Here is a 57,671-nt window from a genome sequence, read left to right as displayed (position 1 = left end):
AACCCCGGCAGCGAGCCCATGTGCCCGGCCAGCGTCCGCTCCTCCAGGTTCAGCAGCTGCACGCCGAGGCCGTAATCCAGGTAACGGTCCCCCGCCTCGGGCGGCGCGGCCGGCGTACGCATCTCCCGTACGGACTCCGCGCTCAGCACCCGCTCGTCGCCCTGCGCCAGGAACACCGCGAAGCGCGCCAAGTCATCGGTGGTCGACCAGAGTTGACCGGCGGGCGCCATCAGGCCGAGGTCCTCCACCGGCTCGGCAAGGAGCACATCGGCCCAGGGGTGCACGGCCAGCCCCTGCGCGTACGGCGCCTTCGGCTGCGCACTCGTGCGGTGCAGCCCGAGCGGCTCGAGCACCTCCGTACGCAGCACCTCCTCCCAGGGCGCACCGCGCAGCTCCTCCACGAGTGAGCCGAGCAGGGTGTAACCGGGGTTGGAGTAGTGGTGCCGCCGCCCAGTCGGGTGCCGGAGCGGCTCCTCGCCGAGCACGTCCGCGAGCTCGGGGCGCACGGTGCCGGGCGTCCTCTCCCACCAGGGCGAGGGTGCCTCGGCGGCCAACCCGCCGGTGTGGGCAAGCAGTTGGCCTACGGTCACCTCGTCGACGCCCGCGCAGAGTCCCGCGCTCGGCAGGTGCTTGGCCAGGGGGTCGTTGAGGTCGAGCAGGCCCTCGTCGCGCAGCCGCAGCACCAGGACGGCGGTGAAGGTCTTGGTGATCGACCCGATGCGGTACTGGGTGTCGGCGTCCGGCACCTGCCCCGCCACGGAACCCCGCCCCCCGCGCCAGACGATTTTCCCGTCCCGTACGACGGCGGCGACGAGCGAGGGCGCCCGGCCCTCCGACTGTGCCGTGGCGGTCCGGTGGAGCAGGGCGCGGCGCGTGGAGGGAAGCAGCTCCGCGAATGCGAGGTCGTCGAAAGTCATGCCCCCAGTTCACCGGCAGGTTCGGGGTTCAGTCGAGCGGATTACGCCTGCTGCCCCCTGTCGCCGTGCTCGGGCAGCTCGTCGCTATGCGCGGGCGCCACGTCGCCCTGTGCCGAAAGCACATCGCCCTGCGCGGGCAGCAAGGGGAACAACCGGCTGATGAGCGCGACCCGTCGCACTCCTTCCGGCCGGGCCAACGGGCGCTGCTCACGGTCCTGACAGGGCACGAGCGCCTGCCGGATCGCGTCGGCCACCCGGCTCATCTCGTCCAGCGTCAGATAGGCGACGACGCCGAAGGCCTCATCGCGGCGCCAGCCCTCCGGTGCCTCGCCACCTCGTCACGCCGCCAGCCCTCCAGCGCCTCGCCCCTCGGTCTGAGCCTCCGCTGCCAGCTCTCGCCCTCCAACCCCCGGGCCAGATCGCCGAATTGCTCCTGCGCCAAGCCCTCGTCGGCGGGGGCAGCACTCCGGCTCCGCAGCCGCCAGGGCCCAGCGCGGCCGCCGCCGTGGGGCGCTTCCGAAGCGGAGCGATGCTCGGTGCGCCGCATCACCGAGATCGGGCGCCGGGCCCGCCAGGAAGCGGAGTTGGAGCGGGTCCCGCCTTCCGGCAGGGAGCGCTGAACCGATCCATCAGGTCTGCGCCATGTCCACGAAGCGCGAGTAGTGGCCCTGGAAGGCGACCGTGATCGTGGCCGTCGGGCCGTTACGGTGCTTGCCCACGATGATGTCCGCCTCGCCCGCGCGCGGCGACTCCTTCTCGTACGCATCCTCGCGGTGCAGCAGGATGACCATGTCCGCGTCCTGCTCGATGGAGCCGGACTCACGCAGGTCGGAGACCATCGGCTTCTTGTCCGTGCGCTGCTCGGGGCCACGGTTCAGCTGCGAGAGCGCGATCACCGGGAGCTCCAGCTCCTTGGCGAGGAGCTTGAGGTTTCGCGACATGTCCGAGACCTCCTGCTGGCGGCTCTCGGCACGCTTGGAGCCGCCGGACTGCATCAGCTGGAGGTAGTCGATGACGACGAGCTTCAGGTCGCTGCGCTGCTTCAGGCGGCGGCACTTGGCGCGAATCTCCATCATCGACAGGTTCGGGGAGTCGTCGATGTAGAGCGGGGCGGCCGAGACGTCGGGCATCCGGCGGGCGAGGCGGGTCCAGTCCTCGTCGGTCATCGTGCCGGAGCGCATGTGGTGCAGCGCCACCCGCGCCTCGGCGGAGAGCAGACGCATCGCGATCTCGTTGCGCCCCATTTCGAGCGAGAAGATCACGCTCGGCATGTTGTGCTTGATGGAGCAGGCCCGCGCGAAGTCGAGCGCCAGCGTGGACTTACCCATGGCGGGACGGGCGGCGATGATGACCATCTGGCCCGGGTGCAGGCCGTTGGTGAGCTGGTCGAGATCGGTGAAGCCCGTCGGCACACCGGTCATCTCCCCGGAGCGGGAGCCGATCGCCTCGATCTCGTCGAGCGCGCCCTCCATGATGTCGCCGAGCGGCAGATAGTCCTCGGTGGTGCGCTGCTCGGTGACCGCGTAGATCTCGGCCTGGGCGCTGTTGACGATCTCGTCGACGTCGCCGTCGGCCGCGTATCCCATCTGCGTGATGCGTGTGCCGGCCTCGACCAGGCGGCGGAGCACGGCACGCTCGTGGACGATCTCCGCGTAGTACTCGGCGTTCGCCGCCGTCGGGACCGTCTGGACCAGGGTGTGCAGATAGGAGGCGCCGCCGACCTTGGTGATCTCGCCGCGCTTGGTGAGCTCGGCCGCCACGGTGATCGGGTCGGCGGGCTCGCCCTTCGCGTACAGATCGAGGATCGACTGGTAGATCGTCTCGTGCGCTGGCCGGTAGAAGTCGTGGCCCTTGAGGACCTCCACGACGTCGGCGATGGCGTCCTTGGAGAGGAGCATGCCGCCGAGCACCGACTGCTCGGCGTCCAGGTCCTGCGGGGGCACGCGCTCGAAGGCCGAGCCGCCGTCCCACGGGCCGTCCCCGCCTCGGTCGTGCTGGTCGTCGCGGCCGCGGCCGCCGTCCCTGCGCTGGCGGGTGACGGGCAGCCGGTCACCGGGACCGCTGTCGGCCCAGGGGCCTTCCAAGGGCTCGGAAACAGTCACCGGGCCACCTCCTCCCGTCCGCCGAGCGGACCTCGCCGTGCCACTCTTTCTACGGCACGGCACTGACAAACCAGAGAGCCAACTCCGCTTCTGTCGCGTTGGTTATGCGGGGGTTTCCTGGAGCGGAAAACGGGGCGGGCGCCGGACCACGGTAGGCCCGCGGGCACCGTCAGCCAATCTGGTTATCCACAGGCCCTGTGGATGAAGGACCCGATGCTGTGGAGAACTCGCCGAATCCTGTGCACGACCCGGTGGACAGCGCTGTGAACAAGCCCTCAGGCCTCCCGAAGAACAGGCACTGACCTGGGCTTTTGTTGTCCCCCGGCTGTGCATAGGAAAAAGTTCTGGAACCGGGCCAAGATCAGGGCGACCGACGCCGCGCGACGACCCCGGCCAGCACGGCCGTAAGGGTCAGAATCACATTGCGTCCATTACCTGTGGAAGATTACATTGGAGCCCATGACTCAGGCTCCTTCCACCCCCAAGGCCGTCCGCAGACGGCACGATCGCGAGATCGTCTCGCTCGCCGTGCCGGCCTTCGGAGCGCTGGTCGCCGAGCCCCTCTTCGTCATGGCCGACACCGCCATCGTCGGCCACCTCGGCACGGCCCAGCTGGCCGGCCTCGGCGTAGCCTCCGCCCTCCTGATGACGGGCGTCAGCATCTTCGTCTTCCTCGCCTACGCGACGACGGCCGCCGTCGCCCGCAGGGTCGGCGCCGGCGACATGCAGTCCGCGATCCGCCAGGGCATGGACGGCATCTGGCTCGCCCTGCTCATCGGCATCGCGGTCGTCGCCATCATCGTGCCGACCGCCCCAGCCGTCATCGACCTCTTCGGCGCCTCCGCCACCGCGGCCCCGCACGCGATCACGTATCTGCGGATCTCCGCCATCGGCATCCCCGCCATGCTCGTCGTCCTCGCCGCCACCGGTGTCCTCCGCGGACTCCAGGACACCAAGACCCCGCTCTACGTCGCCATCGCCGGCTTCGTCGCCAACGCCCTGCTGAACGTCGGCCTCGTCTACGGCGCCGGGCTCGGCATCGCAGGATCCGCCTGGGGCACGGCCATCGCGCAGGTCGGCATGGCGGTCGCGTACCTCGTCGTCGTGGTCCGCGGGGCCCGACGCCACCACGCCTCGCTGCGCCCGGACGCCGCCGGAATCCGCGCCTGCGCCCAGGCCGGGGCCCCGCTCCTCGTCCGTACGCTCTCGCTCCGGGCGATCATGATCATTGCCACCGCGGTCGCCGCGCGCCTCGGGGACGCCGACATCGCCGCCCACCAGATCATCCTGACCCTGTGGAGCCTGCTCGCCTTCGCCCTGGACGCGATCGCCATCGCCGGGCAGGCGATCATCGGCCGCTATCTCGGCGCGGGCGACACCGACGGCGCCCGCGACGCCTGCCGTCGCATGGTGCAGTGGGGTGTCGCTTCCGGTGTCGTGCTGGGGCTCCTTGTGGTCGCCGCGCGGCCGGTCTTCCTGCCGCTGTTCACCAGCGACACCTCGGTCCAGGACGCCGCGTTCATCGCCCTGCTCGTGGTGGCCGTGTCCCAGCCGGTCTCCGGTGTCGTCTTCGTGCTCGACGGTGTACTGATGGGCGCGGGCGACGGCCCGTATCTGGCCTGGGCGATGCTCGCCACGCTGGCCGTCTTCACTCCGGTCGCCCTGCTCGTACCGTCCTTCGGCGGTGGACTGACCGCGCTGTGGGGGGCGATGGCGCTGATGATGGCGGTGCGGATGATCACCCTGTGGCTGCGTGCCCGCTCGGGGCGCTGGATCGTCACGGGCGCCACACGCTGACGTTTCACGTGAAACAGCGACGCACCCGGCCGAACTCCCGCCGCTTCACGTGAAACAGCGCCGCACCCGGCCGAACTCCCGCCGCTTCACGTGAAACAGCGCCACACCGGCCGAACGTCCCGCCCCGCCTCCAACCCCTCGTACAAACAAAAGAGTTGGGCCCGCACCCCGAAAGGTGCGGGCCCAACTCTTCGACTCAGCAATGCCGAGCGCGACGCTTACGCGGCGACGACCTCGATGTTGACCTTGGCGGCCACCTCGGGGTGCAGGCGCACGGACGTCTCGTGGGCGCCCAGCGTCTTGATCGGCGAGCCCAGCTCGACGCGACGCTTGTCGATCTTCGGGCCGCCGGAGGCCTCGATCGCCGAAGCGACGTCAGCCGGGGTGACGGAACCGAAGAGGCGACCGGCCTCGCCGGAGCGGACGGCAAGGCGAACCTTGACGGCCTCGAGCTGGCCCTTGATCTGGTTGGCCTGCTCGATGGTCTGGATCTCGTGGATCTTGCGAGCGCGGCGGATCTGCGCCACGTCCTGCTCGCCGCCCTTGGTCCAGCGGATAGCGAACTTCCGCGGGATCAGGTAGTTGCGAGCGTAACCGTCCTTGACGTCGACGACGTCGCCCGCGGCACCGAGGCCGGAGACCTCGTGGGTGAGGATGATCTTCATGTTTCGGTCACCCTTCCCTTATCGCGCGGTGGACGTGTAGGGCAGCAGCGCCATCTCACGGCTGTTCTTCACAGCCGTAGCGACGTCACGCTGGTGCTGGGTGCAGTTGCCGGTCACGCGGCGGGCACGGATCTTGCCGCGGTCGGAAATGAACTTCCGCAGCATGTTCGTGTCCTTGTAGTCCACGTACGTGACCTTGTCCTTGCAGAAAGCGCAGACCTTCTTCTTCGGCTTGCGCACAGGCGGCTTAGCCATGGTGTTTCTCCTGTGTGATCAAGAAGTGTGGATGCGAGCCACGCCCCGTGAGGGAGCGATCCCTAGAAGGGGGGCTCGTCCGAGTAGCCGCCGCCGGAGCCGCCGGAGCCGCCGGAGCTTCCGCCCCAGCCGCCACCGCCGCCACCCTGCTGACCGCCGCCGGCTGGCGCACCGGTCGCCCAGGGGTCGTCGGCGGGAGCACCGCCGCCACCCTGCTGCTGACCGCCACCGGGGCCTCCGCCCCAGCCGCCACCGCCGCCGCCCTGCTGGGCACCGCCGCCGTAACCACCCTGGCCACCGCGACCGCTGGTCTTGGTGACCTTGGCCGTTGCGTTGCGCAGGCTGGCGCCGACCTCGTCGACGTCCAGCTCGTAGACCGTGCGCTTGATGCCCTCGCGGTCCTCGTACGACCGCTGCTTCAGACGGCCCTGCACGATGACGCGCATGCCGCGCTGGAGCGACTCCGCGACGTTCTCCGCCGCCTGACGCCAGACCGAGCAGGTCAGGAACAGGCTCTCGCCGTCCTTCCACTCATTGGTCTGCCGGTCGAAAGTGCGGGGAGTGGACGCGACACGGAACTTCGCGACCGCCGCACCGGAGGGGGTGAAGCGCAGCTCGGGGTCGTCGACAAGATTGCCGACGACCGTGATGACGGTCTCGCCTGCCATGGGGGTACCTCTCGGCGGGTTTGCTGCTGGCTGCTTGCTGCTACTCGAATCCCGGATACCGCTGAGCTAAGAAGCTCAGTGCATCTCGGGACGGAGGACCTTGGTCCGGAGGACCGACTCGTTCAGGTTCATCTGGCGGTCGAGCTCCTTGACGACCGCAGGCTCGGCCTGCAGGTCGATGACCGAGTAGATGCCCTCGGGCTTCTTCTTGATCTCGTACGAGAGACGACGACGGCCCCAGGTGTCGACCTTCTCGACCTTTCCGTTGCCCTCACGGACGACGGAGAGGAAGTTCTCGATCAGCGGGGAGACAGCGCGCTCCTCGAGATCGGGGTCGAGGATGACCATCACCTCGTAGTGACGCATGTAGAACCCACCTCCTTTGGACTCAGCGGCCACGGTCGTTCCGTGGCAGGAGGGTCGTGATGCGTACGCAACGGTATCGGCCACCACTGACAATCGGCTCCCGCGAACGGGGCGCGTGCTGTGGCCTGGGCAGACACCGGTGCAGACGGTACAGAGTACCCGCACGTCGCCTTCCGGTTGAAATCAAGAGGTCAGGGGCCGCAATCTGTACACATCGGGTGTCCATGGCGCTACGATGCGCCGCCCTCTTGCCAGGAGGTGCCTCATGGCACAGGCAATGCGCAGGAACACGGCAAGCTCCCTCCTCGCCACGGACGGGAAACCACACCCCGTCCAGGACACGCTCCTCGCCGTGACGCTGATCCTCGGGCTCGTCGCCTTCGTCACGGCGATGTTCCACCACCTGCATCTGCTCAGCTCCTGGGCCGGGCTCGTGGGGATCATCACGGGCGGGTACGGGCAGTACATCAGCGAGACCACGCGCGAACGCTTCCTGATGGTGATCGGGCTCGGCGCCGCGGCCATCGGCTTCTTCCTGGGCATGGCGCACGGCGGGCTGTTCGGGGGACTCTTCGGCTGACGCCCCGACAGAACGCAGGCTCGGGCTGCCCGGGAAACTCCCCGGGCAGCCCGAGCCTGCGTATACGGCCATACGGCCAGTCGGGGCGCTCCCCGGGCGCAGTAGGCTTCGGCGGGTGAGCCGGAAGCCCCTGCCCCATGGGGACACACCAGCCGAGGAGCGCCCCGCATGAGCCTGACCCTGAGGACCATCAGCCGAGAGCAGCATCTGGAGTACATCCAGAGCCTGCCGTCGGCTAGCCACTGCCAGGTCCCGGCGTGGGCTGATGTGAAGAACGAATGGCGCTCCGAGTGCCTGGGCTGGTTCGACAAGGCCGGTGAGCTGGTCGGCGTCGGCCTGGTGCTCTACCGCCAGCTGCCCAAGATCAAGCGCTACCTCGCGTACCTCCCCGAGGGCCCGGTCATCAACTGGCATGCGCCGAACCTCGAGGACTGGCTGAACCCGATGCTGGCGCATCTGAAGCAGCAGGGCGCGTTCTCAGTGAAGATGGGCCCGCCGGTCGTGATCCGCCGCTGGCAGGCGCCGTCCATCAAGAAGGGCATCCAGGACCCTGACGTAAAGCGTCTGCGGGACGTCGAGGCCGATGTGATCGAGCCGCGTGCGTTTGAAGTCTCCGACCGGCTGCGGAAGTTGGGCTGGCAGCAGGGCGAGGACGGCGGCGCCGGCTTCGGTGACGTACAGCCGCGCTATGTGTTCCAGGTGCCGCTCGCCAACCGCTCGCTCGACGAGGTGCAGAAGAGCTTCAACCAGCTCTGGCGGCGCAACATCAAGAAGGCCGACAAGGCCGGCGTCGAGGTCGTCCAGGGCGGCTACGACGACCTTCCGGTCTGGCAGGAGCTGTACGAGATCACGGCCGAGCGTGACCGGTTCCGGCCGCGTCCGCTCAGCTACTTCCAGCGGCAGTGGAAGGCCCTCAACGCCGAGGACCCCAACCGCATGCGGCTCTACATCGCCAAGCACGAGGGCGAGCCGCTGGCCGCGGCGACGATGCTGACCGTCGGCAGCCACGTCTGGTACTCGTACGGCGCCTCCGTGAACCACAAGCGTGAGGTGCGGCCGTCCAACGCGATGCAGTGGCGGATGCTGCGGGACGCGTACGCGCTCGGCGCGAGCGTCTACGACCTGCGTGGCATCTCCGACACCCTGGACGAGACCGACCACCTCTTCGGCCTGATCCAGTTCAAGGTCGGCACCGGCGGCGAGGCCGTCGAGTACATCGGCGAGTGGGACTTCCCGCTCAACAAGGTGCTGCACAAGGCGCTCGAGATCTACATGTCGAAGCGCTGACCGAGCACAATTACCCCCACACTCCAAAGACCGCAGACACATACGGCACACAAGAAAGGTTCCGGGACCGGCCATGGCGCTCACGCTCTACGTCGACACCACGCGCTGGCGGGCACACCACAAGCAGGTGCTCGAACAGTTCCCGGGACTCGTGCCCGTCTGCAAAGGCAACGGCTACGGCTTCGGGCACGAACGGCTCGCGGATGAGGCGACCCGCTTCGGCTCCGACATGCTCGCCGTCGGCACGACCTACGAAGCGGCCCGCATCAAGGACTGGTTCAGCGGGGACCTGCTCGTCCTCACACCGTTCCGCCGGGGCGAGGAGCCCGTTCCGCTGCCGGACCGTGTGATCCGCTCGGTCTCGTCCGTGGAGGGCGTGCACGGCCTGGTGGGCGCCCGGGTCGTCATCGAGGTCATGAGCTCGATGAAGCGGCACGGCGTCAGCGAGCAGGAGCTCGGGCAGCTGCACGCGGCCATCGAGGACGTACGCCTGGAGGGCTTCGGCATCCATCTGCCCCTCGACCGCACCGACGGCTCGGACGCCGTCGAGGAGGTCATCCTGTGGATGGACCGGCTGCGCGCGGCCCGGCTGCCGCTGCACACCATGTTCGTGAGCCACCTCTCGGCGCACGAACTGGCCCGGCTGCAGCAGCAGTTCCCGCAGACCCGCTTCCGCGCGCGCATCGGTACGCGGCTCTGGCTGGGCGACCACGATGCGACCGAGTACCGCGGCTCCGTCCTCGACGTGACCCGCGTCGCCAAGGGCGAGCGCTTCGGCTACCGCCAGCAGAAGACCGCATCGGACGGCTATCTGGTCGTCGTCGCGGGCGGTACGTCGCACGGCGTGGGCCTGGAGGCGCCGAAGGCGCTGCACGGTGTGATGCCCCGCGCCAAGGGTGTGGCCCGCGCCGGCCTCGCCACGGTCAACCGGAACCTGGCGCCCTTCGTCTGGGCGGGCAAGCAGCGGTGGTTCGCGGAGCCGCCGCACATGCAGGTGTCGATCCTGTTCGTGCCGTCGGACGCGCCGGAGCCGAAGGTCGGCGAGGAGCTGGTGGCCCATCTCCGGCACACCACGACGCAGTTCGACCGCCTGGTCGACCGCTGATCATCCGAGTACGACGAAGGGCCGGCCGCGGACTCCGCGACCGGCCCTTCGCTTGTGCCTTGCGCTGACAGCGCCGGTCCAAGTTCAGCTTCGCCTAGTTTCGCTCAGGGCGAACGTCCCCCGCGGCGCTCTGCTCGGCGCCCCAGGCGACGTACGGACCGCTGCTCACCGTCGCTGCGGCGTGCCGGGGCGGGTGGGCCGCTCTGCCCAGGACGAGCGCGTCGGGCGCCCGGTCGAGGACGCCGCCCGAGGGGTCGTCGGAGCCGTCGCGGCGGACCACGTCCCGCTCGGGCATCAGGATGTCGCGTACGACCACGGCGCAGAGGTACAGCGTGCCCAACAGGTGCGCCAGGATCGCGAGTTGGTAGCCCTCCTGCGGGAGGCCCTGATGCTGGTCGCCGCTGGTCGTGTAGGCGAGGTAGAACCAGATCCCCAGGAAGTAGACGACCTCTCCGGCCTGCCAGATCAGGAAGTCCCGCCAGCGCGGCCGGGCGAGCGCGGCGAGCGGGATCAGCCAGAGCACGTACTGCGGTGAGTAGACCTTGTTGGTCAGGATGAACGCGGCGACGACGAGCAGGGCGAGCTGGGCGAAGCGGGGCCTGCGCGGGGCAGTCAGGGTGAGCGCGGCGATACCGAGGCAGGCCAGGGCCATCAGAAGCGTCGCGAGGGTGTTGACGGTGTCGGTGTCGAGCGCGTTGTCGCTGCGCTGCTGCAGGATCAGCCAGAACGAGCCGAAGTCGACGCCGCGTTCCTGGCTGAACGTGTAGAACTTCTTCCACCCGTCGGGCGCGAGCAGCATCACCGGCAGGTTGACGACCAGCCAGGAGCCGGCCGTCCCGGCGGCCGCGGCCAGGAACTCCCGCCACTTCCCGGCCCGCAGGCACAGCACGAGCAGCGGCCCGAGCAGCAGTACGGGATAGAGCTTGGCGGCGGTCGCGAGGCCGAGGAGCACACCGAAAGCCACCGCCCGCCCCCGCGACCACATCAGCATGGCCGCCGCCGTGAGGGCGATGGCGAGCAGGTCCCAGTTGATGGTCGCGGTGAGCGCGAAGGCCGGGGCGAGCGCGACGAGGAGGCCGTCCCAGGGGCGGCGGCGGTGGGTACGGGTGACGCAGACCGCGATGACGACGGCGCACACCATCAGCATCCCGGCGTTCACCAGCCAGTAAATCTGCTCACGGTGCTGAATCGTGCCGCCGTCGGGCACGACCCAGGAGGCCACCTCCATGAAGACCCCGGTGAGGACCGGGTACTCGAGGTACTCCATGTCCCCGGAGAGCTTGTCGAAGTACGGCACGAGGCCTTCGGCGAAGCCGCGTCCGGCGAAGAGGTGCGGGATGTCGGAGTAGCAGGCGTGCGTGTACTGCGAGCCGGAGCCGTAGAACCACGCGCCGTTGTAGCAGGGCAGCTTCTGCACCATGCCGAGCGCGAACATCCCGATGGCGACGAGCGCGATGACCCGCACCGGGGTCCACCACCCCGCCCCGAACAGCACCCTGCGCCCCAGCGGCCCACCGATCAACTCGCTGCCCGCCCGGGCGACTTCGTCCTGTCTGGTGGGTGCGACCACCGGGGCGGGCCCCGTGGATTCGAGGGCGGACGCACCGTCCCCCTGGGGCTGCGAGTGCGGCGCGCTCGGGTTCGGGCTCGTGCTGCTCGTCATGGGCTCATCCTGCCGTACGGGCCTGGGGACATGCGGAGGGCCGCCGCACCCTGGGGTGCGACGGCCCTCGTTTCACGTGAAACACGCGTCCGCGTCGGGTCGGCTTTCAGCGTCCGTGTCGGGTCGGCCTTTCAGTGGCCGCGGAGGCCGGTCCTCCGGTCGTCAGCGGCCGCGGGGGGCTACTCCTCCGGTCGGCCGGCCGGGCCGCCGAAGAATCCGCCTCCGCCGTTGTCCCCACCGTCTCCGCCCCCAGTGGGCGGTTCCGGAGTGGTGGTTTCGCCGCCGGTGGCGCCGCCGTTGGCCCCGCCGGTGTCCGTACCGCCGTCGGTCGTGCCGCCGTTCTGGTTGCACTTCCAGTCGAACGGGTCGCAGGTCTCGCCGGGGCTCGGCTCGCCGCTGGGCGAACCGGAGGGGTCCGGTTCCGTCGGTGTGGCCGTGGCGCTGTCCTCCGGGTCCGCCGTCTCGGTCGGGGAGGGCGGTGCGGTCGGCTTGCCGACGATCTCGCCGATCTTCTCGGCCTCCGGGAAGGGCTCAGGCGTGGTGCCCTTCATGGCGGCCTTCATGTAGTCCTTCCAGATCTGCGCCGGAATGTCACCACCGTGAATGGACGGCACACCACCGGTGCCGTTCATGGACAGCAGCTCGCCTTCCTTGGGATCCGTACGGAAGAGCGTCACGGAGGTCGAGAGTTCCCGGGTGTAGCCGACGAACCAGGCCGACTTGTTCTTGTCGGTGGTACCGGTCTTGCCGGCCACGGGGAAGCCGATGTCGGCGATCTTCTTGCCGGTACCGGTCTTGATCACGTCCTGCAGGACGTCGGTGACGTTGTTGGCGACCTTGGCGTCCATCGCCGATTCCCGCTTGGGCTTCTCGAATTCGTCGAAGTGCGTTACTTCGCCGTTCTTGGTGAGCGTCACCTTGGACACGGAGTACGGCTCGTAGTGCGCACCCTCGGCCGCGAACGTGCCGTACGAGTCGGCCATCCGGATCGCGCTCGGCGTGGACGTACCGAGGGAGAACGAGGCGTTGCCCAGGTTCCCCTTGTCGAAGCTCTCCTCCAGGATGCCGGTGCGCTTGGCAAGGTCCCGCTGCTTGGAGAGGCCCACATCGATGCCGAGCTGCACGAACGGGGTGTTGATGGACTGCTCCATCGCCTTGCGGAGCGTGACCTTGCCCCACATCCGGTCGCTCTCGTTCTTCTGCCGGAACGGATTGCCCTCGGCGTCCTTGATCGGATCGCCGTTCTGATCGTTGATGATCAGCTGGTCGTCACCGTTGTAGAGGCTCTCCGGCGACAGGGGCGTCCCACCGCTCTCGACCGTGCCCTCCTCCATGGCGGACGCGAGCACATATGGCTTCCAGGTCGAACCGACCGGCACACCACGGGTGTTGGCGTTGTTGGTGTAGTGCCCCTTGTCCATGCCCTCGCCGCCGTACAGCGCGACGATGGCTCCGCTCTTCGGGTCCACGGAGGCCGCGCCGAACTGCACGAACTTGTCTCTGGACCGTTTGTCGGGATCGAGGAAGGCCTTCTTGGTCTTCTCGACGGACTTCTCCATCTGCTTGACCCTCGTCTTGTCGAAGGTCGTGTGGATCTTGTATCCGCCCTGCTCCAGCTCCTCCGGGGAGATTTTGAGCTTGGTGGTCACATAGTCCTTGGCCGTGTCGACGAGGTAGCCGGTCTGGCCGGACAGCGAGGACTTCTGCTTCGTGAGCTTGGGGAACTTGGTGACCTGGTCCCGCTTTGACTTGTCCAGGTTCCCGGTCTCGACCATCCGGTCGAGGATCCACTCCCAACGCGCGTGCGCCCGCTTGGTGTTGGCCTTGGCCGTCGCGTTGGCGCCGACGCCGCCGTCGGGGTTGTAGAGGTTCGGGCCCTTGAGGACGGAGGCGAGGAAGGCGCTCTCGCTCAGGGACAGCTTCTCGGCGTCCTTGTCGAAGTACGCCTGCGCCGCCGACTGGATGCCGTAGGCGTTGCGGCCGTAGTACGCGGCGTTCAGATAACCGGCGAGGACATCGTCCTTCTCCATCTCCGCGCCGACCTTTATGGAGATGAACAGCTCGCGCGCCTTACGCGTGAGGGTCTGGCTCTGGTCCAGGTAGGTGTTCTTCACGAACTGCTGCGTGATGGTCGAGCCACCCTGGGTCTCGCCGCCGGTCGCCATGTTGAACACGGCGCGGCCGATACCCATCGGGTCGATACCGCTGTCCTCGTAGAACGTGGCGTTCTCGGCCGAGATGACCGCATTGCGCATGTTCTCGGGAATCTGGGAGATCGGAACGATCTGCCGGTTTTCGGTACCACCGGTCGCCGCCATCTGTGTGTCGTCGTCCCAGTAGAAGACGTTGGTCTGCGCCTCCGCCTTCTTCACGTCCGGGATCTCCACCAGGGCGTACGCGATGCCTCCCGCGAGCATCATCGCCGCGCAGAACGCGACAAACGTGCCCGTGACCTGCTTCCAGGACGGCACGAACCTGCGCCAGCCGAGCTTGCCGGCCCGCGGGTAGTCGATGATCCGCCGCTTGCCCGGAGGCACGGCACCCCGGCCGCGGCCCGGACCACCGGCGCCGGGACCACCCGGCCCACCGGGACCGCCGCCACCGCGACGGCCGCCACCGCCCCCGACGGCTCCGCGCCCCGCTCCGGCGCCGGCTGCGGCGCCGACTGCGGCGCCCTCGGCCGCGCGTCGGCGACCTCCGCCGGAACGCTGCGCTGCACGCCGGGCCGCGGCCCGGCCCTCGTACGGCTGCTCCTGTCCGGCGGACGACGAGCCTTGCGACTCGTACGAACCGGAAGGAGACCCTGTGGCACTCCGCGGTGCTGCGCGCCGACCGGAGGATCCGGTGACGCCGCGCCTGACCGCGGCACGTCCGCCGCCCTGCGACTGCGGCGGTTTGCGACGGTGCTCGCTCATCGAACGACTACTCCTCGGGCAGGCGCGAAGTCGCGCGCCTGGAAGCGGCAGGTGATTTCCGGTCCCCCCGAAGCACGGACGCGTCCCGGAAGGATCTCGTCCGCACTACACCAGGGACGACGACGCCGTTTGGCGCCTCGTGGTTCCCGGTGCTCTGCATGGCGCACACACTACGCACCGCCAAAACCCTCCTAGCCCTGAAGTTCACCCCAAATCAGGCAACTTGCTTCCCACGAATCAGTGATGTGACGCCGTTCACCGTGACCCCACTTGCTGCCTTCGGAGGGCCGTTCTATCGTGCTGATGTATCGAGTCGATACATCAGCTCGGCATAAAGAGTCCCGGCACCACGAGTGCGGCACAGCGTGTGCGGCACGAAGAGTCGCGAGAGGAGGCGGACGATGAGCAGGCGCTCCGGCATCCTCGAGTTCGCCGTCCTGGGCCTGCTGCGTGAGTCCCCGATGCACGGATACGAGCTGCGCAAGCGGCTCAACACCTCACTCGGGGTGTTCCGGGCCTTCAGCTACGGGTCGCTCTACCCCTGCCTCAAGGCGCTGGTCGCGAGCGGCTGGCTGATCGAAGAACCGGGCAACCACCCGGAGGACCCCCTCGCCGCGCCCCTGGCCGGCCGCCGCGCCAAGATCGTCTACAGGCTCACGGCGGAGGGCAAGGAACACTTCGAGGAGCTCCTCTCCCAGACGGGCCCGGACGCGTACGAGGACGAGCACTTCGCCGCGCGCTTCGCCTTCTTCGGGCAGACATCGCGGGACGTACGCATGCGGGTGCTCGAAGGACGCAGGAGCCGGCTCGAAGAGCGGCTCGAGAAGATGCGCGCCTCCCTCGCCAGGACCCGTGAGCGCCTTGACGACTACACGCTCGAGCTGCAGCGCCACGGCATGGAGTCCGTGGAGCGCGAAGTGCGCTGGCTGAACGAGCTCATCGAGAGCGAGCGGGCGGGACGCGACCAGCAGCGGTCGGCCCCCGGCGGCTCGGCTCAGCAGGACACCTCAGGAAAAGCGGGCGGCCTGCCCCGGAACCGGGACAGCTCCCGGCCGGATCCGTCCGCCGACACCGACAAGTGAGGCAGCCCCGCGATCCGCGGGACCTCATCGAGAACGAACAGGGAGCAACCGGAATGGGTTCGGTTCGCGTAGCCATCGTCGGCGTGGGCAACTGCGCCGCCTCGCTGGTGCAGGGCGTCGAGTACTACAAGGACGCCGACCCGGCGTCGAAGGTCCCGGGCCTGATGCACGTCCAGTTCGGCGACTACCACGTCAAGGACGTCGAGTTCGTCGCCGCCTTCGACGTGGACGCGAAGAAGGTCGGCCTCGACCTCTCGGACGCGATCGGCGCCAGCGAGAACAACACCATCAAGATCTGCGACGTCCCGAACAGCGGCGTCCAGGTCCAGCGCGGCCACACCCACGACGGCCTGGGCAAGTACTACCGCCAGACCATCGAGGAGTCCGCCGAGGCCCCGGTCGACATCGTCCAGGTCCTCAAGGACCAGCAGGTCGACGTGCTCGTCTGCTACCTGCCGGTCGGATCCGAGGACGCGGCGAAGTTCTACGCCCAGTGCGCCCTCGACGCCAAGGTCGCCTTCGTCAACGCCCTTCCGGTCTTCATCGCCGGCACCAAGGAGTGGGCGGACAAGTTCACCGAGGCCGGCGTCCCGATCGTCGGTGACGACATCAAGTCGCAGGTCGGCGCCACCATCACGCACCGCGTCATGGCGAAGCTCTTCGAGGACCGGGGCGTCGTCCTGGACCGCACGATGCAGCTGAACGTCGGCGGCAACATGGACTTCAAGAACATGCTCGAGCGCGAGCGCCTGGAGTCCAAGAAGATCTCCAAGACGCAGGCGGTCACCTCGCAGATCCGCGACCGCGAGCTCGGCGAGGACAACGTCCACATCGGCCCGTCCGACTACGTCGCCTGGCTCGACGACCGCAAGTGGGCGTACGTCCGCCTCGAAGGCCGCGCCTTCGGCGACGTCCCGCTGAGCCTTGAGTACAAGCTCGAGGTCTGGGACTCCCCGAACTCGGCCGGCGTGATCATCGACGCCCTGCGCGCCGCGAAGATCGCCAAGGACCGCGGCATCGGCGGCCCGATCCTCTCCGCGTCGAGCTACTTCATGAAGTCCCCGCCGGTCCAGTACTTCGACGACGAGGCCCGCGAGAACGTCGAGAAGTTCATCAGCGGCGAGGTCGAGCGCTGACCTCTGAGGCCTTACGCATCCACGGCCCACGCCCCGGATGCTCAGGTTCCTTGATCGCAGGCCCCCGGGAAATCCCCCCGGGGGCCTGCGCGTTGTGTGAGGCTTGGCGCCATGGCCGTCGTACGTGATCTGCGCGTACTAGTGCGCTTCCGGGACTTCCGGCGCCTGCTCGCCGTACGCCTGCTGTCCCAGGCGGCCGACGGGGTCTACCAGGTGGCGCTCGCCACGTACGTCGTCTTCTCGCCGGAGAAGCAGGCCTCGCCCGCCGCCGTCGCCTCCGCCATGGCCGTGCTGCTCCTGCCGTACTCCGTCGTCGGCCCGTTCGCCGGCGTCCTCCTGGACCGCTGGCCACGGCAGCGGGTCTTCCTCTACGGCAATCTCCTGCGTGCGGTCCTCGCCTGCGCCACCGCCCTGCTGATCCTGGGCGGCGTCCCCGACTGGCTGTTCTACGCCTCGGCCCTCTGCGTCACGGCCGTCAACCGCTTCGTCCTCGCGGGGCTCTCCGCCGCGCTGCCCCGCGTGGTCGACGCCGAGCGGCTCGTCATCGCCAACTCCCTTTCCCCCACGGCCGGAACGCTCGCCGCGACCGTCGGCGGCGGCCTCGCCTTCGTCGTACGCCTGGCGGGCTCCGACTCCGACGCCCTCGTCGTCCTCCTCGGCGCCGCGCTCTACCTCTGCTCGGCCCTCGCCGCGCTGCGCATCCCGCGCACCCTCCTCGGCCCCGACCCGGACGAGGTCCAACCGCACCTCGGAGCGGCCCTCGCGTCCACGGCCAGGGGACTGATCGACGGCGTACGGCACCTCGCCGCCCCCGAACGGCGGCCTGCGGCAAGGGCACTGGGGGCGATGACCCTGATGCGGTTCTGCTACGGCGCGCTGCTCGTGATGGTCCTGATGCTGTGCCGGTACGCCTGGTCCTCGGACGAGGCCGGCGGGCTCGCGCTGCTCGGCCTGGCCGTCGGCTTCTCGGGCGCGGGCTTCTTCGCCGCGGCCGTCCTGACGCCGCTGGCCGCCGAGCGGTTCGGGCCGCGGGGCTGGATCGCGGTGTGCGCGGGCGCGGCCGCCGTCCTGGAGCCGGCCCTCGGCCTGCCCTTCGCCCCGGTCCCGATGCTGATCGCCGCGTTCGTCCTCGGCCTGGTCACCCAGGGCGCGAAGATCGCCACGGATACGGCAGTCCAGTCCGCGGTGGCCGACGCCTACCGTGGCCGGATCTTCTCCGTTTACGACGTGCTGTTCAACGTCGCCTTCGTGGGCGCGGCAGGAGTGGCCGCCCTGATGCTCCCGCCGGACGGGAGGTCGGTGGTGCTGGTGGTGGCGGTGGGTCTGATGTACGCGGGGATTGCTGGGCTTATGTCCCGAAATGGCCCTCAGTAAATGTCACATCAATGACACAGACATGACCCGGGGTTCTGGGGCGCAGACGCGGGCGGATAGCTTTTCGTTCGTCAACTACGCGCCAAGTCTTTCCAGTTCTAGGGGGAACCCAGTGACCACTCCGCCGCCTCAGGGTCAGAATCCGTACGGCCAGCCCCAGGGCGGGAACCCCTACGGCGGGCAGGCCCCGCAGGGCTACCCGCAGCAGCAGCCCTCGCCGTACATGCAGGGCGGCCCGGCCGCGCCGCCGCCGCCGGCCAGCAACAAGTCGAAGCTCGCCACCCCCAAGAACATCGCCATGGCCGTGATCGTCGTGGCGATGATGATTGTCGGCGGGATAACCAGCCTCAACGACGCTGAGGCGGCCGAGGTCGGCGACTGCATGAGCGTCGAGGACGAGGCCAGCACCACGGACCCGGGCCTTGAGGTGGTCGACTGCAGCGACTCCAAGGCGAAGTACAAGGTCGTGGACAAGAAGGACGGCACCACGGCCACCTGCACCGCGGGCAACTCGCAGTACACGCAGAGCGGCGGCAAGAGCGAGTCCTTCACCCTCTGCCTGGAGGACTACACGCCGTAAGCCACGCGGCCGACCGGCCCCAGGGGGCGCTGTTTCACGTGAAACAGCGCCCCCTCTGCGTACGTCCGGTCATGCCGAAGGGGTCGTGTTTCACGTGAAACACGACCCCTTCCCCGGCTTCCGGGCGGCTCAGTCCTGCTGGGCCCACCACTCCTTGAGCGCGGACACCGCCGCGTCCCGCTCCATCGGCCCGTGCTCCAGGCGCAGTTCGAGCAGGAACTTGTACGCGCTACCGATCACCGGGCCGGGGCCGACGCCCAGGATCTCCATGATCTCGTTGCCGTCGAGGGCGGGGCGGATGGCGTCCAGCTCCTCCTGCTCCTGCAGCCGCGCGATCCGCTCCTCCAGGCCGTCGTACGCCCGCGAGAGCGCACTCGCCCTGCGCTTGTTGCGCGTCGTGCAGTCCGAGCGGGTCAGCTTGTGCAGCCGGTCGAGGAGCGGGCCCCCGTCGCGTACGTAGCGCCGTACCGCGGAGTCCGTCCACTCGCCCGTGCCGTAACCGTGGAAGCGGAGGTGCAGCTCGACCAGGCGGGAGACGTCCTTCACGAGCTCGTTGGAGTACTTGAGCGCGGTCATGCGCTTCTTCGTCATCTTGGCGCCGACCACCTCGTGGTGGTGGAAGGAGACCCGCCCGTCCTTCTCGAAGCGCCGCGTCCTCGGCTTGCCGATGTCGTGCAGCAGCGCCGCGATCCGCAGCGTGAGGTCCGGCTCCCCGTCCTCCAGGGCGATGGCCTGCTCGAGCACGATCAGGGAGTGCTCGTAGACATCCTTGTGCCGGTGGTGCTCGTCGCTCTCCAGGCGCAGCGCGGGCAACTCCGGCAGGACGTGGTCGGCGAGGCCCGTGTCCACGAGGAGAGTGAGGCCCGTGCGCGGGTTCGCGGAGAGCAGCAGCTTGTTCAGCTCGTCCCGAACCCGCTCGGCCGAGACGATCTCCAGGCGCTCCGCCATGGCCGTCATCGCGGCGACCACCTCGGGCGCCACCACGAAGTCCAGCTGCGCGGCGAACCGGGCGGCCCGCATCATCCGCAGCGGGTCGTCCGAGAAGGACTCCTCCGGCGTGCTCGGCGTGCGCAGCACGCGCGCAGCGAGGTCGTCGAGGCCGCCGTGCGGGTCGATGAACTCCTTCTCGGGCAGCGCCACGGCCATCGCGTTGACGGTGAAGTCCCGGCGCACGAGGTCCTGCTCGATGGAGTCGCCGTAGGACACCTCGGGCTTGCGGGAGGTGCGGTCGTACGCCTCGGAGCGGTACGTCGTGACCTCGATTTGGAAGTCCTGCTCGGCGTCCCCGACCCTGGCCTGCTTCTGGCAGCCCACCGTGCCGAAGGCGATCCCGACCTCCCACACCGCGTCCGCCCAGGGCCGGACGATCTTCAGTACGTCCTCGGGGCGGGCGTCGGTCGTGAAGTCCAGGTCGTTGCCGAGCCGGCCGAGCAACGCGTCCCTGACCGAGCCGCCGACGAGGGCGAGCGAGAACCCGGCGGCGCGGAAGCGCTCGGCGAGCTCGTCGGCTACGGGGGACACGCGCAGCAGCTCGCTCACCGCGCGGCGCTGCACCTGGCTGAGGGCACTGGAGTTGTCTTCATTGGCGTTCGGCACAACAGAAAAGGGTACGGGGCCTGAGCTGCGCCAGCTTCCCCGTTTTCCGGTGGTCCGCCTCACCCGCCCCGGCTCCCCCGTCCCCCACGCACCCCGACACGCTGCCGTGCGCCCCCGGACGGGCCCCGGACCGGCCCCGCGTACCGCCTCACCGGTCCGGTTCGACGCCCGGCGAAGTGGCCCGTACCGTCGCTGACCTGCCGGAGGGCTGCGGGAGCGCACCCCGGCACTCAGGCACAGCGCGCCTCGTTACCATGCGGGGACGCAAATGCGGACGACCACTGACGACGACGAGGGACGGGCGAGCGCGTGGCCGAGGCGGCAGACTTCCAGGGGATGACTCCCTCACCTGCCCGCCGGCGGTTCCGGCGTACGGCAGCGCTCCTGGCCGGAGCGCCGCTGCTCGCCGCTCTGCTGCAGATCCCCGCCGCCCCCGCGGACGCGGCCCCTCAGGCCGCCAGGACACCCGAGGCCCCGTCGGCCCCCGCAGGCACCGGATCCGTCGACGTCTCCGTGGACAGCATGTCCCCGAGTGCGCCGACGGACGAGGACACCGTCACGGTCTCCGGCAAGGTCACCAACGAGGGCAGGCAGACGGTCACCGACGCGCACGTCGGCCTCCGCGTCGGCCCGACGCTGAACAACCGCTCCTCCGTCGACAGCGCGGCCAAGCGGTCCGACTCGCTGCAGGGAGCCCTCGGCCGCGAGGTCGGCGGCAAGGGCGGCAAGTACACCGCGGAGTTCAACAAGATCGCGCCCGGGGCGACGCAGAACTTCCAGCTGTCGGTCCCCGTCGAGGAGCTCGACCTCTCCGCGGACGGCGTGTACCAGCTGGGCGTCTCCCTCACCGGCCGCAGCGCCGCCCAGCCGTACGCGCAGGTGCTCGGCGTCGAGCGGACCTTCCTGCCCTGGCAGTCGGAGGCGCCCGGCGAGAAGACGAAGGTCAGCTTCCTCTGGCCGTTGATCTCCACCTCGCACCTCACCGCGGAGACCGCCTCCGACGAGCAGCAGACCCCGGTCTTCGCCGACGACAAGCTCGCCGAGGAGGTCGCCCCCGGCGGCCGGCTCGAGCAGATGCTGTCCCTCGGCAAGGACCTGCCGGTGACCTGGGTCATCGACCCGGACCTCCTCGCCTCCCTCGACGCGATGGCCACCAAGGGCTACAGCGTCGAGAACCCCGACGGCGGCAACCCGATCCCGGGATCCGCCAAGAACCGGGCCCTGGCCAAGCAGTGGCTCAACGAACTGCAGCAGGCCGTCAAGGGCAAGAAGATCGTCGCCCTGCCGTTCGCCGACCCGGACCTGGCCTCGCTCGCGCACCAGGGCAAGGCGGTCGGCGGTTCGCTGAGCCATCTGCAGCCCGCCACGGACGTCGCCGCCCAGACCGTGAAGTCCGTCCTGCACGTCGAGCCCAGCACGGACTTCGCCTGGCCCGCCGACGGCGCGGTCGACCCGTCCGTCGTCGACGTCGCCACCTCGGCCGGCGCGCACTCCGTGATCGCCCGCAGTGACAGCCTCCGCGAGTCGCGTGGCCTGCCGTACACCCCGACCGCGGCCCGCCCGATCGGCGGCGGCACGACGGCCGTGGTCGCCGACGCGCGCCTGTCGACCGCGTTCCAGGGCGATATGACGCGCGCCGAGAACTCCACGCTCGCGGTGCAGGAGTTCCTCGCCCAGAGCCAGATGATCACGCTGCAGAACCCGGACAAGCAGCGCAGCATCGTCGTCGCCCCGCAGCGGATGCCCACGGCCAGCCAGGCCCAGACGATGGCCCAGGCCCTCGGCGCCCTCGACTCCGAGAGCTGGACCGAGCCGGACGACCTGATCTCCGCCGCCAAGGCCACGCCCGACCCGAAGGCCGCGACGCAGGTCCCCGGCACCGGCGCGTACCCCGCGAAGCTGCGCAGGCAGGAGCTGCCGAAGGCGGCCTTCGAGTCGGTCCGCACCACGCAGGAGACCCTGGGCCGCTTCAAGGTGATCCTGAGCGCGCCGGACCGGGTGGTCACGCCGTTCGGCCGGGCCATGGACCGCGAGCTGTCCACGTCCTGGCGCGGCCACGCCCACGAGGCCGAGACGTACCGCAACAGCGTGCAGCGCTACCTCACGACGCTCACCGGCCAGGTCGGGCTGATCGAGAAGACCGAGGCGAAGCTCTCGGGGCGCAGCGCGACCATCCCGATCACCGTCCAGAACAACCTGGTCCAGGGCGTCGAGAACCTGACGCTGCGCCTCACCTCCACCAAGCCGACCCGACTCAAGATCGGCGAGCGGCCGGGTGCGTACGAGGAACAGCCGATCAAGGTCTCCGGCGGCCACAGCCAGACCGTGAAGTTCACCACCACGGCCAACGCCAACGGCCCGGTCCCGGTCGTCGGCCAGCTCTACACCGAGGACGGCACTCCGTACGGCAAGGAGATCCGCTTCGACGTCGACGTCACCGAGATCACCCTGACCGTGATGCTGGTCATCGCGGGCGGCATCCTGCTGCTCGTCCTCGCCGGCTTCCGCATGTACACGCAGCGCAAGGCCGCCGCCCGCCGAGCCGAGGAGGAAGAGGCCGAGGGCGAGAACGACGAGGACGGCGGCGAGAACGGCGACGGTCAGGAGGAGGGCGACGACAGCCCCGAGTCCGGCCCTTCCGCCCCCGAGCAGCCGAGTGACCCGACAGCGGACACCGCACCGGAAAGCACCGACCCGTCCGGCACGGGTGAGAGAGTGGACCGTTGAGCGATGACGTGGCCACTGGGGCCGCGGGACCGATGAGGTGGGGTAAGCATGAATGCGCCGTACGACGGTGACCGCGGCCAAGGCGCGGGCAGCGGCGAACCCTCGGGTGGGCACGTACCCCCGCAGCAGCCCACGCCGGACATGTACGTCGAGGACGCCTACGCCCAGGACCCGTACCGCGCTCAGGACCTCGCCGCCCAGGACCCGGTGACCGAGGCCCTCTACGACCGCTCCGCGCACCCGCCGCCGCCCCCGGGCACGTACGCGGACCCGCAGTCCCTGTACGCGCAGCCCGCCCCGCCGCAGAACGCACCGGACCCGCAGGTCTGGGCGCAGACCCCGGCCCCGGAGCCGGACGGCCCGTCCCGCCACCTCCCGTACGGCGACGATGTCCGTACGACGCAGTTCGTCGGCGTCGACGACCTGGTCAGCCGGGCCGCCGAGGAGCGCCACGAACCGGACGCGTTCGCACACCTCTTCCGCGACCAGCAGCCGGGCTACCGCGACCAGCAGCCGGGCTTCCGCGACCCGCAGACCGGCAACGGCTCCCGTCCGCAGGGCGAGCAGCCCGCGGTGCCCGCCCCGGCCGCGCCCCCCGGCACCCCGGAAGCCGTACCGGCCCCGGCCGCCCAGCCGAAGAAGCCCGGCAAGGCCACAAGCATCCTGAAGTCCAGCGCGGTGATGGCGGCGGGCACGATCGTGTCCCGCATCACCGGCTTCCTGCGCACGCTCGTGATGGCCGCGGCGATCGGCGTCGGCACCCTCAACGACACGTACCAGGTCGCCAACGTCCTGCCGACGATGATCTTCATCCTGGTCGCGGGCGGCGCGCTGAACGCGGTGTTCGTCCCGCAGCTGGTCCGCGCCATGAAGAACGACGAGGACGGCGGCGTCGCGTACGCCAACCGCTTGCTGACGCTGGTCATCATGCTGCTCGGCGCGGTCACCGTGATCTGTGTGCTCGCGGCCCCCGCCTTCGTCCAGGTGATGTCGCCGAAGCTGGCCTCCGAGCCGGAGACGTACGAGCTGACGGTGACGTTCGCCCGCTTCTGCATCCCGACCATGTTCTTCATGGGCGTGCACGTGGTGCTCGGGCAGATCCTGAACGCGCGCGGCCGCTTCGGCGCGATGATGTGGACGCCGGTCCTCAACAACATCGTCATCATCGCCACGTTCGGCGCGTTCATCTGGGCCTTCGGCTCGTCCGGCACGTCCGGGGTCACCGAGAGCACGATCACCCCCGAGGGCGTCCGGCTGCTCGGCATCGGCACCCTGCTCGGCCTCACCGTGCAGGCCCTGGCGATGGTCCCGTACCTCCGCGACGCGGGCTTCAAGCCGCGGCTGCGCTTCGACTGGAAGGGTCAGGGCCTCGGCAAGACCGCCGCCCTCGCCAAGTGGACGCTGTTCTTCGTCCTCGCCAACCAGCTCGGCATGGTCGTCGTCACCCAGCTCGCCACCTCGGCGGGCTTCACCGCCGACGATCAGGGCCACCCCGGCACCGGCATCACCGCGTACAACTACGCCCTGCTGCTCTGGCAGATGCCGCAGGCCATCATCACCGTCTCCGTGATGACCGCCGTCCTGCCCCGCATCTCCCGCGCCGCCAACGACGGCGACGCCGCGGCCGTCCGGGACGACCTCTCGTACGGACTGCGCACCTCCGCCGTGGCGATCGTGCCGTGCGCCTTCGCCTTCCTCGCGCTCGGCGTCCCGATCACCACGCTGCTGTACGCCGGCACCCCCGGCGCCACGAACATCGGCTACGTCCTGATGGCCTTCGGCCTCGGCCTCATCCCGTACTCCGTGCAGTACGTCGTCCTGCGTGGCTTCTACGCGTACGAGGACACCCGCACGCCGTTCTACAACACCGTCATCGTGGCCGCCGTGAACGCGCTCGCCTCGCTGCTCTGCTACCTCGTGCTGCCCCCGCGCTGGGCGGTCGTCGGCATGGCCGCCTCGTACGGGCTCGCCTATGCGGTCGGTGTGGGTGTGGCCTGGCGCAGGCTGGGCAAGCGCCTCGGGGGAGACCTGGACGGCTCGCACGTGGTGCGGACCTACGCCCGCCTCATCGGCGCCTCCGTTCCGGCGGCGCTCGTCGGTGGTGCGGTCGCGTACGGGCTCATGGAGGTCATCGGCACGGGCGCCCTGGCTTCGTTCACGGCGCTGGTGGGCGGCGGGATCGTGCTGCTCGGCGTCTTCTTCGTCGCGGCCCGCCGGATGCGCGTCCAGGAGCTGAACGCGCTCGTGGGCATGGTCCGGGGTCGGCTCGGCCGCTGATCCGACGCTTTTGCCGCAGGTCTCGCACAACCATCCCCGGCCATCGCGTGTCGTGGATAGCGGCAGACTGTGGGCACAATTGGCTTTGGCGTCGGACAGCGTGCAACGGATGGGGAGGCAGGAACGACGGTGGCGGAACGGAGCACGGCTGCCGTCGACGTGGCAGCAGGGAGCGACGAGGAGTCGCTGACCGCCAAGGCGGACCAGGCCACGGCCGACGGGGCGGCCACGAGCCGAGAGACGACAGCTGCCGAGGGCGCGGAGCAGCCCGCCGGCGACGCGGCGGAGACCGCGGAACTCCAGCCCACACCGCCGGAGGAACCGCAGGCCGCACCGCCCGCGACGGCGCAGGCCACACCACCGGAGAACCCACAGGCCTCACCGACCGCGACGGCACAGGCCACACCGCCCGCGACGGCACAGGCCGCACCACCGGAGCTGCACAGCGGCCATAAGCTCGCGCGCCGCTACCGCCTCGAGGAGTGCGTCACCCGTCTGGACGGTTTCAGCAGCTGGCGTGCCGTCGACGAGAAGCTGCGCCGCGCCGTCGGCGTCCATCTGCTTCCGGCCGATCATCCGCGCGCCCGCACCGTCCTGTCCGCCGCCCGCTCCTCCGCACTGCTCGGCGACCCGCGCTTCGTGCAGGTCCTGGACGCGGTGGAGGAGAACGACCTCGTGTACGTCGTGCACGAGTGGCTGCCCGACGCCACCGAGCTGACCACCCTGCTCGCCGCCGGCCCGCTTGAGGCGCACGACGCGTACCAGCTGGTCAGCCAGGTCTCCCAGGCCATGGCCGCCGCGCACCGCGAGGGCCTGTCCCATCTGCGGCTCACGCCCAGCGCGGTGCTGCGCAGCTCCTCCGGCCAGTACCGCATCCGCGGCCTCGCCGTGAACGCCGCGCTGCGCGGCATCAGCAGCGACACCCCGCAGCGCACCGACACGGAGGCGATCGGCGCCCTCCTCTACGCCTCGCTGACCCAGCGCTGGCCGTACGAGGAGGATGCGTACGGGCTGTCGGGGCTGCCCAAGGACATCGGCCTGATCGCACCGGACCAGGTGCGCGCGGGCGTCCACCGGGGCCTGTCCGAGCTGGCGATGCGCGCCCTGGTCAACGACGGGGCGACGGCCTCCCGGCAGGACCAGCCGTGCACCACCCCGGAGGAGCTGTCCAAGGCCGTCTCGGAGATGCCGCGCATCCGCCCCCCGGAGCCCTCGTTCACGGCGCCGCCGGAGTACCAGCGCACGACGTACCAGCAGGGCACGTACGGCCGGCCCGCCACGGCGGCGCAGGGCACGCAGCCCATTCCGCCCGCACCGCCCGCTCCACTGCAGAGCCGTACGGGCAAGGCCCTGAAGTGGGCCGTGTCCGCGCTGCTGATCGCGGCGCTCGGCCTGGGCAGCTGGCAGCTCGCGGACGCCCTGATGGAGCGCGACCAGCCCAGCGGACCCGGCACCTCGCAGCCGGGCGAGGAAGGGGACGGCTCCAAGGCCGCCCCCGGCAAACCGCTCAAGATCAGCGATGCGTACGAGTTCGCCCCCAGCGGCAGCGGCATCAAGGAGCAGGACGTGCCGCAGGCCGTGGACGGCGACGCCGGCACCGCCTGGATCACGCCGCAGTACAAGGGCTTCGCGAACTTCGGCAACCTTCCGAACCGCAAGCAGGGCAGCGGCATAGTCGTCGATCTCGGCAGCGTCCAGGACGTGTCCGGATTCGAAATCGCCCTGTATCGCGCCGGGCAGAAGGCGGAGGTGCTCGCCGCGCCCGAGGACGCGTCGCGGCCCTCTTCGCTTGCTGAGTTCTCCAAGGAACTCAGCAAGCTCGGCCAGGCCGGCAACCGGCTCGAGAAGACCCTCGACGAACCGGTGCGCACCCGGTACGTACTGGTGCACATCACCTCCCTGCCGACTGACGGTTCGGCGGAGCTCTTCCGGGGCGGGATTTCCGAGATCAAGGTCCTGGGAACGGCCCGCAAGGAATAGCGGCATTACGCGATCACCGGTGCAATTCGGGGAAAGCCCAGGAGTCGATGCTCTCCTGGGCTTTCCCCTTTCTCCTGGGACATTCCGGACCTCCCTCGGGACATTCCGGACCGTTTACACGCTCTCCGGGACCCCGATACGCTGAGCCCTCGACCGAGGTAGGGGGAGCAGGTGCAGGCGGAGGACATCTCAGGAGCCCCTGACGCGACGCTCCTGGCCCGCCATGTCGACGGGGACCCCGACGCCTTCGGCGAGCTCGTACGACGCCATCGCGACCGGCTGTGGGCGGTGGCGCTGCGCACGCTCGGGGACCGAGAGGAAGCCGCGGACGCGGTGCAGGACGCCCTGGTCTCCGCCTATCGCGCCGCGCACACCTTCCGTGGCCAGTCGGCGGTCACGACCTGGCTGCACCGGATCACCGTCAACGCCTGTCTCGACCGGGTGCGCAAGGCCGCCTCCCGCAAGACCTCACCGGTCGACGACACGGAACGCCTGGAGCAGCTCCTCGAACCCCATGAGTCGGCGTCCGCGCCGGCCGAGCGGCACGATCTCCACCGGCAGCTCATCGAGGCGCTCGGCACGCTCCCGCCGGACCAGCGGGCCGCCCTCGTCCTCGTCGACATGCAGGGCTACCCCGTGGCCGAGGCCGCCGCGGTGCTCGGTGTTCCCACCGGCACCGTGAAGAGCCGCTGCGCCCGCGGCAGAGCCCGCCTGCTGCCGCTGCTCAGCCACCTCCGGGCGGAGGGCTCGGGCCCGCGGCAGAGAGATCGAGCCGGTTCGGAGGAAAAGAACCGCGGCGCCGGAAGGAACCGGACGCAGGAGCCATCCGTCCCACCGGCAGCACCAGCGCACGACGCAAGGACACAGGGAACAGATCCAGGCGATTCAGCAGCCGTGAAGGGCGGAGGTGGGCGAGCGTGACAGCCACGACCGGCGCGGCCGAGCACCCGGACGTGTCAGAACTCTCCGATCTCACCGAGGGCCTGCTCCCGCCCTCCCGTAAGAGCGAAGTACGCGACCACGTCGAGGGCTGCGCGCTCTGCGCCGACGTACTCGACTCATTGACCGAGATCCGCGAACTGCTCGGCACGCTGCCCGGACCGCCGCAGATGCCCGCCGACATCGCGGGCCGGATCGACGCGGCACTGGCCGCCGAGGCACTCCTTGACGCAACTCGCCCTGCGGAAGGGGCAGTCGACGCTCCGGCGCGGCTCTCCGAGCAGGCCTCTGCACCTGACGAGCGGACCACCGAGCACGCGGCCGACCAGCCCTCGGAGCGGCCCTCGGAGCAGCCCTCCGAGCCGCATGTTTCACGTGAAACGGCGAGCGCTCCCGCGGCCGGTGCGCCGGATCGGCCCGCCGGACATCCGCGTGCCGCGACCGGCCCCGGCCGTCGTGCGGGGGCTCCGCGTCGACGTCGCCGCAATATCGCGGGAGCCGTGATCGGCGCCGTGGCCACGGTCGCCGCGATCGGCCTGGGCACGCTGATGCTCCAGCCCGGCAGCAACAGCGCGGACTCCGGCCACAGCAACGCGTCGGACCTGACCGGGACGCAGACCTTCTCCGGGAGCGCGCTCGACGACCAGGTCTCCTCGCTGCTCGCCAAGGACAAGAGCCCGGCCCCGGAGGCATCGAAGCCTTCGTTCAGTACGGAGTCCAGCACCGAGTCCGCCGAAGAGGACTCCCGGCGCACGCCCAAGACCAACGCACCCATGCGCGGCGACGACCCCGACGTACCGCGGTGCATCGCGCGCGGCATCGACGAGGACGCCCCGCCGCTCGCCGCCAAGCGCGGCACGTACGACGGCAAGGCCGCTTATCTGGTCGTGCTGCCCGACACCACGGACAGCTCGCGCGTCACCGCGTACGTCGTCGATGCGGCCTGCGTCGACAACTCCTCCGGGAGCAAGGGCGACGTCCTGGTCTCCCACTCGTACCCGCGCCCCTGAGCAGACGACGCCCCGCGCCCTCCGTACGCCCTCTCCGTACGCCCTCTCCCTACGCCGTCTCCGTGCGCCGTCTCCGTGCGCACGAACACACCATGTGCGCGGACACAGCGGGAATGCTCGCCCCGTAGGATCCGTTGGGTGGGGTGAGAGTCCGGAAGGCGGGCTCCTCCCGAGGCATTAGGCAGTCCGCAGAGACGAGGAATCAACCCGTGAGCGACGTCCGTAACGTGATCATCATCGGCTCCGGGCCCGCCGGCTACACGGCCGCGCTGTACACCGCGCGCGCCTCGCTGAAGCCGCTGGTCTTCGAGGGTGCCGTCACCGCAGGCGGTGCGTTGATGAACACCACCGAGGTGGAGAACTTCCCCGGATTCCAGGACGGCGTGATGGGCCCCGAGCTCATGGACAACATGCGCGCCCAGTCCGAGCGCTTCGGCGCCGAGCTGATCCCGGACGACGTGGTCTCCGTCGACCTCTCCGGTGAGATCAAGACCGTCACCGACACCGCCGGTACGGTCCACCAGGCCAAGACCGTCATCGTCACGACCGGCTCCCAGCACCGCAAGCTCGGCCTGCCGAACGAGGACGCGCTCTCCGGCCGCGGCGTCTCCTGGTGCGCCACCTGTGACGGGTTTTTCTTCAAGGACCAGGACATCGCCGTGATCGGTGGTGGCGACACCGCGATGGAAGAGGCGACCTTCCTCTCCCGCTTCGCCAAGTCCGTGACGATCGTGCACCGCCGCGACAGCCTGCGTGCCTCGAAGGCCATGCAGGACCGCGCCTTCGCCGACCCGAAGATCAAGTTCGCCTGGGACAGCGAGGTCGCCGAGGTCCACGGCGAGCAGAAGCTCACCGGCCTCACCCTGCGCAGCACCAAGACGGGTGAGACCTCCGAGCTGCCGGTCACCGGCCTGTTCATCGCGATCGGCCACGACCCGCGCACCGAGCTCTTCAAGGGCCAGCTGAACCTGGACGACGAGGGCTACCTCCAGGTCGAGGCCCCCTCGACGCGCACCAACCTGACGGGTGTCTTCGCGGCGGGCGACGTCGTGGACCACACCTACCGCCAGGCCATCACGGCCGCCGGCACCGGCTGCTCCGCCGCGCTCGACGCCGAGCGCTACCTGGCCGCCCTCGCCGACAACGAGGCCGCGGCCACCGCCGCGGTCTGACCCCACTGCTTCGCCCCACCCTCAGTTCAGTTAAGGAGAACAACGCCATGGCCGGTGCCACGATCACCGTGACGGACGCAGACTTCGACGAGAAGGTGCTCAAGAGCGACAAGCCCGTGCTCGTCGACTTCTGGGCCGCCTGGTGCGGCCCGTGCCGCCAGATCGCCCCCTCCCTGGAGGCAATCGCGGCTGAGCACGACGAGATCGTCGTCGCCAAGCTCAACATCGACGAGAACCCGGGCATCGCCGCGAAGTACGGCGTCATGTCGATCCCGACCCTCAACGTCTACCAGGGCGGCGAGGTCGCCAAGACCATCGTCGGTGCCAAGCCGAAGGCCGCGATCGAGCGCGACCTCGAGGGCTTCATCAAGTAGTCCTCCCGCGCGGGCGCACGATCAGCGCCTCGCTGTTTCACGTGAAACGGGCCCAACCCTCCAAAGGGTTGGGCCCGTTCGCATCTCCCAGTCCTGCGCCGCCCGGTGCCTCACAGCGGACGCAGTGCCGGCTCCTTCTGCACTGCCCCCAGCAAGCGGTCGAGGGCTAGCTCGACATCTTCCTTCCAGGAGAGCGTCGTACGCAGCTCAAGCCGCAGCCGTGGATACGTGGGATGCGGTCGTACGGTCTTGAAGCCCACCGCCAGCAGATGGTCCGCGGGCAGCACACACCCGGGCTCCTTCCACCGCGCATCGCCGAAGGCTTCGATCGCCTTGAATCCCCGCCGCAGCAGATCCTTGGCAACGGTCTGCACCATCACGCGGCCCAGCCCCTGGCCCTGATAGCCGGGAATGATGAAGCCCGTCATCAGCTGCACGGCATCGGGCGACACGGGGCTCGTGGGGAACGCCGTGGAGCGCGGCACATACGCCGGCGGCGCGTACAGCACAAAGCCCGCCGGCACGTCGTCCACGTAGACGACACGGCCGCACGAGCCCCACTCCAGGAGCACGGCGGAGATCCAGGCCTCCTTCTCCAGCTCCGGAGTGCCTGCCTTTACCGCGTCCTGTCCACTGACCGGATCGAGCTCCCAGAAGACACATGTACGGCAACGCTTCGGGAGATCCGGGAGATTGTCCAGCGTGAGCGGTACGAGCCGACGCCCCATGAAGGCGGTTCCTCACTTTCTTGACGCGCCGCCTCACGGGCGGCTGTCAGAACGCTCCGTTCCCTGAGCAGACTGCCGACGAAACCGCCGACAGCTCCCAGCCCAAGCCCTGCGGTCAACAGGCCCGTCCGGCTCACCGATCGCATGGCCCCCGCCCCTTCTTCTGAGGTGTTGCCAGGTGGATGCGCCCTACTCGATCGCATCGTATCCACCCAGCGATTGCACCGATACCGGCGGAAAGCAAAGAGCAGGCCGTGTTCCGGTGCACACCGGACACGACCTGCTCTGCGTCGGCCTCTCAGCTACGCCATTACTCGTCGGCGTCCTGCGTCGGCCCCTTGTCCAGGACCGGCCCCTCGCCCGGAGCGAGCGTGCCCAGAATGCGCTCCAGGTCGTCCATCGAGGCGAACTCAACGACGATCTTGCCCTTCTTCTGCCCCAGGTCCACCTTCACCCGCGTCTCGAAGCGGTCCGAGAGCCGGGACGCGAGATCGGTGAGCGAGGGCGAGACACGGCCACCGGCACGCGGGCCCTTGCTGCGCGGCGCGCTCTTGGGCCGCGAGCCCATCAGCGTGACGATCTCCTCGACCGCTCGCACCGAAAGCCCCTCGGCGACGATCCGGTGAGCGAGCCGGTCCTGCTCCTCCGAGTCCTCCACCGACAGCAGCGCCCGAGCATGCCCGGCGGACAGCACCCCGGCCGCCACCCGACGCTGCACGGCCGGCGAGAGCTTCAGCAGCCGCAGGGTGTTGGAGACCTGCGGACGCGAACGCCCGATCCGGTCGGCCAACTGGTCATGCGTGCAGTTGAAGTCCTTGAGCAACTGGTCGTATGCCGCGGCCTCTTCGAGCGGGTTCAGCTGGGCGCGATGCAGGTTCTCGAGGAGCGCGTCCAGGAGCAGCTTCTCGTCATCCGTGGCCCGTACGATCGCGGGAATCCGCTCGAGCCCCGCCTCACGGCACGCCCGCCAGCGCCGCTCACCCATGATGAGCTCATAGCGCGTGGGCCCCAACTGCCGTACGACGACGGGCTGGAGGAGACCGACCTCCTTGATGGAGGTGATCAGCTCGGCGAGCGCGTCCTCGTCGAAGACCTCACGCGGCTGCCTCGGGTTGGGGGTGATGCTGTCAAGCGGAAGCTCGGCGAAGTGCGCACCCGCGGGCGGCTCCGGCGTCGAGACGGTCTCGCTCGGCGGCGGCTCCGTTTCACGTGAAACATTGCCCTGCGGCAGCGAAGCCAACTTGGCCGCGGGAACGCCTCGTTCAGCGGTCAGCAGAGGCACAGAGCTGGGGGAGTTCGAGCCCTCGCCCTCGGCCGACGGCGCCGGCTTCTCTCCTGTCGGGGCGGCAGGGATCAGCGCGCCCAGTCCCCGGCCCAGCCCCCTACGTCGATCGCTCACTGGATCCCCTCCGCCATATTCTGCTGCCCGTTCTGCATACGCGAGTGGGCCTGCTGTGCGTCGTACCGTACGCCCACCCCACGCAGCGCCATCTCGCGGGCTGCTTCGAGGTACGAGAGTGCGCCACTCGACCCCGGATCATAAGTCAGCACGGTCTGCCCATAGCTCGGAGCCTCCGAGATACGTACGGAACGCGGGATGCTCGTCCGCAGCACCTCGTCGCCGAAGTGGTTGCGCACCTCGTCCGCCACCTGGGAGGCAAGGCGGGTCCGCCCGTCGTACATGGTGAGCAGAATCGTCGACACATGCAGGTCGGGGTTGAGGTGCCCGCGTACGAGATCGACGTTGCGGAGCAGTTGGCCGAGGCCCTCCAGTGCGTAGTACTCGCACTGGATCGGGATGAGCACCTCTGCTCCGGCGACCAAGGCGTTGACGGTGAGCAGACCCAGGGACGGCGGGCAGTCGATCAGGACATAGTCCAGCGGCTGCTCGTAGGCCTGGATGGCCCGCTGTAGACGGCTCTCCCGCGCGACCAGCGACACCAGCTCGATCTCCGCACCGGCAAGATCGATGGTGGCCGGGGCGCAGAAGAGCCCCTCGACGTCGGGGACGGGCTGGACCACTTCGGAGAGCGGCTTGCTCTCCACCAACACGTCGTAGATGGAAGGGACATCGGCGTGATGGTCGATCCCCAGCGCCGTGGAGGCGTTGCCCTGCGGGTCAAGGTCGATCACCAGAACGCGCGCACCATGCAGCGCGAGCGAGGCGGCAAGGTTGACCGTCGTGGTCGTCTTCCCTACCCCGCCCTTCTGGTTGGCGACCACCATGACTCGGGTCTGCTCGGGCCGTGGGAGGCCCTCGCCGGCGCGGCCAAGAGCTTCCACCGCCAGTTGGGCAGCACGACCAATGGGGGTGTCGTCCATCGGGGTCGGTGTTTCACGTGAAACATCCTCCCCCGCCGATTCGGTACGGGGACCGGGGACCGGATCGGTCATCGGTCCCGCGATGTTGGCGTCGGACCGCAAGGATTCACTCTCCTCGACTTCAGGCTCGCAATGAACAGAGCCTCCCATGCCCTTGGGGTCGCGAACCAGCGAGGCCCGTTCTTCTGTGGATGAATCCACCGTTGTGGAAAACTCCGCCCCCCTTACGGGGGGTTTCCGGTCACGCGGGGTGGCGGCGGCGCGACCTCGGCTGATGATCCCCTGCAGCAGTGAGCGACGTTTCACGTGAAACACGATGCCAGTGCGGCGTCCGTTTAACCCGTGACACTCCGATTTGCCCGCTTTATCCATACCGGAGGCGGCGAGACGTGAAGGCGCCTCAACTCGCACACGCGGTCCGGGCGTTCAGTAGCGAAGAACCGTGACCACCACAGCGGGCCACTCAGACAAGCGGGTCCCCGCTACGCGTCAGCGACGACGCCCGCGCGCAGCCCGCGAGGGCCGAGCGGCCTTGGCCCGCTTCGCCGCGAACCGCACCCCGCCGGGACTCTCCCCGACCTCGACCCGCACCACGGTGGACAGCGGGTCGACCACGCCCTCACCGACGTGCAGCACGGAGGTCTTCACCGCACCGAGCTTGCTCAGCGCGGCCTTGGCCGCCTTGACCTCTTCCTCGGCGGTGTCGCCCTTGAGCAACAGCATCTCTCCGTACGGCCGCAGCAGCGGTACGCCCCAGGCGGCCAGGCGGTCCAACGGCGCCACGGCACGGGCCGTCACGACATGGACAGGCTGGAACTTGCCGAGCACCTCTTCGGCACGCCCGCGCATGACCGTCACATGGTCGAGGCCGAGCAGCTCGACGACCTCCGTGAGGAAGTTCGTACGACGCAGCAGGGGCTCAAGGAGCGTGATCTTCAGGTCGGGGCGGACCAGGGCGAGCGGGATCCCCGGAAGCCCGGCACCCGAGCCCACATCGCACACCGTCACGCCCTCGGGCACGACCTCGGACAGCACCGCGCAGTTCAGCAGGTGCCGTTCCCACAGCCGGGGCACTTCGCGCGGGCCGATCAGACCGCGCCGCACTCCTGCGTCGGCCAGCAGCTCCGCGTACCGGACCGCGTCCGTGAAGCGCTCACCGAATACCTCACGGGCCTGCTCGGGCGCCGGGGGGAGTTCTGCTGCCTCCGTCACGGGGACCGTCCTTCCGTACCGCACTGGGTGCTGACTATCAGGCTGACAAAGATCGGCCCCGCCTGCGAAACAGACGGGGCCGGGAACTGCTGGGGCTCAGGCAGGGAGAACGACGACGAAGCGCTGCGGCTCCTCGCCCTCGGACTCGCTGCGCAGACCGGCGCTCTTGACCGCGTCGTGCACGACCTTGCGCTCGAACGGCGTCATCGGATTGAGCTTGACCGGCTCACCGCTGCTCTTGGCCTCGGCCGCGGCCTTGGCGCCCAGCTCGGAGAGCTCGGCACGCTTCTTGGCGCGGAAACCGGCGATGTCCAGCATCAGGCGGCTGCGGTCACCGGTCTCGCGGTGCACGGCGAGCCGGGTGAGCTCCTGCAGGGCCTCGAGCACCTCGCCGTCACGTCCGACCAGCTTCTGCAGGTCACGGCCGCCGGAGTCGCTGATGATCGAGACAGCGGCGCGATCGGCTTCGACGTCCATGTCGATGTCGCCGTCGAGGTCGGCGATGTCCAGCAGACCCTCGAGGTAGTCCGCCGCGATCTCGCCCTCCTGCTCAAGGTGGGTCAGGGTGTCGCCGGCCTCAGCAGCAGCCGAGGTGGTGGTGCCTTCCGTCACGGGATGGGCTCCTCTTCCTACTTCTTGGACGGGTGCTTGGGCCGCTGCGGACCCTTGCGCTGTCCGGACTTGGCTTTGCTGCGGTTGCCGGTACCACTGCCAGTGCCGGTGCCGGGCTTGGCACCCGTCGACTTGGCCTTGGAAACGGAGTCCTTGGGCTCGTCTCCCGACTTCTGCAGCGAGGTCTTGGCGTCGGAGTCGCTCTGAGTGGGCTGCGCCTGCGCGGTGCCCGACTGCCGCTGCGACTTGCTCTGCCGCTTGGGCTGCTGCCGCTTCGGCGTACCGCCGGCGGCACCGGACTCGTCGCCCTCGGCCACGGCGACGGCGGTGTCGCTCTTCGCCACCAGACCGTCGGTCTGCGCGCCGAGCCCGGCCTTGCTCAGGCCGTTGATGAACTTGCGCTCGATGTCGTTGCGGTCGCGGCCCTTGGCGACGATCGCCTTGACGATGTTGCGCTCGCCCTTGCGCATCTTGGCGCCCTCGCTGCGGGTCAGCTTGGACTGCAGCCGCTCCAGGTACGCAGCCTGCGCCTTGCTGCCCGGGGTCGGGTTCTGGCGGATGACGTACATCTGCTGGCCCATGGTCCACACGTTGGTGGTCAGCCAGTAGACGAGCACACCAACGGGGAAGTTGATGCCGAAGACGGCGAACATGACGGGGAAGACGTACATCAGCATCTTCTGCTGCTGCATGAACGGCGTCTTGACCGTCATGTCGACGTTCTTCGTCATCAGCTGGCGCTGCGTGAAGAACTGCGACAGCGACATCATGATGATCATGACCGCGGTCACGATGCGGACGTTGAGCAGCGTGGCGTCGAGGGAAGCGACCTTCTCGGCGCTGTCCATGAACTTCGCGGCCAGCGGGGCACCGAAGATGTGAGCCTGCTGCGCGCTCGCGAGAAGCTTCTCATCGATGACGGAGCCGACCGTCTTGTTCGACGCGATGCTGTTCAGCACGTGGTACAGCGCGAAGAAGAACGGCGACTGCGCCAGGATGGGAAGGCACGAGGAGAGCGGGTTGGTGCCCGTCTCCTTGTAGAGCTTCATCATCTCTTCGGACTGGCGCTGCTTGTCGTTCTTGTAGCGCTCCTGGATCTTCTTCATCTCGGGCTGCAGTGTCTGCATGCCACGAGTGGCCTTGATCTGCTTCACAAAGAGCGGGATCAGGCAGATCCGGATCAGAACCACCAGAGACACGATCGACAGGCCCCAGGCCCAGCCCGTGTCCGGGCCGAAGATCGCCCCGTACAGCTTGTGGAACTGGACGATGACCCACGCGACAGGTGTGGTGATAAAGCTGAAGAAACTGGCGATCGTGTCCACTAATCAGGCTCCTTGAGCATGGGACGGGGTCTCAGTGGCGGAGTTCCCGCCCTTGTTGCGCCAGGCGTTGCGCAGCATTTCGTGCCACCGAGGTCGTTTGCGCGGCGGAACATGGTCCACGCCTCCGTGCGACCACGGATTGCACCGCAGGATGCGCCAGGCAGTGAGCGCCGTCCCCTTGATCGCACCGTGCCGGTCGATGGCCTGGAAGCCGTAGTGGGAGCACGACGGGTAGTACTTGCACACAGGGCCGAGGAGTGGACTGATGGTCCACTGGTAGATCTTGATCAAGGCCAGCAGTGGGTACTTCATCGCGCGCCCCCTCCCAGCAGCCGCTCCAGGGCGACGTCCAGGTCTCGGGCCAGCTGTGCATGGTCGGCGTCGCCCGCTCCGGGCAACGCGCGTACGACTACCAGGCTACCGGGGGGCAGCAGGGCCAGCCGCTCGCGCATCAGGTGCCGCAATCTGCGCTTCACCTTGTTCCGTATGACCGCCACGCCCACGGCCTTGCTCACGACGAAACCCGCACGCGTCGGGGGAACGCTCTCCCCAGGCACGTGCGGGTCCGTTGTACCGCTGCGTAGATGGACGACGAGAAGCGGGCGGCCGGCCCGGCGTCCTCGGCGTACCGCGGTCGCGAAGTCTTCGCGCCGCCTCAGCCGGTTCTCGGTAGGCAGCACGACGTCATGACCTGCTGCGGTCAGGCAGACAGGCGGGCGCGACCCTTGCCACGGCGGGACGCCAGGACGGCGCGGCCGGCACGGGTGCGCATCCGCAGCCGGAAGCCGTGGGTCTTCGCGCGACGACGGTTGTTCGGCTGGAAGGTGCGCTTGCTCACTCGGGGGCTCCAGAAATGAATCGGGTGACGGCGGGTGTCGTCTGGCTGTCACCGTGCGCCCGCGAGGAGCTCGCATACGCCCGAGTGCACCGCTGCACGGTTCGGATCGGACCGTGATCCATGCCCATCGGAGGCAGGCGGCAGCAGCCATCGACAACTCGACCTGGTCACGGTACGCGCGGCTACGCCATCCGGTCAAACCGGGAGTACGCGGGGGACACTGTGCACAGCCTGTGGACAACAACTTGAACCGCACCCGTCGCCCTGACTACCTTGGCTGAACTCCGATTCGTTCCCTTCCCCCCGCGCCACCCGATTTCCGTTTCGACCCGTCCCGAGAACCACACCTTCGTGGGACCCATGAGAGAGCGTGCCCTGTGGCTGACGTACCTGCCGATCTTGCCGCAGTGTGGCCACGCGTGCTGGAACAACTCCTGGGTGAGGGCCGCGGTCAGGGCGTCGAGGCGAAGGACGAGCACTGGATCCGGCGCTGCCAGCCACTGGCACTGGTCGCCGACACCGCACTGCTCGCCGTGCCCAACGAGTTCGCCAAGGGCGTCCTCGAAGGCCGGCTCGCCCCGGTGGTCAGCGAGACCCTGAGCCGCGAGTGCGGCCGCCCGATCCGCATCGCGATCACCGTCGACGACTCCGCCAACGAACCGTCCCCCGCTCCCGCCCCCACCCCGCAGCGCTACGAGGAGCCGCAGCAGCGGTACGAGGACCAGGAGCTTCCGGGCGCGAACCAGGACCGCGACCAGCGCGAGCAGTACGAGAGTTACCGGCGCCGCGATGACCTGACCGCGGGACGCGGAGACCACCCGGGCACGCACAACGGATCGCACAACGACCAGCTCCCGACGGCCCGCCCCGCCTACCCGGACTATCAGCGTCCGGAACCCGGCGCCTGGCCGCGGCCGACGCAGGACGACTACGGCTGGCAGCAGCCCCGCCTCGGCTACCCCGAGCGCGACCCGTACGCCTCTCCCTCCAGCCAGCACGACTACCGCTCCGGCCCCCAGGACCGCCCGCAGTACGAGCAGGAGCGCACCTCGTACGACCAGGACCGTTCAAAGTACGAGCAGGAGCGGCCGTCGTACGAACAGGACCGCCCGCAGTACGAACAGGAGCGGTCGCCGTACGAGCAGCAGGGGCGGGGGGAGCGCAGGGAGCACTCCGACTCGGGACACAGCGGACCCGGTGGACCCGGTGGACCCGGTGGGCATCAGAACCACGGCGGTCCGCGGTCCGGTCACCCGACGCACGGCGGTCACACCGGTCCCGGTGGGCGGGGTATGCACGGCGCGGGACCCGGGTCCAGTTCGCTGCCCGCCTCCAGCGGTGCGCCCGGCCCGCTCGCCGCTCAGCCGGCGCCCGCGACGGGGCCCGGTGAGCCGACGGCGCGGCTGAACCCGAAGTACCTCTTCGACACGTTCGTCATCGGCGCATCGAACCGCTTCGCGCACGCGGCCGCGGTCGCGGTCGCCGAGGCACCGGCCAAGGCGTACAACCCCCTGTTCATCTATGGGGAGTCGGGGCTCGGCAAGACTCACCTGCTGCACGCGATCGGACACTACGCGCGGAGCCTCTACCCGGGCACGCGCGTGCGGTACGTGAGCTCGGAGGAGTTCACCAACGAGTTCATCAACTCCATCCGCGACGGCAAGGGCGACAGCTTCCGCAAGCGGTATCGCGAGATGGACATCCTGCTCGTCGACGACATCCAGTTCCTCGCGGACAAGGAGTCGACGCAGGAGGAGTTCTTCCACACCTTCAACACCCTCCACAACGCGAACAAGCAGATCGTGCTCTCCAGCGACCGGCCGCCCAAGCAGCTGGTGACGCTGGAGGACCGTTTGCGCAACCGCTTCGAGTGGGGCCTGATCACGGACGTCCAGCCGCCCGAGCTGGAGACCCGGATCGCGATCCTCCGTAAGAAGGCGGTGCAGGAGCAGCTCAACGCTCCGCCGGAGGTCCTGGAGTTCATCGCGTCCCGTATCTCGCGCAACATCCGTGAGCTGGAAGGGGCGTTGATCCGGGTCACGGCCTTCGCGTCGCTCAATCGACAGCCTGTGGATCTCGGTCTGACGGAGATCGTCCTCAAGGACCTGATCCCCGGCGGCGAGGACGCGGCTCCGGAGATCACGGCACCGGCCATCATGGCGGCGACCGCGGACTACTTCGGTCTTACGGTGGACGACCTGTGCGGATCCTCGCGCAGCCGCGTCCTGGTGACGGCCCGGCAGATCGCGATGTACCTGTGCCGTGAGCTGACGGACCTGTCCCTGCCGAAGATCGGCGCTCAGTTCGGCGGCCGCGACCATACGACGGTGATGCACGCCGACCGCAAGATCCGCGCGTTGATGGCGGAGCGCCGCTCCATCTACAACCAGGTCACCGAGCTCACCAACCGCATCAAGAACGGCTGACAGCCGCAGCGAGAGCTTCTCAAGGGCGCCTGGAGCATCCGCTCCGGGCGCCTTTTGCTGTGTCCGGAGCCCGCTGTTTGCTGTGTCCGGAGCCCGCTGTGGAGCGCGCGGCTCTTCTCCAGGGGTCGCCGAGTGTTCGATTCCAGGTCTGCGGGAGGCTGTTCTCCACAGAAATGTGGGTCTGGGCCCGTCCACACCCTGGGGACTGGGAAGTTGTCCATACTGCGTCCACAGGCGGCCTTGGTGACAGATCATCACCGCAGGTCAGGTGCCTGTGGATTCGTGGATGAAAGATCTCCACAGGCTGTGGACAAAGATCTTGCCCACAGGGCGCCCGAAGCGTTGTCCACCGGCAACCCACAGGCTGAGGCCGGTTGTCCCCAGCTTTCCCCAGCTTCTCCACATGGCTGTCCACTGTTCGGCAACGCACCGCACCCTCTCACTGGGTCGAGTGAAAGGCGTCACACCAAGGTGCTGGGTTGCCCTGTGGGCAACCGGGGTAAAGCTGGGGACAGCGCTGGGGAGAACTGGCCCTGTCCTGTGTATCGGGTGTGCAGAACTTTTCTGTGTCCACAGCGAAGCCGGGTTATCCACGGGCTCCACCCACAGGACCAGTGGAAAAAATCTGGGGCCTGACCTGGGAAAACGAGGTTATCCACGGTTTCCACAGGCCCTACTACTACTCCCACCTAGATAACCCTGGAAACTTGTCTCGAAGACGGGGCTGTGCACAACTCGCGCTTCGTCGGTCGACTGCCGCTCATCACGACTTGACCCCGAGCCGCACCGAGTGTCGGTGCCGTGCGTCAGACTGGTCCCCGGTGTTCTCCCCACCCTGGGGACGCACCGACCAAACCGACGAGAGCCCAGAGGGCTCAGCAGGCCAGCAGGGCGAGCAGCCAGGCAACAGCAGGAGGCGGCTTACGTGAAGATCCGGGTGGAGCGCGATGTACTGGCGGAGGCAGTGGCCTGGGCGGCACGCAGCCTCCCCGCCCGTCCGCCGGCGCCGGTCCTGGCGGGCCTGCTGCTGAAGGCCGAGGACGGCGCCCTGAGCCTGTCCGGCTTCGACTACGAGGTCTCGGCGCGCGTCTCCGTGGAGGCGGAGGTCGAGGAGGACGGCACGGTGCTCGTCTCCGGCCGGCTGCTCGCGGACATCTGCCGCGCCCTCCCCAACCGCCCGGTGGAGATCTCCACAGACGGTGTGCGCGCGACGGTCGTCTGCGGCTCCTCGCGATTCACACTCCACACCCTTCCTGTGGAGGAGTACCCGGCGCTGCCGCAGATGCCGACCGCCACCGGCACCGTCCCCGGCGAGGTCTTCGCCGCGGCCGCGGCCCAGGTCGCCATCGCCGCCGGCCGTGACGACACCCTCCCGGTGCTCACGGGTGTGCGGATCGAGATCGAGGGCGACACGGTCACGCTCGCCTCCACCGACCGCTACCGCTTCGCGGTCCGCGAGTTCCTGTGGAAGCCCGAGGTGCCGGACACCTCCGCGGTCGCCCTGGTCCCCGCCAAGACGCTCCAGGACACCGCCAAGTCGCTGACCAGCGGCGACAGCGTCACGATCGCCCTGTCCAGCTCCGGCGCGGGCGAGGGCCTCATCGGCTTCGAGGGCGCCGGCAGGCGTACGACCACGCGACTCCTCGAGGGCGACCTGCCCAAGTACCGCACGCTGTTCCCGACGGAGTTCAACTCCGTGGCCGTCATCGAGACCGCGCCGTTCGTCGAGGCCGTCAAGCGCGTGGCCCTCGTCGCCGAGCGGAACACCCCGGTGCGGCTCAGCTTCGAGCAGGGCGTGCTGATCCTGGAGGCCGGCTCCAGCGACGACGCACAGGCTGTGGAAAGGGTCGACGCCCAGCTGGAGGGCGACGACATCTCCATCGCCTTCAACCCGACGTTCCTGCTCGACGGCCTCAGCGCGATCGACTCCCCGGCCGCGCAGCTGTCGTTCACGACGTCCACCAAGCCCGCGCTGCTCAGCGGCAAGCCGGCCGTCGACGCCGAGGCGGACGAGGCGTACAAGTACCTGATCATGCCCGTCCGTCTGAGCGGCTGAGGACGGACGGACCGCGGGCCCTGGGCCGCACAGTTGAGCGGCCCAGGCCAGCAGGTGTGCCAACAGGTCCGGGCGTAGTCTCGGACGTGGGTACGAAACACCAGCACGCTAATTGAAGGATGACCTGATGGAGCTCGGTCTCGTCGGCCTCGGCAAGATGGGCGGCAACATGCGCGAGCGCATCCGCCGCGCAGGCCACACCGTCATCGGATACGACCGCAACCAGGACCTCGCGGATGTCCACAGCCTGCAGGAGCTTGTGGAGAAGCTGAAGGGCCCCCGGGTCGTCTGGGTGATGGTCCCGGCCGGTGCCGCGACGCAGTCCACCATCGACGAGCTCGCTGAACTGCTCGACCCCGGCGACGTCGTCGTGGACGGCGGCAACTCCCGCTGGACGGACGACGAGAAGCACGCCGAGGAGCTCGCCGCCAAGGGCATCGGCTTCGTCGACTGCGGCGTCTCCGGCGGCGTCTGGGGCCTGGAGAACGGCTACGCGCTGATGTACGGCGGCGCCGCCGACGACGTCGCGAAGGTCCAGCCGGTCTTCGACGCCCTGAAGCCGGAGGGCGACTTCGGCTCCGTGCACGCCGGCAAGGTCGGCGCGGGCCACTTCGCGAAGATGGTCCACAACGGCATCGAGTACGCCATGATGCAGGCCTACGCCGAGGGCTGGGAGCTGCTCGAGGCCGTGGACTCGGTCACCGACGTCCGCGAGGTCTTCCGCTCCTGGCAGGAAGGCACGGTCATCCGCTCCTGGCTGCTCGACCTGGCCGTCAACGCCCTCGACGACGACGAGCACCTCGACAAGCTGCGCGGTTTCGCACAGGACTCCGGCGAGGGCCGCTGGACCGTGGAAGCCGCCATCGACAACGCCGTGCCGCTGCCGGCCATCACCGCCTCGCTCTTCGCGCGCTTCGCCTCCCGCCAGGAGGACTCGCCGCAGATGAAGATGATCGCGGCGCTGCGCAACCAGTTCGGCGGCCACGCGGTGGAGAAGAAGTAGCACCGCGGCACCAGGACGCGGAGAAGCAGTAGTACGCAGAGAACAGTCAACGGATCCACAGCCTGTGGATCCGCAGCACGCGGATCCATGGGGCTGTCCACACTTGGGGGAGGTCGGTCCACGGCCATGCACGTCACGCATCTGTCCCTGGCCGACTTCCGCTCGTACGCCCGGGTCGAGGTCCCGCTCGAGCCGGGCGTCACCGCTTTCGTGGGGCCCAACGGCCAGGGCAAGACCAACCTCGTCGAGGCCGTCGGATACCTCGCGAACCTCGGCAGCCACCGCGTCTCCTCCGACGCCCCGCTGGTCCGCATGGGCGCCGACCGGGCCATCGTCCGCGCAGCCGTCCGCCAGGGCGAGCGCCAGCAGCTGATCGAGCTCGAACTCAACCCGGGCAAGGCCAACCGCGCCCGCATCAACAGGTCTTCGCAGGTCAGACCGCGTGACGTCCTCGGCATCCTGCGCACCGTCCTGTTCGCGCCCGAGGACCTCGCCCTGGTGAAGGGCGACCCCGGCGAGCGCCGCCGCTTCCTCGACGAGCTGGTCACCGCCCGCTCCCCCCGCATGGCCGGAGTCCGCTCCGACTACGACCGGGTGCTCAAGCAGCGCAACACCCTGCTGAAGTCCGCCGCCATGGCCCGCAGGCACGGCGGCCGCTCCATGGACATGTCCACGCTCGATGTCTGGGACCAGCATCTGGCCCGCGCCGGCGCCGAACTCCTCGCCCAGCGGCTCGACTTGATCGCCACGCTCCAGCCCCTGGCCGACAAGGCGTACGAGCAGCTGGCCCCCGGCGGCGGCCCGCTCACCCTCGAGTACCGCCCGTCCGCCGAAGGCACCGCCCACAGCCGCGAAGAGCTGTACGAGCAGCTGATCGAGGCCCTCGCCGGAGTCCGCAAGCAGGAGATCGAGCGCGGCGTCACCCTCGTCGGCCCGCACCGCGACGACCTTCTCCTCAAGCTCGGCCAGCTCCCCGCCAAGGGGTACGCGAGCCACGGCGAGTCCTGGTCGTACGCCCTCGCACTGCGCCTCGCCTCGTACGACCTGCTGCGCGCCGAGGGGAACGAGCCGGTGCTCGTGCTGGACGACGTCTTCGCCGAGCTGGACGCCCGCCGCCGTGAACGCCTCGCCGAGCTGGTCGCCCCCGGCGAGCAGGTCCTGGTCACCGCCGCTGTGGACGACGACGTCCCGGACGTCCTGGCGGGCACGCGGTACGCGGTCGCGGACGGCGAGGTGACCCGGGCATGACGGACCAGCCGGATCAGCCCGGGGAGAACCCCAAGCCCGCCGAGCCCAGCGGTGTCGACCTGGCCCGGGTCGCACTGCGCGCCGCGAAGGAGCAGGCCCGCGCGCGCGGCGCCGCCGCGGAGCAGAAGAAGCAGGCCAGGCGCGGCGGCCTCAGGTCGGGCGCCCGCGCGGACGGGCGCGACCCGCAGCCGCTCGGCGCCGCCATCAACCGCCTGATCACCGAGCGCGGCTGGGAGACCCCGGCCGCGGTCGGCGGCGTCATGGGCCGCTGGCCGCAGATCGTCGGCGACGACCTCGCGAAGCACTGCGTACCGCAGCGGTACGACGAAGAGGAGCGGATCCTCACCGTCCAGTGCGACTCCACCACCTGGGCGACGCAGCTGCGGCTGCTCGCGCCGCAGCTGGTGGCGCGGCTCAACGAGGACCTCGGCCACGGCACCGTGAAGCTGATCAAGGTGCACGGCCCGCAGGGCCCCGCCCGCCGCTTCGGCCCGCTGCGCGCCCCCGGCAGCACGGGCCCCGGCGACACCTACGGCTGACCGAGGCCGACCAGCGCCGATCCGACGCTGACCGAGGCCGACCCGACGCCGACAGAGGCCCGGCAGAGGCCCGGCAGAGGCCCGGCAGAGGCCCGGCAGAGGCCTGGGAGAGAGATCGACCGATGGCCCCGTGCACGGCCCGCGCACGGCCATGCAAATCGGGTGCTACCGCACCGTAGCGGAAGGTTGACAGCCCGAAGCGCTGAGTGCCGCTGTGAGCCTCTCGGAGCCCCTTTCCACATATGGGGAGTCGGCTGCGGCCGATTCAGGGCGGCACATGCGGACTCAGGTACCGCCAAACGCCCATCACTGTCGGCGCTACCGGTAGACTGAAGGCTAATCTCGCCCCATTCGTGGGGCGCGGTCAGGAAACACGCGAGAACGCTGCACCAGGCTGTCCACTCAGCCGACCACCAGTCGACACACAGAACGACGCAGCCGCTCCCGCCACACGGGAGTTCGGCTTGTGCTGTGCCAGAAAGGGCGCTTCGTGGCCGATTCCGGCAACCCCAACGAGAACATTCCGTCTCCCGCCGGCGAGAACAGCGAGGCAACGGTGTCGTACGACGCCAGCGCCATCACCGTCCTCGAGGGGCTGGACGCGGTCCGCAAGCGACCCGGCATGTACATCGGCTCGACCGGTGAGCGGGGCCTGCACCACATGGTCCAGGAGGTCGTCGACAACAGTGTCGACGAGGCGCTCGCGGGCCACGCGGACACCATCGACGTCACGATCCTCGCCGACGGCGGCGTGCGGGTCGTCGACAACGGCCGTGGCATCCCGGTGGGCATCCACCCCGTCGAGAAGAAGCCGGCCGTCGAGGTCGTCCTCACCGTGCTGCACGCGGGCGGCAAGTTCGGCGGCGGCGGTTACGCCGTCTCCGGTGGTCTGCACGGCGTCGGCGTCTCCGTGGTCAACGCGCTCTCCACCAAGCTGGCCGTCGACATCAAGACCGACGGCTACCGCTGGACGCAGGACTACAAGGGCGGCGCCCCGACCGCGCCGCTCGAACGGCACGAGGCCACCGCCGAGACCGGCACGACGGTGACGTTCTGGGCCGACCAGGACATCTTCGAGACCACCGAGTACTCCTTCGAGACGCTCTCGCGGCGCTTCCAGGAGATGGCCTTCCTCAACAAGGGCCTGACCATCAGCCTCACCGACGAGCGCGAGTCCGCCAAGGCCACCACCGGCGCCGACTCCGCCGAGGGTGCCGAGGACGACCAGGCGCGCACGGTCACGTACCACTACGAAGGCGGCATCGTCGACTTCGTGAAGTACCTCAACTCCCGCAAGGGCGACGTCATTCACCCCACGGTGATCGACGTGGAGGCCGAGGACAAGGAGCGCCTGCTCTCGGTCGAGATCGCCATGCAGTGGAACACGCAGTTCAGCGAGGGCGTCTACTCCTTCGCGAACACGATCCACACGCACGAGGGCGGTACGCACGAGGAGGGCTTCCGCGCCGCGCTGACCTCCCTGGTCAACCGGTACGCGCGGGACCGCAAGCTGATCCGCGAGAAGGACGACAACCTCTCCGGCGAGGACATCCGCGAGGGACTCACCGCGATCATCTCGGTCAAGCTCGGCGAGCCCCAGTTCGAGGGCCAGACCAAGACCAAGCTGGGCAACACCGAGGCGAAGACCTTCGTCCAGAAGGTGGTGCACGAGCACCTCACCGACTGGTTCGACCGCAACCCCAACGAGGCCGCGGACATCATCCGCAAGGCCATCCAGGCGCAGACGGCCCGCGTCGCCGCCCGCAAGGCCCGCGACCTCACCCGCCGCAAGGGCCTCCTGGAGAGCGCCTCGCTGCCGGGCAAGCTGAGCGACTGCCAGTCCAACGACCCGACGAAGTGCGAGATCTTCATCGTCGAGGGTGACTCCGCAGGCGGCTCCGCCAAGTCCGGCCGCAACCCGGAGTACCAGGCGATCCTGCCCATCCGCGGCAAGATCCTGAACGTCGAGAAGGCCCGGGTCGACAAGATCCTGCAGAACACCGAGGTCCAGGCCCTCATCTCGGCCTTCGGCACCGGTGTGCACGAGGACTTCGACATCGAGAAGCTCCGCTACCACAAGATCATCTTGATGGCGGACGCCGACGTCGACGGCCAGCACATCAACACCCTGCTGCTGACCTTCCTCTTCCGCTTCATGCGCCCGCTGGTCGAGGCCGGCCACGTCTACCTCTCCCGCCCGCCGCTGTACAAGCTCAAGTGGGGCAAGGACGACGTGGAGTACGCGTACTCCGACCGCGAGCGCGACGCCATGGTCGAGCTCGGCAGGCAGTCCGGCAAGCGCTTCCGCGACGACACCATCCAGCGGTTCAAGGGTCTCGGCGAGATGAACGCCGAGGAGCTGCGCATCACGACGATGGACCAGGACCACCGCGTACTCGGCCAGGTGACGCTCGACGACGCCGCGCAGGCCGACGACCTGTTCTCGGTCCTGATGGGCGAGGACGTCGAAGCCCGGCGCTCGTTCATCCAGCGCAACGCCAAGGACGTCCGCTTCCTCGACATCTGAGTCGGCCGCACCAGCCGCAGCTCGAAAGGACTTTGACCAGCAATGGCCGACGAGACCACCCCGAACAACCCCGTCACGCCCGACGTGCCCACGCCCGACGACCCCGAGGTCCCCGGCGTCGGCATGCGCGTCGAGCCCGTCGGACTCGAGACCGAGATGCAGCGCTCGTATCTCGACTACGCGATGTCCGTCATCGTCTCCCGCGCGCTCCCCGACGTCCGCGACGGCCTCAAGCCCGTCCACCGCCGCGTCCTGTACGCGATGTACGACGGCGGGTACCGCCCCGAGAAGGGCTTCTACAAGTGCGCCCGCGTCGTCGGCGACGTCATGGGTACGTACCACCCGCACGGCGACTCCTCGATCTACGACGCCCTCGTCCGCCTCGCCCAGCACTGGTCGATGCGGATGCCGCTGGTCGACTCCAACGGCAACTTCGGCTCCCCGGGCAACGACCCCGCGGCCGCCATGCGCTACACCGAGTGCAAGATGGCCCCGCTGTCCATGGAGATGGTCCGGGACATCGACGAGGAGACCGTCGACTTCCAGGACAACTACGACGGCCGTAACCAGGAGCCGACGGTCCTGCCGGCCCGCTTCCCGAACCTCCTGGTCAACGGCTCGGCGGGCATCGCGGTCGGCATGGCCACCAACATCCCGCCGCACAACCTCCGCGAGGTCGCCGCAGGCGCCCAGTGGTACCTGGAGAACCCCGAGGCCTCCCACGAGGAGCTCCTGGACGCCCTCGTCGAGCGCATCAAGGGCCCCGACTTCCCGACCGGCGCCCTCGTCGTCGGCCGCAAGGGCATCGAGGAGGCGTACCGCACCGGGCGCGGCTCCATCACGATGCGCGCGGTCATCGAGGTCGAGGAGATCCAGGGCCGCCAGTGCCTGGTCGTCACCGAACTGCCGTACCAGGTCAACCCGGACAACCTCGCGCAGAAGATCGCCGACCTCGTGAAGGACGGCAGGATCGGCGGCATCGCCGACGTACGCGACGAGACCTCCTCGCGTACGGGACAGCGCCTCGTCATCGTCCTCAAGCGGGACGCGGTCGCCAAGGTCGTGCTCAACAACCTCTACAAGCACACCGATCTGCAGACCAACTTCGGCGCCAACATGCTGGCCCTGGTCGACGGCGTGCCCCGCACCCTCTCCCTCGACGCCTTCATCCGGCACTGGGTCAACCACCAGGTCGAGGTCATCGTCCGGCGTACGAAGTTCCGCCTGCGCAAGGCCGAGGAGCGCGCCCACATCCTGCGCGGCCTGCTCAAGGCCCTGGACGCGATCGACGACGTCATCGCGCTCATCCGCCGCAGCGACACGGTCGACGTCGCCCGCACCGGCCTGATGCAGCTCCTGGAGATCGACGAGATCCAGGCCAACGCCATCCTCGAGATGCAGCTGCGCCGCCTGGCCGCCCTGGAGCGCCAGAAGATCACCCAGGAGCACGACGAGCTCCAGGCGAAGATCAACGAGTACAACGCGATCCTGGCCTCGCCCGAGCGGCAGCGCCAGATCATCAGCGATGAACTCGCCGCGATCGTCGACAAGTTCGGCGACGACCGCCGCTCCAAGCTCGTCCCGTTCGAAGGCGACATGTCCATCGAGGACCTGATCGCCGAAGAGGACATCGTCGTCACGATCACGCGCGGCGGCTACATCAAGCGCACCAAGACCGAGGACTACCGCTCGCAGAAGCGCGGCGGCAAGGGCGTCCGGGGCACGAAGCTCAAGCAGGACGACATCGTCGACCACTTCTTCGTGTCCACCACCCACCACTGGCTGCTGTTCTTCACCAACAAGGGCCGCGTCTACCGCGCGAAGGCGTACGAACTCCCGGACGCCGGACGCGACGCCCGCGGCCAGCACGTCGCCAATCTCCTCGCCTTCCAGCCGGACGAGCAGATCGCCGAGATCCTCGCCATCCGCGACTACGAGGCGGTGCCCTACCTGGTCCTCGCCACCAAGGCCGGCCTCGTCAAGAAGACGGCCCTGAAGGACTACGACTCGCCCCGTTCGGGCGGCGTCATCGCCATCAACCTCCGTGAGATGGAGGACGGCCGTGACGACGAGCTGATCGGCGCCGAGCTGGTCTCCTCCGCGGACGACCTGCTCCTCATCAGCAAGAAGGCCCAGTCGATCCGCTTCACCGCGACGGACGAGGCACTGCGCCCGATGGGCCGCGCCACCTCCGGCGTCAAGGGCATGAGCTTCCGCGAGGGCGACGAGCTGCTCTCGATGAATGTCGTCCGGCCCGGTACGTTCGTGTTCACCGCCACCGACGGTGGGTACGCGAAGCGGACCAACGTCGACGAGTACCGCGTCCAGGGCCGCGGCGGCCTCGGTATCAAGGCCGCCAAGATCGTGGAGGACCGCGGCGAACTCGTGGGCGCGCTGGTGGTCGAGGAGACCGACGAGATCCTCGCCATCACGCTGTCCGGCGGCGTGATTCGTACGCGAGTCAACGAGGTCAGGGAGACGGGCCGTGACACCATGGGCGTCCAACTGATCAACCTGGGCAAGCGCGATGCCGTGGTCGGCATCGCACGTAACGCCGAGGCCGGACGCGAGGCCGAGGAAGTCGACGGCGACGTCGACGAGTCGGACGAGCCGACCCCGGTCGACGGCACGGACGAGGGCGCAGGCACCGAGTCCGAGTAGCGCGAGGAGTGCAGGACGTGAGTGGAGCCACGGGCGCCTCAGCAGGCACCAACGGATCGGACGGCGGCCGTGGCCCCGCCACTGACCCGCAAGCGGCTCAGGGGGGCACCGTGACGGACACCCGCGAACCACAGCCGGAGGCGTACGCCGGCCAGAAGGCCGAGTACGCCCCCGGCGCGGGCGCCCTCCCGAGCGAGCGCACCCCCGCGCAGGAGCAGCCCACGGCGTACCACCCGCCGCAGGCCTACCCCTCCGAGGAGGGCGCGGTCCGACGGCCCCGCACGGGCGCGCGCACGACGCCCCGTACGCGCAAAGCACGGCTGCGGGTCGCGAAGGCCGACCCCTGGTCGGTGATGAAGGTCAGCTTCCTGCTCTCCATCGCCCTGGGCATCTGCACGATCGTCGCGGCCGCCGTGCTGTGGATGGTCATGGACGCCATGGGCGTCTTCTCCACGGTCGGCGGCACGATCGCCGAGGCCACCGGCTCCAACGAGTCCAACGGCTTCGACCTCCAGTCCTTCCTGTCGCTGCCGCGCGTGCTCCTCTTCACCTCGATCATCGCGGTGCTCGACGTGGTCCTGGCCACGGCCCTCGCGACGCTCGGCGCGTTCATCTACAACCTGTCCGCCGGTTTCGTGGGCGGCGTGGAGCTGACGCTCGCCGAGGACGAGTGAGCCGTCGCGGGCGCTCCTGAGTATCGATTTTGGGACTGGCCGCGTCGTGCGCTAATCTTCAGAGGTCAGCGCGCGGGACATACACCGCAGAGCGCGGCGGGGCTATAGCTCAGTTGGTTAGAGCGCATCCCTGATAAGGATGAGGCCACAGGTTCAAATCCTGTTAGCCCCACCAGCACGAAGACCCCCGACCATCCTTGGTCGGGGGTCTTCGGCGTTTCTGGGGGCGGGGCGGGTGCGGTGTCCGGTGGGCAGGGCGGCGTCACCTGGCCCGGACATGGCTGAGCGCACCGTTCCCGTACGGGAGGGCGGTGCGCATGCGAGCGGCCCGTTCGTCGGAGGCTCTGTGGCCGGAACGGGCTTGGTCTGTGTACGTGGTCTTCGGGGGCGGCCCTCAGGGGCTGCGGGGGCTGCTGGGCAACGTCAGGTGGACCGGTGGCGCGGGGCCCTGTGGCTCTCCCTGTGTGGGGGAGAAGGGCGGCCGGTCACTGGCCGGTGGTGCTGTGCTGCGGGCGTCTGCCGGTGGCCTGTCTGCCTGTGGTCTGTCCGGTGGTGCGTGTGGTGGTGCGTGTGGTGGTTCAGGTCCTGCGGGTGTTGCCGGTACTGCCGGTACTGCCGGTGCTGCGGGTGGATCAGGAGGGGCAGGTCGTTCAGCCGGGCCCGGTGAGGGTGTCCGGTGCCGTGAACTGGGCTTGCTCGTAAGGGCGTTGAGAGGTACGTCACCTCTGCCGCTTGTCCGGGTCAGAGCGCCAGCTCTGCGGGGTGCGCGGGCCGTACGCGTTCCCGGGCGACCACGTCCGCTTCTGTGGCCGCGTCGACCTGGTTCACGTCGGAGAGGGGCGTGGCGAGCGTCAGGCCGCGGCTGCTGGGGGACGTACCGTGCGCCTCGGCGCGGATGCGCTGCTTCATCGTGGGCGGCCGGGAGAGTTCGTACGGCTTCGCCTTCGGCGCGGGGGCCGCGTACGGCGCCCTGGCCGGGGTCTCGGTGCTGCTGTTGCCGGCGGCGCCCTGCTGCGGTACGGCCGGGGCGGCGGTGGCGGTGGTGATGAGGCCCAGGGAGGCGAAGAAGGCCAGCAGGGCGGCGACGACGACGGACCAGATGCGGGTGACCTTGTTGGTAGCCACGATCTCTCACTTTCGGGTCGGAGGATTTGCGTACTTTCCTCATGATGTGTACGAGGCCCGAGAAGTGCGGGAGCTCGACCCGTGATTCGCGGATCTTCCGATGAACACCACCCGTATGGACGCATAGCGCCTAAGAGCACCAAATCATCACGTTCCGTGGGGGGATCGGTGCGCATCGTGAGGGGCGTCTACTGCTGTACACGGGGCGGGAGTTGAGTCCGGCGGCAGGTCACCGATCGGTATCGATCGGTGTGTATAGTCGGGCGCCAGAGGTCTCCTACGTCAAGGAAAGACGAGGTAGCGCGGTGAAGAAGCTTCTCCTGGTCGCACTGGCCGCCATCGGCGGGCTCCTCGTGTACCGCCAGATCCAGGCGGATCGCGCCGAGCAGGATCTGTGGACGGAGGCGACTGACTCCGTGCCCACAGGTTCGTGAGTCCCGAAACGCACTTCACCAAGCCCCGGTCGCCGCAAGCGGCCGGGGCTTTGTGTTGCGGTGGCGGGGTTCGGGCCTGTGGTGTACGGCACGTGGCCGTGGCGGCGGGGCCGAGACATCGACGTACGAGGCCGAGGTTCGTGCCCGATGATTTGCCTTCGTCAAGTAATTCCTTGCAAGGGCAAAGGGGCGGGTGATTGCGTTCGGGCGCAGACACCGCGGTGACCTGCGGTGCAGGATGGTCGCGGCCGGGCGACGACGGAGGGGGCGGGATGGAGCGGCGCGGCACCGGGCGCTGGACGGGGCGCAGGGCGCTGTGGGGACTGGCTGCGGGTTCACTGCTGCTGCCGGCGCAAGGGGCCCACGCGGCGGAGGAACCGCGTCCGTATGTGTTCGCCTCCGGCGCGCAGCGCGTCGAGGGAGCCGAGGCCAGATCCGGGGCGCAGGAGCTCAACTCCGGCTCCACCTACCGCAGTTCCATCGGCCCGGGCCGGACGCTGTACTACGCCGTCGAGCTGGACTCGGACTCCAGCGTCTACGCGTCCGCCGTCGCCGTCCCCCGCTTCGGCACGGAAGTGGCGTACGGCGACCGGATCGCGGTGACCCTGCAGGACCAGGAGGGGAACACCTGCGGCTCCGACAAGGCCTCGTTCGGGACGGCGGACTACGCGGCTCCGCTCGCCGCCACCGCCGAGCGGCTGATCGACGGGGGCGGTACGCGCTGCCGCGAGACGGGCACGTACTTCGTCGTCGTCCAGCGCGGGAGCGCCGACGACTCGTCGCGGGCCGCCTGGGACCTGGAGTTGAGCCTGGCCGCCGAGCCGCGGCTCGCGGGCAGTCCGCCCACTGAGGCGCCGGCGGAGGCCCAGGATCCGGTCGATCCGCCGCCGCCCACCGGGGCGCCCCAGGGCGCCGAGGGCGGCACCGGATTCAACGACGCGCGGCTCCTCGGGCACGGCGTGTGGCAGGACCGCGTCCGGCCCGGCCGGACGCGGTTCTACCGGGTTCCGGTGGGCTGGGGTCAACAGCTGTCCGCGCAGGTCGAGTTGGAGGGCGCGAAGGGCGGCGGGGGCGGGGTGCTCAGCAGCGTGCCCAAGGCGCTGAACGTGAGCGTCCACAACCCGGCCAGGACCACGGTGACCTCGGCCGGGGAGAGCTACCGCGGCGATCCGGTCACCACCGCCCTCGAACCGCTGGCGGCGGTGGCGTACGAGAACCGGTACGCGGCACGGCCCGAGACCAAGCAGATGCGGTTCCCCGGCTCGTACTACCTGAAGGTGTCCCTCGACCCGAAGCTGCGGGAGCAGTACGGCGAGGCCGGGCTCGCGCTGACCCTGCGCGTCGGCGTGACCGGCGAGCGGAAGACGGATGTCGCGTACGAGGGCGACGCGGGGCCCTTCCGGGTCACCGAGGACGGTACGGACGCGCCGGTCGGCGGCTCGGGCGGGGGCTCGGGCGGGGCGGACGGGGGCGATGCCGATGCCGACGCCGCGGCCTTCGGTCTGGGCCGCGGGGTGCTGTCGGTGGTGGCGACCGCGGGGATCGGCACGGGTACCGGACTGGTGCTCGTCCTGGTGCTGTGGACGCTGCTGGCCCGCCGCATCGCCGCGCGCCGGACGGCCGACGAGAGCGCCTGAGCCCGGCTCGGGTCCGGAGCCCTTGGTTCTAGAGCCGGCTCAGGACTCGGCTTAGTTCCGGAGTCCCCGTTCCAGGGTCGGCTCAGGGGCCGGCTTCGTTCCGGAGTCCCGTTCCAGGGCCGGCTCGGGGCCCGGCTTCGTTCCGGAGTCCCCGTGCCAGGGCCGGCTCGGGGCCCGGCTTCGTTCCGGAGTCCCCGTGCCAGGGCCGGCTCGGGGCCCGGCTTCGTTCCGGAGTCCCCGTTCTAGAGCCGGCTCAGGGCCCAGAACCCCACCGCGTAGCTGACCAGCGCGAGCAGCAGCACCGGCACGGCCACCTTCGCGGGCGGGCCGGGGCGGCGCCTGCGCCGGTGGGGACGCGGACCGTCGGCCGCGAGTGCTCCCACAGGTACGGGCGCGGGTGCCGTCGGCGGCGTGGGTTCCCCGGCCGGGACGGGCCGTGCCGGGTACGGGCGGGTGAGCGGGTAGGTGTGCCCGTCCTCGTCGAACCGGTGGGCCGGTGGCGCCGGTGGCTCCGGTGGCCGGACCGGCAGCGGTGTGGGCGGCGTCGACGGCTGCGGCGGGGTGAGTGGGGCCGGGGGTACGGGTGTGGGGGCCGGGGTCGCCGCGCCGGAGACCCCACTCGGCGTACCGTCCGGCGGTGCCAGGTGGAAGTCGTCGGCCGGCACGCGGGGTGCGGGGGCCGAGCTCGGGGCGGGAGGGGCCTGCGGCGGGGGCGGGGGTGCCACCGGAGCCCGGCCCCGCGGGCCCTCGGGGCCGAACCCCGGGGGCAGCGGCCCGAGTTGGTCGAAGATCTCGACGATCTCGTCGTCGGGACCGGGCTCCGGCAGCAGCTCGGCCGCCGCGAGCAGGGCCTTGCGCGCACCCGCCGCCGTACGGAATCGCGCGTCCGGATCCGGCTGCAGCAGCGTCGCGAGGACCTGCCACAGCGGTCCCGGGATGCCCTGCGGGGCGTCCGGGGTGCCGTGGGCGGCGAAGCGCTGGATCAGTGCCTTGGAGTCCGGCTTCGCGCCCTCCAGGAGGTACAGCGCGACGAGGCCCACCGCGAAGAGATCGCCGGGGAAGTCGGGCTCGTCGCCGAGCATCTGCTCGGGCGCGAAGTAGCCGGGCGTCCCCACCACGTAGTCGGTCTCGGTGAGCCGCGGCTCGCCCTTGCGCATGGCGATGCCGAAGTCGGACAGGCGCAGATGCGGCCGGCCCGTGCCGGTGGCCTCCAGGAGGATGTTGGCCGGCTTGATGTCCCGGTGCACGACGCCTTCCTCGTGCACCGCGGTGAGCCCGGCGAGCAGCTGGTCGAGCAGCGTGCAGACGAACGCGGGCGCCAACGGCCCGTAGTCCCCGATCACATGGGCCAGGGAGCCGCCCTTGACCAGGTCCATGGTGAACAGGACCTTGTCGTCGTCGGCCGCCCAGCTGGCCGGGGCCAGGACGTGCGGATGGTCGATGCGCAGGGCCTGCTCGCGGACGAAGCGGAGCAGGGTGTGCGCATCGCTCTGCTGCAGGACCTTGGCGGCGACATAGCGGCGCCGACGGTGGTCAAAGGAGCGCCACACGGCACCCGCGCCACCGCGGCCGATCGGGTCGACCAGTTCGTACCGGCCGGCGAAGACCTCACCCATGGCCCTGCTGCACTCCCCCTTCGTCCTGGACCGGGCGTGCTGAAACCGTTCAGCAGGAGCGTCTCGGTCAGTTCTGGTGCGCCTCGTAGTGGGCGACGGCGTCCGAGGTGCGGCCGGCGCCGTAGACCTTGAGGAACTCTGCCAGCTCGGGGTGGCTCGGGGCGAGGGCGTTCGCGGCCTCGATGATGTCCCCCGCGGCCGAAACGGAACGGAGCAGCGACTGGATCTCGCGGACCACGCGCTTGACCGTCGGAGCGCCCGAACTGATCGCCGTCTGACCGCCGTTGGTGAGAACCGAGCCGCCCTGCGACTTCTTGATCTCCTCCATGCGCTCGGCGGCCTCGGCGGCACTGACGCTGCCGTCCGCCACCTGACCGGCCAACTCCTGCAGGTGCTGGACCCGTTGGACCACGGCAGGGTTGCCGATCTTGGCCCGCTGACCGCTCATCAGCTGGGAGAGCATCGGCGCCGAGAGCCCCAGGACCGCGGCGAGCCGGGCCTGGTTGAGCCCCAGATCGTCGATGAGCCGCCTGAAGAGCGCCCCCAGCGGCTCCCCGTACCAGCTGCGCTGCAGCTCCCTGGCTCTTGCGGTGGCTTCCTGCTGTGCGGTGTCCATGGCGTCTCCCCTTCGCTGCTGCGAACCTCGCCGAGCATCTTACGGAGAGTGGTCGTCCACGGGGACCCCCAATCTTTTTGCGAGACTCGGGGGAAGACCCGGTACTCTGGTCTGCGGTGCACGGCCGACCGGGGTTCTTCCGGTCGATCAGCCGTTTCCGGGGCCTTAGCTCAGTTGGTAGAGCGCTGTCTTTGCATGGCAGATGTCAGGGGTTCGACTCCCCTAGGCTCCACGCTTTTACACCCCTCTGACCTGCGGAAACGCTGTCAGGGGGGTGTTTTTGTGTGCCGCCCGTCCTTCCTGGAGCAGCACCGTCGTCCACACGTACGGACCCACGGACCGGACCTGGCCCCGGACGGTGTATCCGTCGGGGAGGGGCCCTGCGTCGACCGTCAGGCGCAGCCCGTTGCCGTGCCCGTTCCCGTTCCCGTTCGCGTGGTCGGGATCCGGGACGACCTCGACGTCGTGGAAGACCGGGTCGCGGGGGAGGCACAGGGTGGTCGCCGCCTTGTAGCAGGCCTCCTTGGCGGAGAATCACCGTGAGGAGCCATCCGCCCGCTGCGCTGCCGCCCACCAAGGCGCGCTCCGTCGGTGTGCAGATGAGGCCGGCGGTCTCCGACGAGAGACTGCCGACGCGTTCGACGTCCACACCGACGGCGGGCACGTCCCTCCGGGTGGTGGCCGGGCAGGTGGCGACCGCGCCTCGGTAGCGGCTGATGGATCCCCGCACCCCCGTCGGGAAGCGGGGACGCGGAGCTCGCGCAGGACCGGACCCGGCCGGCCAAGGAGACGCAGGGCGTCGGCGGCCGCGGCACGCCCCGCGGCGAAGTCACGACGGCGGGCCGGTGAGCTTCCCCGTACCAGGGCCTGCTCCGCCGGATGCATGCCAGGGCAAAGAGGTCGCTGCGGGAGCGGGCTGCAGGGACGTCTCAGGGTGTGCCCGATACAGGGCGTCCCAGAGCGGGCGCAGCTTGCGGAAGCGGCGGTGGTCGGCGCACCACGCCTGTACCGCCTGCACCCGCGGACCCCACAACGGCACGGTCCAGCCGATGGTGTTCAGGATCATCCCCAGGGTCAGACAGGTCCGCGTGACGTCCGCGCACGTGGACGGGTCCCATCCGCGGTGTACGAGAAACACGTCGGCGAAGCGTCCGAGCGCGTAGACGAGGTCGAGGCACGCGCCGACCGCCGCAGTCCGCGCCGCAGCCAGACATCCTCGGTCAGCCGGGCGTAGAACCAGCACGCCTTCGCCAACGGCACACAGGCCAGCAGCGCCAGCCGTCGGCGCGCGGACCCGGGCCTCCTCCAGCGGATGTCGGTCACTCGGTCGTCATCGGCGAGCACCCGGCGCTGCCGGCGGAGGCCGGCCAGTGCGGCTGGCAGCACCGGGCGGGCGTCCCCGCCTGACCCCACGCCGCCACAGTGGGCGGTGACTGGGCCTGTGCCGCCGTACGGCGAGAACGCCGTGGGGCGGAAGACTTGGAAGTCTTCCGCCCCCCGGCGGT

Annotated in this window: 48 protein-coding genes and 2 tRNA genes (1 of these 50 running past the window's edge); 27 read left to right on the top strand and 23 right to left on the bottom strand. The window is 69.5% G+C overall.

Annotated elements, in window-relative coordinates; genetic code table 11:
* The 3 genes from RCO28_RS35480 to dnaB form a co-directional block, all read right to left on the bottom strand.
* Positions 1-917: the 5' portion of a serine hydrolase domain-containing protein gene (locus RCO28_RS35480; protein ID WP_308945488.1), read on the bottom strand. It extends 484 nt beyond the left edge of the window; only the first 917 of its 1,401 coding nucleotides appear in the window; the start codon lies at positions 915-917; its stop codon lies beyond the left edge, outside the window.
* Between the two features lie 41 nt (positions 918-958).
* The gene (locus tag RCO28_RS39540; protein WP_374991310.1) at positions 959-1,180 is read right to left on the bottom strand and encodes a hypothetical protein; all 222 of its coding nucleotides are present in this window, start codon (positions 1,178-1,180) and stop codon (positions 959-961) included.
* Positions 1,181-1,546: 366 nt separating this feature from the next.
* Entirely contained in the window at positions 1,547-3,019 is a 1,473-nt protein-coding gene (gene dnaB / locus RCO28_RS35470) for a replicative DNA helicase (protein WP_308945487.1), read from the bottom strand.
* A 459-nt stretch (positions 3,020-3,478) separates the two neighbouring features.
* Between dnaB and RCO28_RS35465 the strand changes: the two genes are divergently transcribed.
* The gene (locus RCO28_RS35465; protein WP_308945486.1) at positions 3,479-4,816 is read left to right on the top strand and encodes an MATE family efflux transporter; all 1,338 of its coding nucleotides are present in this window, start codon (positions 3,479-3,481) and stop codon (positions 4,814-4,816) included.
* 218 nt (positions 4,817-5,034) lie between these two features.
* On the opposite strand, the gene rplI is transcribed toward RCO28_RS35465, so the two are convergent.
* From rplI to rpsF, 4 genes are all read right to left on the bottom strand, one after another.
* Positions 5,035-5,481, bottom strand: coding sequence for a 50S ribosomal protein L9 (rplI, locus tag RCO28_RS35460; RefSeq protein ID WP_282536413.1), 447 nt, complete (start codon positions 5,479-5,481; stop codon positions 5,035-5,037).
* 18 nt (positions 5,482-5,499) lie between these two features.
* Positions 5,500-5,736, bottom strand: coding sequence for a 30S ribosomal protein S18 (gene rpsR, locus RCO28_RS35455; RefSeq protein ID WP_003949403.1), 237 nt, complete (start codon positions 5,734-5,736; stop codon positions 5,500-5,502).
* A 62-nt stretch (positions 5,737-5,798) separates the two neighbouring features.
* Positions 5,799-6,404, bottom strand: a complete 606-nt coding sequence (locus RCO28_RS35450; protein WP_308945485.1) for a single-stranded DNA-binding protein — start codon at positions 6,402-6,404, stop codon at positions 5,799-5,801.
* A gap of 75 nt (positions 6,405-6,479) precedes the next feature.
* Positions 6,480-6,770: a 30S ribosomal protein S6 gene (rpsF, locus tag RCO28_RS35445; RefSeq protein ID WP_016644628.1), complete on the bottom strand. Its 291-nt coding sequence runs from the start codon at positions 6,768-6,770 to the stop codon at positions 6,480-6,482.
* Between the two features lie 265 nt (positions 6,771-7,035).
* Between rpsF and RCO28_RS35440 the strand changes: the two genes are divergently transcribed.
* The 3 genes from RCO28_RS35440 to RCO28_RS35430 all read left to right on the top strand — a co-directional run bounded on the left by RCO28_RS35440 (position 7,036) and on the right by RCO28_RS35430 (position 9,742).
* A complete protein-coding gene (locus RCO28_RS35440; protein WP_308945484.1) occupies positions 7,036-7,350 on the top strand; it encodes a hypothetical protein in 315 nt (104 codons plus the stop codon).
* A 168-nt stretch (positions 7,351-7,518) separates the two neighbouring features.
* Positions 7,519-8,637, top strand: coding sequence for a peptidoglycan bridge formation glycyltransferase FemA/FemB family protein (locus RCO28_RS35435; protein WP_308945483.1), 1,119 nt, complete (start codon positions 7,519-7,521; stop codon positions 8,635-8,637).
* Between the two features lie 73 nt (positions 8,638-8,710).
* A complete protein-coding gene (locus RCO28_RS35430) occupies positions 8,711-9,742 on the top strand; it encodes an alanine racemase (protein ID WP_308945482.1) in 1,032 nt (343 codons plus the stop codon).
* Positions 9,743-9,836: 94 nt separating this feature from the next.
* On the opposite strand, the gene RCO28_RS35425 is transcribed toward RCO28_RS35430, so the two are convergent.
* Together RCO28_RS35425 and RCO28_RS35420 are read right to left on the bottom strand one after the other, a co-directional pair.
* On the bottom strand, positions 9,837-11,405 hold the full coding sequence (locus tag RCO28_RS35425; protein ID WP_308945481.1) for a glycosyltransferase 87 family protein: 1,569 nt from the start codon (positions 11,403-11,405) through the stop codon (positions 9,837-9,839).
* Between the two features lie 179 nt (positions 11,406-11,584).
* Complete coding sequence (locus tag RCO28_RS35420) at positions 11,585-14,320, bottom strand: transglycosylase domain-containing protein (RefSeq protein WP_308945480.1); 2,736 nt, start codon at positions 14,318-14,320, stop codon at positions 11,585-11,587.
* 401 nt (positions 14,321-14,721) lie between these two features.
* On the opposite strand from RCO28_RS35420, the gene RCO28_RS35415 reads away from it, so the two are divergent.
* The 4 genes from RCO28_RS35415 to RCO28_RS35400 all read left to right on the top strand — a co-directional run bounded on the left by RCO28_RS35415 (position 14,722) and on the right by RCO28_RS35400 (position 18,492).
* On the top strand, positions 14,722-15,402 hold the full coding sequence (locus RCO28_RS35415) for a PadR family transcriptional regulator (protein WP_308945479.1): 681 nt from the start codon (positions 14,722-14,724) through the stop codon (positions 15,400-15,402).
* A gap of 53 nt (positions 15,403-15,455) precedes the next feature.
* Entirely contained in the window at positions 15,456-16,538 is a 1,083-nt protein-coding gene (locus RCO28_RS35410; protein WP_308945478.1) for an inositol-3-phosphate synthase, read from the top strand.
* A gap of 111 nt (positions 16,539-16,649) precedes the next feature.
* Positions 16,650-17,912, top strand: a complete 1,263-nt coding sequence (locus tag RCO28_RS35405; RefSeq protein WP_308945477.1) for an MFS transporter — start codon at positions 16,650-16,652, stop codon at positions 17,910-17,912.
* Positions 17,913-18,024: 112 nt separating this feature from the next.
* A complete protein-coding gene (locus RCO28_RS35400; RefSeq protein WP_308945476.1) occupies positions 18,025-18,492 on the top strand; it encodes a hypothetical protein in 468 nt (155 codons plus the stop codon).
* 129 nt (positions 18,493-18,621) lie between these two features.
* Here the strand turns inward: RCO28_RS35400 and RCO28_RS35395 are convergent, their stop codons facing one another.
* Positions 18,622-20,088, bottom strand: coding sequence for a CCA tRNA nucleotidyltransferase (locus RCO28_RS35395; protein ID WP_308945475.1), 1,467 nt, complete (start codon positions 20,086-20,088; stop codon positions 18,622-18,624).
* A gap of 309 nt (positions 20,089-20,397) precedes the next feature.
* Here RCO28_RS35395 and RCO28_RS35390 point away from each other — a divergent pair, with 309 nt between their 5' ends.
* The 7 genes from RCO28_RS35390 to trxA all read left to right on the top strand — a co-directional run bounded on the left by RCO28_RS35390 (position 20,398) and on the right by trxA (position 30,567).
* Positions 20,398-22,815, top strand: coding sequence for a DUF6049 family protein (locus RCO28_RS35390; protein ID WP_308945474.1), 2,418 nt, complete (start codon positions 20,398-20,400; stop codon positions 22,813-22,815).
* A 48-nt stretch (positions 22,816-22,863) separates the two neighbouring features.
* Positions 22,864-25,092 carry a murein biosynthesis integral membrane protein MurJ gene (gene murJ / locus RCO28_RS35385; protein ID WP_308945473.1) on the top strand — a complete coding sequence of 743 codons (2,229 nt, stop codon included), beginning with the start codon at positions 22,864-22,866 and terminating at the stop codon, positions 25,090-25,092.
* Between the two features lie 129 nt (positions 25,093-25,221).
* Positions 25,222-27,072: a protein kinase family protein gene (locus tag RCO28_RS35380; RefSeq protein WP_308945472.1), complete on the top strand. Its 1,851-nt coding sequence runs from the start codon at positions 25,222-25,224 to the stop codon at positions 27,070-27,072.
* A gap of 171 nt (positions 27,073-27,243) precedes the next feature.
* Entirely contained in the window at positions 27,244-27,993 is a 750-nt protein-coding gene (gene sigM, locus RCO28_RS35375; RefSeq protein WP_308945471.1) for an RNA polymerase sigma factor SigM, read from the top strand.
* Entirely contained in the window at positions 27,990-29,021 is a 1,032-nt protein-coding gene (locus RCO28_RS35370) for a hypothetical protein (RefSeq protein WP_308945470.1), read from the top strand. Before sigM ends, RCO28_RS35370 begins: the two co-directional genes overlap by 4 nt.
* A gap of 209 nt (positions 29,022-29,230) precedes the next feature.
* Entirely contained in the window at positions 29,231-30,193 is a 963-nt protein-coding gene (gene trxB, locus RCO28_RS35365; RefSeq protein WP_308945469.1) for a thioredoxin-disulfide reductase, read from the top strand.
* A 47-nt stretch (positions 30,194-30,240) separates the two neighbouring features.
* Positions 30,241-30,567 carry a thioredoxin gene (gene trxA / locus RCO28_RS35360; protein WP_308945468.1) on the top strand — a complete coding sequence of 109 codons (327 nt, stop codon included), beginning with the start codon at positions 30,241-30,243 and terminating at the stop codon, positions 30,565-30,567.
* A 110-nt stretch (positions 30,568-30,677) separates the two neighbouring features.
* On the opposite strand, the gene RCO28_RS35355 is transcribed toward trxA, so the two are convergent.
* The 9 genes from RCO28_RS35355 to rpmH all read right to left on the bottom strand — a co-directional run bounded on the left by RCO28_RS35355 (position 30,678) and on the right by rpmH (position 37,604).
* Complete coding sequence (locus RCO28_RS35355) at positions 30,678-31,295, bottom strand: GNAT family N-acetyltransferase (protein WP_308945467.1); 618 nt, start codon at positions 31,293-31,295, stop codon at positions 30,678-30,680.
* Positions 31,296-31,605: 310 nt separating this feature from the next.
* Positions 31,606-32,694 (bottom strand): ParB/RepB/Spo0J family partition protein, encoded by a 1,089-nt coding sequence (locus RCO28_RS35350; protein WP_308945466.1) that lies wholly within the window; start codon positions 32,692-32,694, stop codon positions 31,606-31,608.
* Entirely contained in the window at positions 32,691-33,767 is a 1,077-nt protein-coding gene (locus RCO28_RS35345) for a ParA family protein (protein WP_308945499.1), read from the bottom strand. Before RCO28_RS35345 ends, RCO28_RS35350 begins: the two co-directional genes overlap by 4 nt.
* Positions 33,768-34,106: 339 nt before the next feature.
* Positions 34,107-34,829, bottom strand: coding sequence for a 16S rRNA (guanine(527)-N(7))-methyltransferase RsmG (gene rsmG / locus RCO28_RS35340; RefSeq protein ID WP_308945465.1), 723 nt, complete (start codon positions 34,827-34,829; stop codon positions 34,107-34,109).
* A gap of 96 nt (positions 34,830-34,925) precedes the next feature.
* Positions 34,926-35,441, bottom strand: a complete 516-nt coding sequence (locus RCO28_RS35335; RefSeq protein ID WP_308945464.1) for a R3H domain-containing nucleic acid-binding protein — start codon at positions 35,439-35,441, stop codon at positions 34,926-34,928.
* 17 nt (positions 35,442-35,458) lie between these two features.
* Positions 35,459-36,766, bottom strand: coding sequence for a membrane protein insertase YidC (gene yidC, locus RCO28_RS35330; RefSeq protein WP_308945463.1), 1,308 nt, complete (start codon positions 36,764-36,766; stop codon positions 35,459-35,461).
* 3 nt (positions 36,767-36,769) lie between these two features.
* Complete coding sequence (gene yidD, locus RCO28_RS35325; RefSeq protein ID WP_308945462.1) at positions 36,770-37,078, bottom strand: membrane protein insertion efficiency factor YidD; 309 nt, start codon at positions 37,076-37,078, stop codon at positions 36,770-36,772.
* On the bottom strand, positions 37,075-37,446 hold the full coding sequence (gene rnpA, locus RCO28_RS35320; RefSeq protein ID WP_308945461.1) for a ribonuclease P protein component: 372 nt from the start codon (positions 37,444-37,446) through the stop codon (positions 37,075-37,077). The genes yidD and rnpA overlap by 4 nt, the downstream gene beginning before the upstream one ends.
* A 20-nt stretch (positions 37,447-37,466) precedes the next feature.
* Positions 37,467-37,604, bottom strand: a complete 138-nt coding sequence (gene rpmH, locus RCO28_RS35315; protein WP_052578310.1) for a 50S ribosomal protein L34 — start codon at positions 37,602-37,604, stop codon at positions 37,467-37,469.
* A gap of 377 nt (positions 37,605-37,981) precedes the next feature.
* Between rpmH and dnaA the strand changes: the two genes are divergently transcribed.
* The 9 genes from dnaA to RCO28_RS35270 all read left to right on the top strand — a co-directional run bounded on the left by dnaA (position 37,982) and on the right by RCO28_RS35270 (position 50,913).
* Positions 37,982-40,030 (top strand): chromosomal replication initiator protein DnaA, encoded by a 2,049-nt coding sequence (gene dnaA, locus RCO28_RS35310; RefSeq protein ID WP_308945460.1) that lies wholly within the window; start codon positions 37,982-37,984, stop codon positions 40,028-40,030.
* Between the two features lie 925 nt (positions 40,031-40,955).
* Positions 40,956-42,086 (top strand): DNA polymerase III subunit beta, encoded by a 1,131-nt coding sequence (gene dnaN / locus RCO28_RS35305; RefSeq protein WP_308945459.1) that lies wholly within the window; start codon positions 40,956-40,958, stop codon positions 42,084-42,086.
* 127 nt (positions 42,087-42,213) lie between these two features.
* Entirely contained in the window at positions 42,214-43,089 is an 876-nt protein-coding gene (gnd, locus tag RCO28_RS35300; protein WP_308945458.1) for a phosphogluconate dehydrogenase (NAD(+)-dependent, decarboxylating), read from the top strand.
* A 126-nt stretch (positions 43,090-43,215) separates the two neighbouring features.
* Positions 43,216-44,337 carry a DNA replication/repair protein RecF gene (gene recF / locus RCO28_RS35295; protein ID WP_308945457.1) on the top strand — a complete coding sequence of 374 codons (1,122 nt, stop codon included), beginning with the start codon at positions 43,216-43,218 and terminating at the stop codon, positions 44,335-44,337.
* On the top strand, positions 44,334-44,876 hold the full coding sequence (locus tag RCO28_RS35290) for a DciA family protein (protein ID WP_308945456.1): 543 nt from the start codon (positions 44,334-44,336) through the stop codon (positions 44,874-44,876). The genes recF and RCO28_RS35290 overlap by 4 nt, the downstream gene beginning before the upstream one ends.
* 466 nt (positions 44,877-45,342) lie before the next feature.
* Complete coding sequence (gyrB, locus tag RCO28_RS35285) at positions 45,343-47,403, top strand: DNA topoisomerase (ATP-hydrolyzing) subunit B (RefSeq protein WP_308945455.1); 2,061 nt, start codon at positions 45,343-45,345, stop codon at positions 47,401-47,403.
* Between the two features lie 42 nt (positions 47,404-47,445).
* The gene (gene gyrA, locus RCO28_RS35280) at positions 47,446-50,064 is read left to right on the top strand and encodes a DNA gyrase subunit A (protein WP_308945454.1); all 2,619 of its coding nucleotides are present in this window, start codon (positions 47,446-47,448) and stop codon (positions 50,062-50,064) included.
* A gap of 17 nt (positions 50,065-50,081) precedes the next feature.
* Complete coding sequence (locus RCO28_RS35275) at positions 50,082-50,738, top strand: DUF3566 domain-containing protein (RefSeq protein ID WP_308945453.1); 657 nt, start codon at positions 50,082-50,084, stop codon at positions 50,736-50,738.
* A gap of 98 nt (positions 50,739-50,836) precedes the next feature.
* Positions 50,837-50,913 (top strand) — tRNA-Ile (locus RCO28_RS35270).
* Between the two features lie 566 nt (positions 50,914-51,479).
* Here the strand turns inward: RCO28_RS35270 and RCO28_RS35265 are convergent.
* Positions 51,480-51,863, bottom strand: a complete 384-nt coding sequence (locus RCO28_RS35265) for a DUF6344 domain-containing protein (RefSeq protein ID WP_308945452.1) — start codon at positions 51,861-51,863, stop codon at positions 51,480-51,482.
* 305 nt (positions 51,864-52,168) lie between these two features.
* Between RCO28_RS35265 and RCO28_RS35260 the strand changes: the two genes are divergently transcribed.
* The gene (locus RCO28_RS35260; protein WP_003999697.1) at positions 52,169-52,297 is read left to right on the top strand and encodes a DLW-39 family protein; all 129 of its coding nucleotides are present in this window, start codon (positions 52,169-52,171) and stop codon (positions 52,295-52,297) included.
* A 272-nt stretch (positions 52,298-52,569) separates the two neighbouring features.
* Positions 52,570-53,934, top strand: coding sequence for a hypothetical protein (locus RCO28_RS35255; RefSeq protein WP_308945451.1), 1,365 nt, complete (start codon positions 52,570-52,572; stop codon positions 53,932-53,934).
* Between the two features lie 242 nt (positions 53,935-54,176).
* Here the strand turns inward: RCO28_RS35255 and RCO28_RS35250 are convergent, their stop codons facing one another.
* Both RCO28_RS35250 and RCO28_RS35245 read right to left on the bottom strand, forming a co-directional pair.
* Positions 54,177-55,550 carry a serine/threonine-protein kinase gene (locus RCO28_RS35250; RefSeq protein WP_308945450.1) on the bottom strand — a complete coding sequence of 458 codons (1,374 nt, stop codon included), beginning with the start codon at positions 55,548-55,550 and terminating at the stop codon, positions 54,177-54,179.
* A gap of 67 nt (positions 55,551-55,617) precedes the next feature.
* The gene (locus tag RCO28_RS35245; RefSeq protein WP_308945449.1) at positions 55,618-56,166 is read right to left on the bottom strand and encodes a DNA-binding protein; all 549 of its coding nucleotides are present in this window, start codon (positions 56,164-56,166) and stop codon (positions 55,618-55,620) included.
* Between the two features lie 159 nt (positions 56,167-56,325).
* Here RCO28_RS35245 and RCO28_RS35240 point away from each other — a divergent pair.
* Positions 56,326-56,398: transfer RNA gene (locus tag RCO28_RS35240), tRNA-Ala, on the top strand.
* 597 nt (positions 56,399-56,995) lie between these two features.
* On the opposite strand, the gene RCO28_RS35235 is transcribed toward RCO28_RS35240, so the two are convergent.
* The gene (locus RCO28_RS35235; RefSeq protein WP_308945448.1) at positions 56,996-57,304 is read right to left on the bottom strand and encodes a DUF6545 domain-containing protein; all 309 of its coding nucleotides are present in this window, start codon (positions 57,302-57,304) and stop codon (positions 56,996-56,998) included.
* Positions 57,305-57,671: the final 367 nt, after the last annotated feature.

It is taken from the genome of Streptomyces sp. LHD-70, assembly GCF_031157275.1.
In the GTDB taxonomy this organism is placed as follows: Bacteria; Actinomycetota; Actinomycetes; order Streptomycetales; family Streptomycetaceae; genus Streptomyces.
The sequence above is the reverse complement of the archived record's forward strand: the minus strand, read 5'-3'. Positions and strand labels throughout refer to the sequence as shown.

Excerpts from the sequence above, each read along its gene's own strand:
- RCO28_RS35465 (WP_308945486.1), top strand. The coding sequence starts at position 3,479 with ATGACTCAGGCTCCTTCCACCCCCAAGGCCGTCCGCAGACGGCACGAT.
- RCO28_RS35450 (WP_308945485.1), bottom strand. The coding sequence starts at position 6,404 with ATGGCAGGCGAGACCGTCATCACGGTCGTCGGCAATCTTGTCGACGAC.
- recF (WP_308945457.1), top strand. The coding sequence starts at position 43,216 with ATGCACGTCACGCATCTGTCCCTGGCCGACTTCCGCTCGTACGCCCGG.
- RCO28_RS35430 (WP_308945482.1), top strand. The coding sequence starts at position 8,711 with ATGGCGCTCACGCTCTACGTCGACACCACGCGCTGGCGGGCACACCAC.
- RCO28_RS35245 (WP_308945449.1), bottom strand. The coding sequence starts at position 56,166 with ATGGACACCGCACAGCAGGAAGCCACCGCAAGAGCCAGGGAGCTGCAG.
- rpsF (WP_016644628.1), bottom strand. The coding sequence starts at position 6,770 with ATGCGTCACTACGAGGTGATGGTCATCCTCGACCCCGATCTCGAGGAG.
- RCO28_RS35425 (WP_308945481.1), bottom strand. The coding sequence starts at position 11,405 with ATGACGAGCAGCACGAGCCCGAACCCGAGCGCGCCGCACTCGCAGCCC.
- rplI (WP_282536413.1), bottom strand. The coding sequence starts at position 5,481 with ATGAAGATCATCCTCACCCACGAGGTCTCCGGCCTCGGTGCCGCGGGC.
- RCO28_RS35405 (WP_308945477.1), top strand. The coding sequence starts at position 16,650 with ATGGCCGTCGTACGTGATCTGCGCGTACTAGTGCGCTTCCGGGACTTC.
- yidD (WP_308945462.1), bottom strand. The coding sequence starts at position 37,078 with ATGAAGTACCCACTGCTGGCCTTGATCAAGATCTACCAGTGGACCATC.
- RCO28_RS35255 (WP_308945451.1), top strand. The coding sequence starts at position 52,570 with ATGGAGCGGCGCGGCACCGGGCGCTGGACGGGGCGCAGGGCGCTGTGG.
- RCO28_RS35440 (WP_308945484.1), top strand. The coding sequence starts at position 7,036 with ATGGCACAGGCAATGCGCAGGAACACGGCAAGCTCCCTCCTCGCCACG.
- RCO28_RS35420 (WP_308945480.1), bottom strand. The coding sequence starts at position 14,320 with ATGAGCGAGCACCGTCGCAAACCGCCGCAGTCGCAGGGCGGCGGACGT.
- RCO28_RS35435 (WP_308945483.1), top strand. The coding sequence starts at position 7,519 with ATGAGCCTGACCCTGAGGACCATCAGCCGAGAGCAGCATCTGGAGTAC.
- RCO28_RS35415 (WP_308945479.1), top strand. The coding sequence starts at position 14,722 with ATGAGCAGGCGCTCCGGCATCCTCGAGTTCGCCGTCCTGGGCCTGCTG.
- RCO28_RS35345 (WP_308945499.1), bottom strand. The coding sequence starts at position 33,767 with ATGGGAGGCTCTGTTCATTGCGAGCCTGAAGTCGAGGAGAGTGAATCC.
- RCO28_RS35250 (WP_308945450.1), bottom strand. The coding sequence starts at position 55,550 with ATGGGTGAGGTCTTCGCCGGCCGGTACGAACTGGTCGACCCGATCGGC.
- RCO28_RS39540 (WP_374991310.1), bottom strand. The coding sequence starts at position 1,180 with ATGAGCCGGGTGGCCGACGCGATCCGGCAGGCGCTCGTGCCCTGTCAG.
- trxA (WP_308945468.1), top strand. The coding sequence starts at position 30,241 with ATGGCCGGTGCCACGATCACCGTGACGGACGCAGACTTCGACGAGAAG.
- gyrA (WP_308945454.1), top strand. The coding sequence starts at position 47,446 with ATGGCCGACGAGACCACCCCGAACAACCCCGTCACGCCCGACGTGCCC.
- RCO28_RS35290 (WP_308945456.1), top strand. The coding sequence starts at position 44,334 with ATGACGGACCAGCCGGATCAGCCCGGGGAGAACCCCAAGCCCGCCGAG.
- RCO28_RS35410 (WP_308945478.1), top strand. The coding sequence starts at position 15,456 with ATGGGTTCGGTTCGCGTAGCCATCGTCGGCGTGGGCAACTGCGCCGCC.
- murJ (WP_308945473.1), top strand. The coding sequence starts at position 22,864 with ATGAATGCGCCGTACGACGGTGACCGCGGCCAAGGCGCGGGCAGCGGC.
- RCO28_RS35355 (WP_308945467.1), bottom strand. The coding sequence starts at position 31,295 with ATGGGGCGTCGGCTCGTACCGCTCACGCTGGACAATCTCCCGGATCTC.
- gnd (WP_308945458.1), top strand. The coding sequence starts at position 42,214 with ATGGAGCTCGGTCTCGTCGGCCTCGGCAAGATGGGCGGCAACATGCGC.
- rpsR (WP_003949403.1), bottom strand. The coding sequence starts at position 5,736 with ATGGCTAAGCCGCCTGTGCGCAAGCCGAAGAAGAAGGTCTGCGCTTTC.